General features: G+C 69.3%; 51 protein-coding genes, 2 tRNA genes and 4 pseudogenes (2 of these 57 only partly in view). 32 read left to right on the forward strand and 25 right to left on the reverse strand.

Translation table 11 applies throughout. The annotated features are described in order from the left end of the window. The 3 genes from AB0K80_RS03725 to AB0K80_RS03735 all read right to left on the reverse strand — a co-directional run. Window positions 1-148: the 5' end (the start) of a bifunctional glycosyltransferase 87/phosphatase PAP2 family protein gene (locus AB0K80_RS03725; RefSeq protein WP_365665443.1), read on the reverse strand. 1835 nt of this gene lie to the left of the window's left edge; the window shows 148 of its 1983 coding nt (coding positions 1-148); it begins with the start codon at window positions 146-148; its stop codon lies beyond the left edge, outside the window. An 81-nt stretch (window positions 149-229) separates the two neighbouring features. Then, window positions 230-910, reverse strand: a complete 681-nt coding sequence (locus AB0K80_RS03730) for a ribosome-inactivating family protein (protein WP_365665445.1) — start codon at window positions 908-910, stop codon at window positions 230-232. 100 nt (window positions 911-1010) lie between these two features. Next, window positions 1011-4739, reverse strand: coding sequence for a helix-turn-helix domain-containing protein (locus tag AB0K80_RS03735; protein WP_365665447.1), 3729 nt, complete (start codon window positions 4737-4739; stop codon window positions 1011-1013). 301 nt (window positions 4740-5040) lie between these two features. Here AB0K80_RS03735 and AB0K80_RS03740 point away from each other — a divergent pair, with 301 nt between their 5' ends. Further along, window positions 5041-6753 carry a hypothetical protein gene (locus AB0K80_RS03740; protein ID WP_365665848.1) on the forward strand — a complete coding sequence of 571 codons (1713 nt, stop codon included), beginning with the start codon at window positions 5041-5043 and terminating at the stop codon, window positions 6751-6753. Between the two features lie 86 nt (window positions 6754-6839). Here the strand turns inward: AB0K80_RS03740 and AB0K80_RS03745 are convergent, their stop codons facing one another. Then, a complete protein-coding gene (locus tag AB0K80_RS03745) occupies window positions 6840-9488 on the reverse strand; it encodes a D-alanyl-D-alanine carboxypeptidase (RefSeq protein ID WP_365665449.1) in 2649 nt (882 codons plus the stop codon). Window positions 9489-9711: 223 nt separating this feature from the next. Between AB0K80_RS03745 and AB0K80_RS03750 the strand changes: the two genes are divergently transcribed. The 3 genes from AB0K80_RS03750 (at window position 9712) to AB0K80_RS03760 (ending at window position 11966) form a co-directional block, all read left to right on the forward strand. Then, window positions 9712-10467, forward strand: coding sequence for a GPP34 family phosphoprotein (locus AB0K80_RS03750; protein WP_365665451.1), 756 nt, complete (start codon window positions 9712-9714; stop codon window positions 10465-10467). Between the two features lie 227 nt (window positions 10468-10694). Continuing rightward, entirely contained in the window at window positions 10695-11552 is an 858-nt protein-coding gene (locus AB0K80_RS03755; RefSeq protein ID WP_365665453.1) for a helix-turn-helix transcriptional regulator, read from the forward strand. Between the two features lie 222 nt (window positions 11553-11774). Then, window positions 11775-11966 (forward strand): DUF397 domain-containing protein, encoded by a 192-nt coding sequence (locus AB0K80_RS03760; RefSeq protein ID WP_365665455.1) that lies wholly within the window; start codon window positions 11775-11777, stop codon window positions 11964-11966. 115 nt (window positions 11967-12081) lie between these two features. Here the strand turns inward: AB0K80_RS03760 and AB0K80_RS03765 are convergent, their stop codons facing one another. Both AB0K80_RS03765 and AB0K80_RS03770 read right to left on the reverse strand, forming a co-directional pair. Beyond that, window positions 12082-12591 carry a glutathione peroxidase gene (locus AB0K80_RS03765; protein ID WP_365665457.1) on the reverse strand — a complete coding sequence of 170 codons (510 nt, stop codon included), beginning with the start codon at window positions 12589-12591 and terminating at the stop codon, window positions 12082-12084. Window positions 12592-12600: 9 nt separating this feature from the next. After that, complete coding sequence (locus AB0K80_RS03770) at window positions 12601-13584, reverse strand: helix-turn-helix domain-containing protein (RefSeq protein WP_365665459.1); 984 nt, start codon at window positions 13582-13584, stop codon at window positions 12601-12603. Between the two features lie 69 nt (window positions 13585-13653). On the opposite strand from AB0K80_RS03770, the gene AB0K80_RS03775 reads away from it, so the two are divergent. Next, window positions 13654-14862, forward strand: a complete 1209-nt coding sequence (locus AB0K80_RS03775) for an MFS transporter (protein WP_365665461.1) — start codon at window positions 13654-13656, stop codon at window positions 14860-14862. A 7-nt stretch (window positions 14863-14869) separates the two neighbouring features. Here AB0K80_RS03775 and AB0K80_RS03780 read toward each other — a convergent pair whose 3' ends face one another. Together AB0K80_RS03780 and AB0K80_RS03785 are read right to left on the reverse strand one after the other, a co-directional pair. Continuing rightward, entirely contained in the window at window positions 14870-15094 is a 225-nt protein-coding gene (locus tag AB0K80_RS03780) for a hypothetical protein (protein WP_365665463.1), read from the reverse strand. A 260-nt stretch (window positions 15095-15354) separates the two neighbouring features. Next, window positions 15355-16050 (reverse strand): hypothetical protein, encoded by a 696-nt coding sequence (locus tag AB0K80_RS03785; RefSeq protein ID WP_365665465.1) that lies wholly within the window; start codon window positions 16048-16050, stop codon window positions 15355-15357. A gap of 452 nt (window positions 16051-16502) precedes the next feature. Here AB0K80_RS03785 and AB0K80_RS03790 point away from each other — a divergent pair, with 452 nt between their 5' ends. The 5 genes and pseudogenes from AB0K80_RS03790 to AB0K80_RS03810 all read left to right on the forward strand — a co-directional run bounded on the left by AB0K80_RS03790 (window position 16503) and on the right by AB0K80_RS03810 (window position 18687). Next, a complete protein-coding gene (locus tag AB0K80_RS03790; RefSeq protein WP_365665467.1) occupies window positions 16503-16757 on the forward strand; it encodes a hypothetical protein in 255 nt (84 codons plus the stop codon). 184 nt (window positions 16758-16941) lie between these two features. Continuing rightward, a pseudogene (locus tag AB0K80_RS03795) lies at window positions 16942-17043 on the forward strand (excisionase family DNA-binding protein); the annotation flags it as partial. A gap of 11 nt (window positions 17044-17054) precedes the next feature. Continuing rightward, a pseudogene (locus tag AB0K80_RS03800) lies at window positions 17055-17301 on the forward strand (polymorphic toxin type 27 domain-containing protein). After that, complete coding sequence (locus tag AB0K80_RS03805; RefSeq protein ID WP_365665469.1) at window positions 17298-17705, forward strand: hypothetical protein; 408 nt, start codon at window positions 17298-17300, stop codon at window positions 17703-17705. The pseudogene AB0K80_RS03800 and the gene AB0K80_RS03805 overlap by 4 nt, the downstream one beginning before the upstream one ends. 499 nt (window positions 17706-18204) lie before the next feature. Further along, window positions 18205-18687 (forward strand): DUF5994 family protein, encoded by a 483-nt coding sequence (locus AB0K80_RS03810; RefSeq protein WP_365665849.1) that lies wholly within the window; start codon window positions 18205-18207, stop codon window positions 18685-18687. Window positions 18688-19104: 417 nt separating this feature from the next. Here AB0K80_RS03810 and AB0K80_RS03815 read toward each other — a convergent pair whose 3' ends face one another. Further along, a complete protein-coding gene (locus AB0K80_RS03815; RefSeq protein ID WP_365665471.1) occupies window positions 19105-20154 on the reverse strand; it encodes an acyl-CoA desaturase in 1050 nt (349 codons plus the stop codon). A 308-nt stretch (window positions 20155-20462) separates the two neighbouring features. Then, window positions 20463-20606 (reverse strand): hypothetical protein, encoded by a 144-nt coding sequence (locus AB0K80_RS03820; RefSeq protein ID WP_365665473.1) that lies wholly within the window; start codon window positions 20604-20606, stop codon window positions 20463-20465. Between the two features lie 694 nt (window positions 20607-21300). On the opposite strand from AB0K80_RS03820, the gene AB0K80_RS03825 reads away from it, so the two are divergent. Both AB0K80_RS03825 and AB0K80_RS03830 read left to right on the forward strand, forming a co-directional pair. Beyond that, window positions 21301-21732 carry an Asp23/Gls24 family envelope stress response protein gene (locus AB0K80_RS03825; protein ID WP_365665475.1) on the forward strand — a complete coding sequence of 144 codons (432 nt, stop codon included), beginning with the start codon at window positions 21301-21303 and terminating at the stop codon, window positions 21730-21732. A 39-nt stretch (window positions 21733-21771) separates the two neighbouring features. After that, window positions 21772-21999 carry a hypothetical protein gene (locus tag AB0K80_RS03830; protein WP_365665477.1) on the forward strand — a complete coding sequence of 76 codons (228 nt, stop codon included), beginning with the start codon at window positions 21772-21774 and terminating at the stop codon, window positions 21997-21999. Window positions 22000-22388: 389 nt separating this feature from the next. On the opposite strand, the gene AB0K80_RS03835 is transcribed toward AB0K80_RS03830, so the two are convergent. From AB0K80_RS03835 to AB0K80_RS03850, 4 genes are all read right to left on the reverse strand, one after another. Next, window positions 22389-22562, reverse strand: coding sequence for a hypothetical protein (locus AB0K80_RS03835; RefSeq protein ID WP_365665479.1), 174 nt, complete (start codon window positions 22560-22562; stop codon window positions 22389-22391). Between the two features lie 10 nt (window positions 22563-22572). After that, on the reverse strand, window positions 22573-23277 hold the full coding sequence (locus AB0K80_RS03840; RefSeq protein WP_365665481.1) for a DUF5994 family protein: 705 nt from the start codon (window positions 23275-23277) through the stop codon (window positions 22573-22575). 490 nt (window positions 23278-23767) lie between these two features. Then, window positions 23768-24766 (reverse strand): RNA polymerase subunit sigma-70, encoded by a 999-nt coding sequence (locus tag AB0K80_RS03845; RefSeq protein ID WP_365665482.1) that lies wholly within the window; start codon window positions 24764-24766, stop codon window positions 23768-23770. A gap of 1265 nt (window positions 24767-26031) precedes the next feature. Continuing rightward, window positions 26032-26106 (reverse strand) — tRNA-Arg (locus AB0K80_RS03850). Window positions 26107-26228: 122 nt separating this feature from the next. On the opposite strand from AB0K80_RS03850, the pseudogene AB0K80_RS03855 reads away from it, so the two are divergent. The 3 genes and pseudogenes from AB0K80_RS03855 to AB0K80_RS03865 all read left to right on the forward strand — a co-directional run. Continuing rightward, window positions 26229-26402 (forward strand): annotated as a pseudogene (locus AB0K80_RS03855) (site-specific integrase); the annotation flags it as partial. Window positions 26403-26540: 138 nt separating this feature from the next. Further along, the gene (locus tag AB0K80_RS03860) at window positions 26541-28598 is read left to right on the forward strand and encodes a GNAT family N-acetyltransferase (RefSeq protein WP_365665484.1); all 2058 of its coding nucleotides are present in this window, start codon (window positions 26541-26543) and stop codon (window positions 28596-28598) included. Next, a complete protein-coding gene (locus AB0K80_RS03865) occupies window positions 28595-29074 on the forward strand; it encodes an ASCH domain-containing protein (RefSeq protein WP_365665486.1) in 480 nt (159 codons plus the stop codon). The genes AB0K80_RS03860 and AB0K80_RS03865 overlap by 4 nt, the downstream gene beginning before the upstream one ends. A gap of 685 nt (window positions 29075-29759) precedes the next feature. Here the strand turns inward: AB0K80_RS03865 and AB0K80_RS03870 are convergent. The 3 genes from AB0K80_RS03870 to AB0K80_RS03880 form a co-directional block, all read right to left on the reverse strand. Continuing rightward, on the reverse strand, window positions 29760-30230 hold the full coding sequence (locus AB0K80_RS03870) for a hypothetical protein (RefSeq protein ID WP_365665488.1): 471 nt from the start codon (window positions 30228-30230) through the stop codon (window positions 29760-29762). Between the two features lie 249 nt (window positions 30231-30479). Next, a complete protein-coding gene (locus AB0K80_RS03875; protein WP_365665490.1) occupies window positions 30480-30848 on the reverse strand; it encodes an HNH endonuclease in 369 nt (122 codons plus the stop codon). Window positions 30849-30853: 5 nt separating this feature from the next. Next, window positions 30854-31351 (reverse strand): YDG/SRA domain-containing protein, encoded by a 498-nt coding sequence (locus AB0K80_RS03880; RefSeq protein WP_365665492.1) that lies wholly within the window; start codon window positions 31349-31351, stop codon window positions 30854-30856. Between the two features lie 132 nt (window positions 31352-31483). Between AB0K80_RS03880 and AB0K80_RS03885 the strand changes: the two genes are divergently transcribed. Continuing rightward, the gene (locus tag AB0K80_RS03885; RefSeq protein WP_365665494.1) at window positions 31484-32968 is read left to right on the forward strand and encodes a PIN domain-containing protein; all 1485 of its coding nucleotides are present in this window, start codon (window positions 31484-31486) and stop codon (window positions 32966-32968) included. Window positions 32969-33184: 216 nt separating this feature from the next. After that, window positions 33185-33994 (forward strand): annotated as a pseudogene (locus tag AB0K80_RS03890) (IS5 family transposase). A gap of 285 nt (window positions 33995-34279) precedes the next feature. On the opposite strand, the gene AB0K80_RS03895 reads toward AB0K80_RS03890, so the two are convergent. Beyond that, on the reverse strand, window positions 34280-35296 hold the full coding sequence (locus AB0K80_RS03895) for a DUF262 domain-containing protein (protein ID WP_365665496.1): 1017 nt from the start codon (window positions 35294-35296) through the stop codon (window positions 34280-34282). Further along, window positions 35293-35907, reverse strand: coding sequence for a hypothetical protein (locus tag AB0K80_RS03900; RefSeq protein ID WP_365665498.1), 615 nt, complete (start codon window positions 35905-35907; stop codon window positions 35293-35295). Before AB0K80_RS03900 ends, AB0K80_RS03895 begins: the two co-directional genes overlap by 4 nt. Window positions 35908-36539: 632 nt before the next feature. Between AB0K80_RS03900 and AB0K80_RS03905 the strand changes: the two genes are divergently transcribed. The 13 genes from AB0K80_RS03905 to AB0K80_RS03965 all read left to right on the forward strand — a co-directional run bounded on the left by AB0K80_RS03905 (window position 36540) and on the right by AB0K80_RS03965 (window position 45879). Continuing rightward, on the forward strand, window positions 36540-37391 hold the full coding sequence (locus AB0K80_RS03905) for a helix-turn-helix transcriptional regulator (protein ID WP_365665500.1): 852 nt from the start codon (window positions 36540-36542) through the stop codon (window positions 37389-37391). Window positions 37392-37483: 92 nt separating this feature from the next. Next, window positions 37484-37873: an ATP-binding protein gene (locus AB0K80_RS03910; RefSeq protein WP_365665502.1), complete on the forward strand. Its 390-nt coding sequence runs from the start codon at window positions 37484-37486 to the stop codon at window positions 37871-37873. A 172-nt stretch (window positions 37874-38045) separates the two neighbouring features. Continuing rightward, window positions 38046-38897, forward strand: coding sequence for a sigma-70 family RNA polymerase sigma factor (locus AB0K80_RS03915; RefSeq protein ID WP_365665504.1), 852 nt, complete (start codon window positions 38046-38048; stop codon window positions 38895-38897). Next, complete coding sequence (locus AB0K80_RS03920) at window positions 38894-39715, forward strand: integrase (RefSeq protein WP_365665506.1); 822 nt, start codon at window positions 38894-38896, stop codon at window positions 39713-39715. The genes AB0K80_RS03915 and AB0K80_RS03920 overlap by 4 nt, the downstream gene beginning before the upstream one ends. 179 nt (window positions 39716-39894) lie before the next feature. After that, complete coding sequence (locus tag AB0K80_RS03925) at window positions 39895-40242, forward strand: hypothetical protein (protein ID WP_365665508.1); 348 nt, start codon at window positions 39895-39897, stop codon at window positions 40240-40242. A gap of 5 nt (window positions 40243-40247) precedes the next feature. Beyond that, complete coding sequence (locus tag AB0K80_RS03930) at window positions 40248-41615, forward strand: FtsK/SpoIIIE domain-containing protein (RefSeq protein WP_365665510.1); 1368 nt, start codon at window positions 40248-40250, stop codon at window positions 41613-41615. 87 nt (window positions 41616-41702) lie between these two features. After that, the gene (locus AB0K80_RS03935; RefSeq protein ID WP_365665512.1) at window positions 41703-42407 is read left to right on the forward strand and encodes a DUF2637 domain-containing protein; all 705 of its coding nucleotides are present in this window, start codon (window positions 41703-41705) and stop codon (window positions 42405-42407) included. Between the two features lie 12 nt (window positions 42408-42419). Further along, window positions 42420-42599 (forward strand): mobile element transfer protein, encoded by a 180-nt coding sequence (locus AB0K80_RS03940; RefSeq protein ID WP_365665514.1) that lies wholly within the window; start codon window positions 42420-42422, stop codon window positions 42597-42599. Between the two features lie 15 nt (window positions 42600-42614). Continuing rightward, window positions 42615-42770 carry a hypothetical protein gene (locus AB0K80_RS03945; RefSeq protein ID WP_365665516.1) on the forward strand — a complete coding sequence of 52 codons (156 nt, stop codon included), beginning with the start codon at window positions 42615-42617 and terminating at the stop codon, window positions 42768-42770. Window positions 42771-42790: 20 nt separating this feature from the next. Then, on the forward strand, window positions 42791-43096 hold the full coding sequence (locus AB0K80_RS03950) for a SpdD-like protein (protein ID WP_365665518.1): 306 nt from the start codon (window positions 42791-42793) through the stop codon (window positions 43094-43096). 101 nt (window positions 43097-43197) lie between these two features. Further along, window positions 43198-44544 (forward strand): replication initiator, encoded by a 1347-nt coding sequence (locus AB0K80_RS03955; protein ID WP_365665520.1) that lies wholly within the window; start codon window positions 43198-43200, stop codon window positions 44542-44544. Continuing rightward, complete coding sequence (locus tag AB0K80_RS03960) at window positions 44537-44749, forward strand: helix-turn-helix domain-containing protein (protein ID WP_037640101.1); 213 nt, start codon at window positions 44537-44539, stop codon at window positions 44747-44749. Before AB0K80_RS03955 ends, AB0K80_RS03960 begins: the two co-directional genes overlap by 8 nt. Continuing rightward, window positions 44749-45879: a tyrosine-type recombinase/integrase gene (locus AB0K80_RS03965; protein ID WP_365665522.1), complete on the forward strand. Its 1131-nt coding sequence runs from the start codon at window positions 44749-44751 to the stop codon at window positions 45877-45879. Before AB0K80_RS03960 ends, AB0K80_RS03965 begins: the two co-directional genes overlap by 1 nt. 106 nt (window positions 45880-45985) lie before the next feature. Here AB0K80_RS03965 and AB0K80_RS03970 read toward each other — a convergent pair. The 5 genes from AB0K80_RS03970 to AB0K80_RS03990 all read right to left on the reverse strand — a co-directional run bounded on the left by AB0K80_RS03970 (window position 45986) and on the right by AB0K80_RS03990 (window position 52648). Continuing rightward, a tRNA-Arg gene (locus tag AB0K80_RS03970) sits at window positions 45986-46058 on the reverse strand. Window positions 46059-46307: 249 nt separating this feature from the next. Continuing rightward, a complete protein-coding gene (locus AB0K80_RS03975) occupies window positions 46308-47714 on the reverse strand; it encodes a glycoside hydrolase family 43 protein (protein WP_365665524.1) in 1407 nt (468 codons plus the stop codon). Between the two features lie 232 nt (window positions 47715-47946). Continuing rightward, a complete protein-coding gene (locus AB0K80_RS03980; RefSeq protein WP_365665526.1) occupies window positions 47947-49287 on the reverse strand; it encodes a jacalin-like lectin in 1341 nt (446 codons plus the stop codon). A 200-nt stretch (window positions 49288-49487) separates the two neighbouring features. After that, on the reverse strand, window positions 49488-51185 hold the full coding sequence (locus AB0K80_RS03985) for an IclR family transcriptional regulator C-terminal domain-containing protein (RefSeq protein WP_365665528.1): 1698 nt from the start codon (window positions 51183-51185) through the stop codon (window positions 49488-49490). Window positions 51186-51358: 173 nt separating this feature from the next. Continuing rightward, entirely contained in the window at window positions 51359-52648 is a 1290-nt protein-coding gene (locus tag AB0K80_RS03990; protein ID WP_365665530.1) for a M6 family metalloprotease domain-containing protein, read from the reverse strand. 288 nt (window positions 52649-52936) lie between these two features. On the opposite strand from AB0K80_RS03990, the gene AB0K80_RS03995 reads away from it, so the two are divergent. Then, window positions 52937-53581: a helix-turn-helix domain-containing protein gene (locus AB0K80_RS03995; protein ID WP_365665532.1), complete on the forward strand. Its 645-nt coding sequence runs from the start codon at window positions 52937-52939 to the stop codon at window positions 53579-53581. A 225-nt stretch (window positions 53582-53806) separates the two neighbouring features. Continuing rightward, window positions 53807-55360 (forward strand): MFS transporter, encoded by a 1554-nt coding sequence (locus AB0K80_RS04000; RefSeq protein WP_365665534.1) that lies wholly within the window; start codon window positions 53807-53809, stop codon window positions 55358-55360. A gap of 132 nt (window positions 55361-55492) precedes the next feature. On the opposite strand, the gene AB0K80_RS04005 is transcribed toward AB0K80_RS04000, so the two are convergent. After that, window positions 55493-55704 carry the end of a MarR family transcriptional regulator gene (locus AB0K80_RS04005; RefSeq protein ID WP_365665536.1) on the reverse strand. It continues 325 nt past the right edge of the window, so 212 of the gene's 537 nt are visible here — the last part of the coding sequence; its start codon lies beyond the right edge, outside the window; its stop codon occupies window positions 55493-55495.

Raw genomic sequence — 55704 nt, forward strand, 5'->3', positions numbered from 1 at the left:
GCCGGACCGCCAGCACCGCCGCGATCAGCCACAGCACGGCTCGAACCGTTGCCGGCCGGGCCACCGCCGCCCATGCCACACCGCCCGGACTGCTCTGCTCCACCTTCGCCACGCCCTGTCGTCCCTCCCACCCCGCTCGCCGGCCCATGAAAGGGCTGGCACCGTCCTTGTCGTGAGGCACGGGCAATCCCGCTTCACTCAGTGCTCACATGACCGACCGGACGACTCTTCAGGTGCGCATCAGGCCGACCTGCTGTGCGGTGACGAAGACGTCGGACCCGTTGTCCATGCCGCTCGCGATGCGGTCGGCGACGGGGCGGAACCGGGAGGCCCCGGTGATGGCGATGCTGTAGCGCAGAATGCCGCGCGCCTGAGCGGTGCGGTCGGTGCCGCGGATGCCGAGGTCCCAGAGGCTGTCCTCGAGGCCGGACCGGCTCAGATTGACGGCGGTCAGCGCCTGGTCCGCGACGCGGGCGAGGGCGTCGTAGCCCTCCTTGCCGAGGAACCAGTCGTCGTCGCCGGCGTCGTCCTGGTGGGGGACGTCCGAGGTGAGGTTCAGGGCGAAGTCGTGTGAGGTGCCGCTGGAGGAGAACCGCACGACGGTGAAGTCGCTGAGCCGTACGGTCGCATGCACCGTGGGGGCCTGGTTGTCGCTGCTGATCACAAGGTCGGCGAAACCCGGGCTCTCCGTGCTGTCGGAGGCTTCAGCGAGGTCCCGCAACTGGCCGAGCATGGTCAGGTAGGCGCCCGAACCGCGGTCGATGTGCCAGCGGAGCCGGGGCAGGTCGATCTGCTGCGCAGGGGCCGGCTCCGTCGAGTCCGGCCTGCGGCTGTCCACCCAGTGCAAGACGATCACCAGGAATCCGAGAAGGACGGACAAGGCGACCGCGGCCAGGACGCTGGTGGGCAAGGTGTGCTCCGGACTGTTCGACGTGCAGCGATGTCACGACCGACGCTCACAGCCGGAAAGTTGTTTGGCAGCCCCCTCTTGCCACCGCGGACAATCCCGGTCAGGGGCAGACCCGCCGGTACGGCCGTTCCGGTATGTAGGTGCGCCACTGCGCCCGGGTCAGCTCCCTGTTCCCGGCACGCGCGCAGACAAGGGAGACCGCTCGGTCAGGATCCACGACGTACCGCTGGAGCGGGACGTGCTCGCCGCCCGCGTACAGCAGGGTGCTGTCCGGGCTGAAGGCGAGGGTGTCGATGCTGCCACCGGGGGTGGGCAGAGGCTGACCGAGCGGTTGCCGGGTCGCGATGTCCCAGAGCTGTACGGTGCCCGCGTCGCCGCCCATGGCGAGCGTGCTGCCGTCCGGACTGAAGGCGAGAGCCGTGATCGTCTCGGCTGAGTCGAAGGACGGATCGACGGGGGACAGGAAGACGTTCCTGAGGATGCCCGCTTGGTGCCGGAGGTCGCCGTCCCAGAGCGCCACCCGCCCTGTCCCGTCGCCGGCCGCGAGTCTGGAGCCGTCGGGAGCGAAGGCGATTTGCTCGATGCGGTCGCGCTGGACGAGGTCATGGGCCTGGGACCGGCCCGCTCGGACCACGCGGTTGTCGGTCACGAGGAGCCGGCCGTCCGGGCTGACGGCCAGATGATCACCTCCCGGACCCGGCAGGAGCGCCGTCCTCCGCCGCCGCAGGGTGTCCCATGTCTCGTTGACGTAGCCGTAGCCGTCGCCGGTCCCACGTGCGACGAGGAGCGAACGGCCGCCGGGTCCCAGGGCGATCGCGTCCGCAGGCCTCGCGGACACCGTCGCCAGGTCCACCGTGGTCTTCACACGTCCGGCGGTCACGTCCCACACCGTCAGACGCTGCGTCTCCGTGTCCCAGAGGGAGACGGAGACTCCGTACGCGAACATGCCTCCGTCGGGGCTGAAGGACAGCAAAGGCTCGGTGAGCTCCGGGGGGACCGTCGAGGCGCCGGTGCGGGCGGTGGGAAGGGGCGGGGCCGGCAGGGTGCGCAGCAGTCGGCCGTCGCGCGTGTTCCGCAACTGGAAGACGTAGCGGCCACCGATGCGCTCGGCGGTGGCGAGCGTCCTGCCGTCGGGGCTGAGCCGGACCCCGGCGAGCGGAGTCGTACGCCAGGCGCGCGTGAGCGTCGTGGTGAGGTCCAGGGTGTGGACCGTGCCCCCTTCCAGGTACCGCAGCAGGCGCCGCGAGGAGTCCCAGGCGAGGCCGGAGAGCGACTCGTTGGCCAGGGAGTGCCGGAAGACGGGGGCGCCGCGGCCGCGCAGACGCCACACTCTGATCTCCTGACTGCCGCCGGTCGCCAGAAAGGAGCCGTCCGCACTCACGACGGCGAAATCGGCACCCGGGTGGGTGATGCGGGTGAGCTCTCGTCCCGACCGGGTGTCCCATATACGCGCCTGGCGGCCCCCGGTGAAGGCGAGGAGCCGGCCGCTGTTGAGTTGGAGGCGGGTGTCGTCACCACAGAGGCCGCGAGCCCTCGTCCAGGCACCGGGCCGGACGCCGCGCGTGGCGGTGTCCCAGACCTGCGGCGCCCGGCCACGCGGGCAGACGGCCAGCAGCCGGTCGTCGTCGGCCACCGCGTGGACAACACCGCTCCTGTCGGCCGACGGGGTCCGGAAGACCAGATGGCCGTCGGTGAGGGAGTAAAGCCCAGCCCGGTCGTTCGTCGTCACCAGGTACGTGCGGCCACTCGCCCCGAAGGTCACGGTGTCCCTGAACGGCAGGGCGTCCCCGATCCAGCGCCTCGCCCGGGTGTCCCACAGCCGCTGGGTCTCCCGGGCGGTTCGGATGACGAGCACCCGGCCGTCCGGATCTACGTCGAGCAGATCCCCGTGAGGTACCGGCCCCGAGGCGATACGGCGCTGGGTGCCCACATCCCACCTCCGCCAGGTGGTGCCGCTGACGCTGAGCAGAGTGCGCCCGGAGATGTCCAGGAACCGTCCCGGGGTGTCACCGGGCGCCGGATCGGTGAAGGTGCCCAGTTCGGACTGGGCCAGCGCGCCCAGCAGGGCCCGACGGGACTCCGGCAGCGGAGAGAGCCGCCACGCGGCGACGCCGAGCAGCATCGCGGTGCGCGGGTCGGTGGTACGCAGCGCGTCGGCGACCGCGGCCACCCGGCGGGCCGCCGTGTCCGTGGTCTTGTGCTCGCTTTCCTGACGCAACCGCACGGCGGCCAGGCCGACGACCAGAGCCACCGCCAGCACGGCGCAGAGCGACGCCGTGAGCGTCCGGCTGCGGCGCCGGGCCCGGACGGCGGCCCGCTCCTCCGCCGCCCGTTGCTCCACCGCGGCGACCAGGAAGGCCCTCTCCTCGGACGTCAGACCGCCGTCACCACCGTCGTCGCCCGCGAACAGTTCCTCGGCCCGCGCCAGACGGGTGCCCCGGTAGAGCGTGCCCGGGTCGCGGTCGTGCTCCAGCCACGTGCGGGCGGCGTCGGTCAGCTGCCGGTGGTGGCGCAGCCGCTCCCGGTCCACGTCGATCCACTCGCGCAGCCGGGGCCAGCAGGTGATGAGCGCCTCGTGGGCCAGCTGCACCCCGTCGTCGTCGGTGGTCAGCAGCCGGGCCCGGATCAGCCGCCCGGCGACGGCTCGCACCTCGGGGTCCTCCCACCCGGCCATTTCCTCCCAGCTGAGCGGGCGGCGGGTGTCGGCGTTGCCCTGGCCGGGCTCGACCATCCGCAGGAACAGGTGCCGGGCGGCGTGCGCCTGCGCCGGTGAGAGCTCCCCGTACGCCTCCTCGGCACTGGCCGCGATCGCGCCGCGCACCCCGCCGGCCGCTTCGTACGCGGCGAGAGTCAGCATCCGTCCCTTGCGCCGCCGCCAGGTCTCCAGCAGGGCGTGGGACAGCATCGGCAGCCCGCCCGGCTCGTCGAGCACGTCCTCGACGATCCGCGCCGTCAGCGCCCGCTCCACGATGAGCCCGGCCGCCTGCGCGGGCCGGACCACCGCCTCGCGCAGTTCCTCCGCGGTCATGGACCTGACCAGCAGCCCGCTCCCGTGCAGCGCCTCCGCCAGGCGTGGATGCTCGGCGCACCGCGCGTAGAAGTCGGACCGTACGGCGATGAGCACCCGCAGCCGGCTGCCCGGATCACGCGCGGCGAGCAGAAGGTCGAGGAAGCGGTCCCGCTCGGCGCGCTCGCGGCACAGCGTGAAGACCTCCTCGAACTGATCCACCACCACCCAGCTCTCCGGATCGTCGGCTTCCGGGGTCAGCAGATGCCCGTAGGTGGTGGCGGGCCGGGCCCCCGGAGTGAGGATCCGAAGCACCGCCGCATGTCCCTGCTGCGCGATCTCCTCCTGCAGCCGGGGAATCAGACCGGCCCGCAGCAGGGAGGACTTGCCGCTGCCGGATGCCCCGAACACCACGGCGAACGGGCACCTGGACACCAGCTCGTTCAGCTCGTCGACCAGGGCGTCCCGTCCGAAGAACAGCTCACGGTCGTCCGGCTCGAAGCGCGCGAGGCCACGGTAGGGCGGTGCGGCGCCGGCCTCCTCCTGCCTCTCCTCCCCGGCCAGTGCCTCGGCCTCGGCCCACCGTGCCTCCCACGGAACGGGGTCGGCGCCGCAGGCCTGGACGTACGCCCGCAACACGGCCAGCGACGGCAGTCGCTCGCCGCTCGCGGCTTTCGCCAGGGTCGTCACCGAGAAGCCGGCCTTCTTCGCCATGGTCCGGTACGACAGGCCACCCGCCGAACGGCGCAGCTCCCGAAGATCATGGGCGAGTCGCTGTACCGGACCGGCCGCCGGGTCGACCGGTAGTTCGGGACGCCCCATCGGCGAAGCCTCTTTCGCGTACAAGCAGAACAGCTGTTCAGCAGCACAAGATACTTTTCGGTCCTCGCGGGCGAGAACCTTTCCGGCTGTGATGTCCCCCCAGGGGCCCCGGCCGCCGGCGGCGCAGGGGTCCTGTAGGCCAACTCTCGGCGGACGATTAGCGTCTACCTGAGTAGATCCCGAGCAGATTCCGAGCAGACGACCGAACAGACGACCGACGACCGAGCAGACACCCGTCCGCCCCGAGCCGAACGGAACAGCCGCAGTGGCCTACGCCGAGCTGACCCCCCACCGCCCCGCCCTGGGCGGCGACGAGCCCAGGCAGGTCCCTGAGCGGCCGTGGCACGAACGCCACCGCGTCCCGCTCACGGCGCTGCTCGTGGCCCTGCCGCTGTACTTCGTGTGGTGGGCGGTGTTCGCCACCGGCGGCGGCGACCTGGCGGCCCAGGTCGCGTGGGCCGAGTTCGCCCGGCTCTACCCGGACTCCGCCTACAACCTGTTCTGGTACGGCGGCGTCCACGCGGCCAACTACAGCGTGATCTCGCCCTACCTCATGGCCGCCCTCGGCGTGGTGGCCGTCACCATGCTGTCGGGGCTCGCGGCGTCCTGGCTGGCGGGCGCGGTCGTGCAGCGCACGGGAGTGCGCGCACCGGTGTGGCCCGCGCTGGCGGTGACGTTCTCGCTCTGGTGCCAGGTGGTGTCGGGCCGCTCGACGTTCATGCTCGGCACGGCCTTCGCGATGGCCGCCCTGCTCGCGGTGGTCAGCGGACGCGGCAGACGGAACATCGCCGTCGCCGCCGTGACCGCGACGCTGTCCACGCTGGGGAGCCCCGTCGCCGGGCTGTTCCTCCTCGTGGTCGGCGCCGCGTATCTGCTGACGAAGGAGTGGGGCCGGGCCGCCGCGCTGCTCGTGCCGCCGGTCGCCGTCGTCGCCACCACCACGCTGCTCTTCCCGTTCGAGGGCGAGCAGCCCATGCCGTTCCTGCGCATCTGGCCGCCGGTCCTGCTCAGCGCGGTGGTCGTGCTGGCCGCACCGCGCGCCTGGCGGGTGCTGCGGCTCGGCGCCGCGGTCTACGCGGTCGGCGTGGTGCTCTGCTACCTGATCTCCACCCCGGTCGGCACCAACGTGGAGCGGCTCACGGAGCTCGCCGCACCCGCCGCCCTGCTCGCCATCGCCATGCACCGCAAGGACGGCCGCCGGGGCCACGGCGGCGACCCGCTGTCCGACCGGCTCCCGCTGGCCTGGTTCACGCCCCGGCGGCGCCGGGTGGTCTGCGTGGTGGCCATGGTGCTGTCCCTGACCTGGCTGTCCGGCAAGACCATCGCCGACATCGTCACCAACACCAAGGTGCCCGAGTGGGCGGTCAAGACCGACGGGGTCGTCCAGGAGCTCAAGCGGCTGGGCGCCTGGAAGACCCGGGTCGAGGTCGTGCCCGCCCGCGACCACCGGGAGGCCGCGATCCTCGCGCCGTACATCAACATGGCGCGCGGCTGGAACCGCCAGGTCGACGTCGAGCGCGGCCGCCTCTTCTACGAGGGACACGGCGGTACGAAGGTGCCCGAGGGCGCCTTCACCTCCCAGGCCTACCGTGCCTGGCTCTCCGAGTGGGCGGTGGGCTTCGTCGTCCTGGTCAACGGCACCCCGGACGGCCCGGCCGAACTCGAGCACGCCCTGGTCTCCAGCGAGCCGGACTACCTGCAGAAGGTCTGGCAGGACGCCAACTGGAAGATATACCGCGTGAAGAACGCCACCCCGCTGGTCGACCGGCCCGCCTCCGTGGTCAGCGCCGACGGCGCCAACCTCGTCGTCCGCATGCCCCGGGCCGGTGCCGTCACCGTGCGGATCGCCTACTCGCCGTGGCTGTGGGCGGACAACGGCTGCCTGACCGCCGACGGCGAGTTCACCCGGCTGACCGTCCAGGAGGCGGGCGAGGTCCGGATCAGTTCCACGTACGGCGGTCCGTCCCGTACGACGCCGCTGGAGTGCGAGAAGGAACAGGCCGGGACGAAGTAGACCTGCGCAAGCGGAGAGGCCGGCCCCTGGGGGGCCGGCCTCTTTTCTTCTGCCCGGGTCAGCTGGTCCGAGTCAGCTGGTCCGAGTCAGCTGATCCGGGTCAGCTTGGCCGCGAAGCCGGGCTCCGTCAGGTCCTTCTCCAGGGCCACCGGCACCTGCACGGCACTGCTGGTGCCGTCGCCCACGGTGAGCGTGCCCACCTTGGTGCCGGCCTTCGCCTGGTGCGGCAGCTTGTCCGCGGCGAACGTCAGCTTCACCGTCAGGCCCGCCCAGCCGACCGCCGTGACGTCCCGCGTGGCGACGACCGGCGTACGGCCGCCCAGACCGTCGTCGGCGTACCCGACGACCGTGCCCTTCTTCAGGATCGTCGCCGACTCCAGCGCGCCCTGCGCCGCCCGGATCAGCTTGTCGCCCGAGTCGAGAGCGGCGGCGAGGATGCCGTTGCCGTTGTCCGGCTGGCGCACCACGGCACCGATGATGGTCCGCGTCTCGCCGCCGACCTCCTTCTTCGCCGCGAACACGAGGTTGCCGAGCGCCGAGGTGGTGGTGCCGGTCTTGATGCCGACGACGTTGTTGTGGCCGACCAGCTGGTTCCAGTTGGGGTGGTTCTCGCCCTTGTAGTCGTCGTACGACATCATCGCGGCGACCTCGCGGAACACCGGCTGCTTCATCGCGGCCTTGGCGAGCTTGACCTGGTCCACGGCGGTGCTGACGGTCGTGTTGTTCAGGCCCGAGGGATCGGTGTACGTCGTGTTCTTCATGCCGAGGTCCTTGGCGGCGGCGTTCATCTTCTCGACGAACGCCTTCTCCGACCCCGCGTCCCAGCGGGCCAGCAGACGCGCGATGTTGTTCGCGGACGCGATGAGGATGCTCTCCAGGGCCTCCCGCTGCGTGATGGAGTCACCCGCGGTCACCTTGACGGTCGACTCCTGTCCGGCGTCGGACTGCTTCTCGGCGGTCTGGTCGATCTTGATCTTCGGCCCGTTGGCGCCGCTCTTGAGCGGGTGGTCGCGCAGCACGAGGTAGGCCGTCATGACCTTGGCGACACTCGCGATCGGCACGGGCTTCTGCGCACCGGACGAACCGAACGAGCCGATGCCCTGCACATCGAGCGCGGCCTGTCCGGCGGACGGCCAGGGGATGTCGGCCTTGCTGCCGTCGAAGGTGTAGCTGTCCTTGGCGGTCAGGTCGAGGGTGGGCTCCGGCAGCGGACGCAGACTCTGTACGACCGCGAAGACGATCACCAGCAGCAGGACCAGCGGCGTCCAGATCTTCACCCGCCGTACGGCCGTGCGCAGCGGGGTCTCCGGCGGCGGCGGGGTGTTGGTCAGCTCGGCCAGCAGGTCCAGCGGCGGCTTCGGCGGCAACGGCTGCTGCGTCGTCCGCTCCGGCCCGACCTGCGGCACGGCGGCGGTGGCCTCCGCGGGGGAGACCTTGGGCAGCGCGGTCGTCGCCTCGGCGGGCTCCGGCTTGCCCGGCTTGCGCGTGGCCGGGTCGTCCAGGTCCTTCAGCGCGACGAACTTGCTGGTCCGCTCGGCCTTGGCCTCGGACTTGTCCTTCCCGCCCAGCTTCAGCATGGTGGTCGGCTGATCGACAGCGGGCGCGGCGGGCCGTGGCGCCTTGAAGACGGCGGTGGGCTGATCGACGGGGGGTTCCCCGGCGTCACCGTCGGTGTCCGTCGCGCCCTTCGGCTCATCGGCGGGTGCGGTTGTGCCCTTGTCCGCGGCGGCGTCCGGGCTGTCGGTGTCGGTGGCGTCCTTCGGGCCGCCGGCGGGCGCGGTTGTGCCCTTGTCCTCGGCGGCGGTGGTGCCCGCGGCGGCGTCCGCGCTGTCGCTGTCGGTCGCGTCCTTCGGGCCGCCGGCGGACGCCTTCGCGGCGGTGCCGGCGGGCGCGGTCGTGCCCTTGTCCGCAGTGGCGGTCGCGTCGGCGGTGTCACCCTTCGCCGCGGTGGCAGCCGTATCCGCGCTGCTGTCGCTGCCGGATTCCTCCGCGTCGGCCCCCGGGGCGGTCTTGCGCACCGGCTGGGCGTCGGACCCCTCGCCGGAGGGGCCCCCTTCAGACCCGCTGTCGGCCCCCGCGACGGCCCCAGCGGTCTCCTCAGCCTCCTCCGAGCCCGAGCCGGACCCCTGAGCCTCCCCGACGCCCTTGCCGCCCTCAGCGTCCTTGGACCCCTGCGCGTCCTTGGACCCCTGCGCGTCCTTGGGCCGCTGTGCGTCCTTACGGCCGTCGGCATCCTCGGACCCCCGCGCGTCCTTGGCGCCCTCGGCACCCTCGGACCCCCGCGCGTCCTTGGCACCCTCGGCGTCCTCGGTCTGCGTGCCCTTGTCGCCCTCGGCGTCCTTGGACCCCTGCGCGTTGGCTTCCTCGCCCTCCTGCCGCGCAGGCGAAGACGCCTCCTCCTCCCGCGCCGCCGAGGGGACCTCGTCCTCCTGCGCCGCCGAGGGGACCTCGTCCTCCTGCGCCGCCGAAGTCGCCTCGTCCGCCCCGCTCTTCGCCGTCACCTCACGCACCGACAGCACCCGGGTCGCCGTATCCACCCCGCCCCGTGCCGCCGCGGCGGACGGCTCCGCGGCCTCGCGGGCCACCGTCAGCCGCGGGTCGCGCGGCGTACCCGTGCCGCCCGTCTCGCCCCTGGCCTCGGGAACCGGACCCGCGCTCCCCGACGTCGGTTGTGCCGACGACTCGCGCTGCTTCGACCTGTCGGGGGACTCGCCCGCCACCGATGCCTCCTCCATGCGCCGCACGCGACCGCGTGCGCCAACCGAACGTGAATCGCCGCCCGGGACACCGCTCCCCAGGCGCTGCCCGAACCATGTACCAGTGTCGTGGCTACGGGCTCGACTCAAGTGGAAGACGAGAACGACATACCTACCGGTTCCCTCACGAACCGGTCACGCACCCTCGACAGACCAATGTGAGAGGGGTCACCCTGTCTGTCATCCACGCGGGGAGGCATGGATGGGCAGGAGCCGCAGAACACTTCCGGAGGAGCTTCTGCTGCTGGCACTGGACCCGGCCACGGGTACCACTGCGCAGCCGCAGTCGCTCGACCTCGGTCTGGCCGGAGCGCAGCTAGTGGAGCTGGCGCTGGCCGGACGGATAGCCCCAGACGGGGATCGTATCGCCGTGGTGGTGCCACGGCCGACAGGAGATCCGACCCTGGACTGCGCACTGGAGCTGCTGCGAAGGCGCGGCGCTCCGGTACGTGCCGTCCACTGGATCGGCGGACCCCGCCTGGGGCTCCGCCAGACCTACCTCTCGCATCTGGAACGGTGCGGCATGGTGCATGCCGTCGAGGGCCAGATGTGCGGAGTGCTGCCGACGACGCGCTACCAGGCGACGGACAACGAGATCAGCCGGGAGATCAGGGCCCGGCTGGACTCGGCGATCCGTACCGGCGTGCCGCCGGACCCGCGGACCGCGGCGCTCGCCGCGCTCGCGCACGCGGTCGGCCTGGGCAAGCACCTGTACCCGGGCAACGAGGGACGTTCGTCCCGTTCCCGGCTCAGGGACCTGATCAGGCACGACCCGATGGGCGGCCTCGTGGCGCACGCCGTGATGGACGTCCAGAACGGCGTGGCGGCACAGCCGCGCCGCAGCCCGGCCCCGGCCGGCCGTCAGGCCGCCCCCGGAGGCAGGGCGGTGGCGGAACCCGCCCGTGGCGTTCCGGCGCAGCCGCGCCGTGGCCCCATGGCGCGTGCCGTGGCGCACTGAGCCGCGGCCGGGCCGCACGCACACGGCACCACCCCAGACCCGTTACCGGGAGCCGCTGTCCGAGCGGGGTGACGAACCGTTTCGGTGCGTCACCCCGCTCGGCGTGCCGCAACTGGCGTGTACCCGTCGCATATCCGCCGTTTCCCAGCGGTACAAAGCACCTTGGTGGCAGTCTGCTCAACAGCAGATACGCAAAGTAGAGGCACGCAGCCGGAGGTGCACGTCCCGTGGCGTCCAATGTCAACCCCACCGTCAGGCGGCGCCGGCTGGGCCAGGAGCTGCGCAGGCTCCGCGAGCTCAAGGGCATGACGGCCGAGGAAGTGGCGGAACGACTGCTGGTGTCGCAGTCGAAGATCAGCCGGCTGGAGAACGGCCGGCGCAGCATCAGTCAGCGGGACGTCCGCGACCTGTGCGGGGTCTACGAGGTCGAGGACCAGCGCATCGTCGACTCGTTGATGCAGATGGCGAAGGACTCCCGCCAGCAGGGCTGGTGGCACGCCTTCGGCGACATCCCCTACAGCGTCTACATCGGCCTGGAGACGGACGCCGAGTCGCTGCGGGTGTACGAACCCCAGATCATCACCGGCCTGTTGCAGACCCGCGCGTACGCCGAGGCCCTCATCCGGGGCGCGCTGCCCGAGACCGCGCCGGCGGAGATCGACAAGCGGGTCGAGGTGCGGATGCGGCGGCAGGACCGCGTCACCGCCGACACCAATCCGCTGCGGCTGTGGGTCGTGCTGGACGAGGCGGCCCTGCGCCGCGTCGTCGGCGACCGCCAGGTGATGCGCGAGCAGTTGGAGCACCTCGCCGAGATGTCGCAGCTCCCGCACATCACCGTGCAGGTGCTGCCGTACGACGTCGGGGCGCATCCGGGCGTCAACGGCCAGTACTCCATCCTGGAGTTCTCCGACGCGGCCGACTCCAGCGTGGTGTACATCGAGGGTGTCACCAGCGACCTGTACCTGGAGAAGCCGCACGACGTGCAGAAGTACACCGTGATGTACGAGCACTTGAGGGCGCAGGCGCTGAACGTGGACCAGTCGCGCCACTTCATCCAGGACGTCGCCAAGGAGTACGCCCGCTGATCTCGCCGAAGGCGGCCGGATGGTACACCGCCGCCGGGCCGGACTGGAAGACTCCCCTGGAATATGCCATCCGGTCGAGTGAATCACTGCTCCGAACGCACGGGGCAGCGAGTAGCGTCGATCACGCCAACGATCAACACAGTTGGCGCGAACCGTACCGTGAGTCCCGTCGGGACAGGCGGTGCGGGGACAGTGACTCAGCAACTCGCCACCGGAGCAGACATGGCAATTCTTCAGGGCGCCACGGACACATGGACCAAGTCCTCCTATTCCGGGGGGAACGGTGCGTGCGTCGAGGTCAAGTCGCCCACCGTCTCGGCACTGGCCGTCCGCGACTCCAAGGTTCCCGACGGCCCCACGCTGGCCTTCCCCTCGAAGGCCTGGACCGCCTTCGTGGCGTCCGTCAAGGCGTAACAGGGCGTTTGCCACGCCGTACGGAAAGACCCCGACGAGCGCACAGGCACCACCGGAAGAACCCTCTCGACAAGATCGCCGTCCTTGCCGAGGGGGTTCGGCCCATGACGCGGTCTCAGGCCGCGAGCGCGCCCTCCACCGCCGTCACGATCTCGGCGGACTCCGGTTCGGTCTGCGGCGAGAAGCGGGCGACGACCGTGCCGTCCCGCCCGATCAGGAACTTCTCGAAGTTCCAGCGGATGTCCCCGCTGTGGCCCTCGGCGTCGGCGAAGCCGACCAGCCGCTCGTACAGCGGATGCCGGTGCTCCCCGTTCACCTCCACCTTCTCGGTCATCGGGAAGGTCACCCCGTACGTCGCCGAGCAGAACTCGGCGATCTCCTCCGCGCTGCCCGGCTCCTGCCCGAGGAACTGGTTGCAGGGCACGCCCAGCACGGTGAAGCCCTGCTCCGCGTACCGCTCGTGCAGCCGCTCCAGGCCGGTGTACTGCGGGGTGAGCCCGCACTTGGACGCCACGTTCACCACCAGCACGACCTTCCCGGCGTACTGGGACAGGTCCGCGGAACCGCCCTGGAGGGCGCCCATCTCCACGTTGAGGGGCGACTCGCCCTGGATGTCAGTCGTCATGGGCGGATGCTAACCGCCCGAGGCGCCGCCCCCGCGCCCGGCCCTCACCAGCACCTCCCCGGCCGCCGTCCGCTCGTACAGCACCGCCCGCCCCGCCCGCCGCCGCTCCACCAGCCCCGCGTCCCGCAGCACCCGCAGATGCCGCCCGACCGACCCGAGCCCCTGCCCGGTCACGGCGACCAGCTGGCTGGTGCTCAGCGGCGAGCCGAGCAGCACCAGCACACGCGCGCGTGCCGGGCCCAGCAGCGCCCCGAGCCCGGCCGGCACGGGCCGGGCACAGGGATCGGCGAGGGCACCCGTGCACGGGTAGACCAGCGCGTACCGGTCCGTCCCCTCCCACGCCACCCAGCCGATCCGCTGCGGGGTGACCGGCACGAACACCAGCTCCGCCCCGGAGATCTCCCGGGGCGGGTACTCGTGCGCGTTGACCTGGAGCCGGTTCCCGCCCAGCCACCGCGTCCCCGGCCGCAGCGCGTCCAGCGCCGCCGCCCAGCCGCCCCGGGCGACCTGCGCGGTCCGCGCGGCCACATCGGCCTCCAGGACCCGCCGGCGCCGGGCCCAGTACGGTCGTACGGCCTCCTGCCAGACGTACGTCAGCAGGTCCGCGGCGCGCCGCGGGAGGTCGTCGCGGTCCAGGCGGGCCGGCAGCGGGCCGCGCAGGGACAGGGTGAGATGGGCGCGGGCCGCCTCGGGGGAGGCCGACCGCACCCGCGCCACCTCCCGCGCGAAGGTCTCGCCCGGGCGCGGGGCCGGGGTGAGGAAGTCGGCGATCCACTCGGGGCCGAGCCCGGAACGGACCAGCAGCGCGGTCACCGGGTCGTCCGCCAGGCGGCGGCGGTAGGCGGGCAGGTGGGTGTCGAGCCAGGTGCGTTCGCCGGGGTGCGCGGGGTCGGCCGTGTGCAGCAGCCGCAGGCTCGCGAAGGTCTCGGCGAGCGGCGACAGCACGAACCGGCTGCCCGCCAGGGTGTCCGCACTGACCTGCCACCAGCCCACCCGGGGACCACCTTTCGCCGGTACGCGAAACAGTAACGCCCGCCGCCGGGCCGCCGGAGCCTGAAGCGCATGCGCAGCTACCGCGACCTCTTCCGCACGCCGGAGTTCACCCCGTTCTTCCTGGCGGCGTCGGTGCAGACCGTGGCCCAGACGACGGGCGGCCTGGCCCTGGGCACGCTGGTGTACCGGGCGACCTGGTCGCCGCTGCTGGCGGCGCTCAGCATGTTCGCCCCGTCCCTGGCCCAGATACCGGGCGCCACGCTCCTGCTGTCGGCCGCCGACCGCCTGCCCCCGCGCGCGGCCCTGACCGGCACCGCCCTGTTCTTCGCGGCCGCGACGGCCGTCCTGGCGCTGCCCGGTCTGCCGGTCTGGGCCGTCCTCGCCGTGCTCCTGGCCGAGGGACTGGTCACGTCCGTGAGCGGGGGAGTGCGCTGGGGCCTGCTGAACGAACTGCTCACCGAGGACGGCTACCTGCTGGGCCGTTCGGTGTTCAACATGATGAGCGGCCTCATGCAGATCGCCGGTTACGCCACCGGCGGCGTCCTGCTCGCGCTGCTGTCGCCCCGCCCGGCCCTCCTGCTCGCCGCCGCCCTCTACGCCGCGGCGGCCCTCGTCCTGCGTCTCTCCCTGACGCCCCGCCCGCCCCGCGCCCCGGGCCGCCCCTCCGTCGCCACCACCTGGCGCACCAACGCGGCCCTGTGGTCGTCCCCGCCCCGCCGCCACGTCTACCTCGCCCTGTGGATCCCCAACGGCCTGATCGTCGGCTGCGAGTCGCTGTACGTCTCCTACGCGCCGCAGTCCGCCGGCACCCTCTTCGCCTGCGCGGCCCTCGGCATGCTCGCCGGCGACATCACGGTGGGCCGCCTGACCCCACCCCACCTGCGCCCCCGCCTGGGCACACCCCTGCTGCTGCTCCTGGCCACCCCGTACCTGGCCTTCGCCCTCCACCCCCCACTCCCGCTGGCAGCGGCCCTGGCGACCCTGGCCTCCGTCGGCTTCGGCGCGAGCCTCGCCCAGCAGCAAGTCCTGATGTCCCTCACCCCCGCCGAACTCTCCGGCCACGCCCTGGGGCTGCACTCGGCCGGCATGCTCACGATGCAGGGCGTCAGCGCCACCTTGGCGGGCGCAACGGCCCAACTGACCTCGCCGGCAACGGCGATGACGGCCCTGGCGGGCCTGTCGGCTGCGGTGACGGTGGCACTGCGGTCAGCGGACAGTCGCCACGCCCGCACAGCGAAGCCGGGGCGACGCCCCACCGCACCACATCACCAGAGCTGACCCCGCGCTACCCGCCCCCCTTCACCAGCCAGACCCGACAGACCCACCGGCCGACCGCGCCTACGGCCAGGGAGACGACGATGGCACCCCAGTCGATGACGTGCGGCAGCTCGGGAAAGAAGGCGAAGAACGCGAGCGCTGCCACCAGCCCCACGACGAACCCGCCAACCTCGGCCCGCCGCCGACGCGCCGCAGATGCCTGGTCGGCGCGCTCCCCTTGCTGTTCGGTCATGACGGCGCCCTCATGCACTCGCTGTGTGTCCTGCCCCGGGAGTCTCGGTACGTGTCCGCACGGGAGGCGAGCCGATCGCGCCGGAGGCGTTCTGCGAACAACGGTCCAACCGCCGGCGAGGGGGCTCGGTTGCACGGCAACGGGATGGTTCACCACAGTGAGTGATCACGATCACGCGGAGGTGACCAGAAGGTACGTACGCAGCGGGTCGTACACCTGACGGGAGTCCGTCCACAGCCTGTGGGCCGGGACGCGGCTGCTCACGCGTCCTCCGGCGTCTCCCCCTCGACCAGCCGTTCCGCGATGTCGTCCGCCCACTCCTGCGCCCAGCGGCGCACCTCGGCGATGTCCCCTTCGTCCAGTCCGAACACGGCGAACTCCCGGTCGTCGAGCCAGTCCGTGCCGGTCAGGCGGGACTGCAGGTCGGAGAGGTCGAAGGTGTCGGGGGCGTGGCGGCGGCCGAGTTCCTCCAGCTCGGGGCGGCTCCAGTGCGCGGAGGCGGCGTGCACGTCGATGAGGTCGCCGGGCAGGCCGCGGCCGGCCAGGGCCCGCACCCGCGTACCGACGAGATCCTCCAGGCCCAGCGCGGGGCCGAGCTCCGTCTGCACGACAGGCCGCCACAGCACCTCCTTGTGGATCCCCGCCTCGTGGTCCGCGCTGCCGTCCGGGTCGGTGAGCACCAGCCGCGCGGAGACCGGGAACGTCTCCACGCCCCGCACCGTCCAGCCACGTGCCTCCAGCCCGGCCCGCACAGTGGTCACGATGTCCGCCATCCCGGCGGCATGCTCGGTGGCCACGTCCACACTCCGGCTGAGCCGGTTCACCAGCCCGTGCGCCAGCACGGCGTACCCCCCGGCCAGGACAAGGCCGTACGGCTCACCCGCTGCCAGAAGATCGCCCAGCAGCCGCCGGTGCGGGGGGCTCGGCCTCACGGGGGCGGGGAGCGGTGCGGGCATGTCCCGATTATCACCGGGCCGGGGTGGGGTGGGGCGAAGACGGCTGGGGCGGATGAGTGAGGGCCTGCTGGGCGGTGAGGTTCCCGAAGCGGCGGTGACACAACGAGAGGGGCTCCTCCGTGCGCCCGGGGCCCTCTTTACGGCGACGAGCACGCGACCGCCCGACCGCGTCGTGCTCCTGCTCAGGCTCCCACGCGTAGCTGTTGCCCAACGGCCAGGTGGCAACGGCATGACCACCACGGTCAAGATCGCCGCGGGCAGCATCAGCTCCCATGGATGCCCTGGTAGCGAACGAGATGATCACGGATCACCGACGGGGGCGGGTACTTGCCCATGAGCACCGGTGTTGACCCTGGTTGACCCTTGCATCGGGCACGGTTGTGGCACGAACCAACTCAGTTGACCGGAGGAGCCGCGGTTGCTCTACTGCGATGCCGAACCGGGGAGGACTTGTGGCAGAACTGCCCGAGAGTGTAGACCGCGACATTCTGGAGGGGCGCACCATCCTCGCAGTGAAGACGATTCGTGAGGCACAGGGATGCTCGCTCCGCGAAGCGGTTGATCTTTACCATCAGCGCTACGAAGAGCTTCAGGCTGAGTCGGAACCAGCCCAGGAAGCTGCCCGGCCCCGCGTGCTGCGGTTCGAGCGGGACGGCTCTCTGGTTGTGTGCGAGGGATGGCAAGACGGCCAGAAGCCGACGGAGTGACAAGCCGGGTCTCTGACCTCCGGCCGTGTAATCCGCCAGGCGGTTGCTTCTTACCCGGCGTCCTTGGCCCATGACTGGCGGTAATGCCACCCAAGATTTCCTGGCGCACAACCAAGTGATGATGCATACGTACTGCTATCAGTTGGCCGCGACGTGGTTTCAGCTGCATCCGGAGTCAGAAGGCATGACCATGTGAGAACTCCTTGGCACCACGGAACGCTTTCCGCGTCGCCTGATTGCCGAGCGGCGCATCGTGTTCGTCAAGGCCGGCCGGCACGTCCGTATCGGGCCCGCCCGGTGTCCGACCCCAACGTCCGGCTGACGGTCTCCCTGGACGGCGTCCGCAGCACCGCCAAGGCCGACGATGCGCTCGGGCTGTTCCTGAAGCGGGGTGAGACCATCAAGAACGATCAAGGCCAGCGGCTACGGCACCGCCTGGGAGATGACAAAGCTGCGCATCGCGGTCAGGCTCGGCGACCGCAGGAGCGCTTCAAGCCGGCCAACGGGGAGCCAGTGCCGTGATCGGGAGAGGGGTGGGGCATGACCGATTTCGTCCGTACCGGGAGGCTGTTCCGAGTAGTCGGGTTCGACCCGTCCCACCGGGGGCTCTTCCTGCAGAGCGAGTCGACGCTGATCGACGGCACCTCGACCCACATCGACGTGTATGTCGGCCACGTGAGGCTGATGCTCCTGCAGCCCTACTACCGCAACGGCCTCCACATCCGGCGTGCCGGTCCGGAGGTGTTCGCGGTGCTGGCGGAGCGGCACGGGCTGGAGCCGGACGATGCGATCTACACCTGGATGCTGGACCCAGACGGCGACAGCTTCGTCGTCGGCAGCCCTCCGGACTGGCGCGAGGCGGAGTACGCGGTGATGGGCGGCCGGGAGTCGCTGTACGACGGGCCCTGGCCGCCGGACTTCCCGGTGGATTCGGGGAATCTCTTCTGACGTCTCGGCGCGTCGGACACACGAGGTGAGGGCGGCACCCGTATCGCGGGTGTCGCCCTCAGCTCGTCACCCAGGGCAGCATCGAACGCGGGAAGTGGACCCCCGCCCAACTCGGCATGCCAGGCCCCCCTGCGGAAAAGCCGAGGCCACGAGAAAGGCCCCGGACCCTCCCTGACCTGGGAGTCCCAGGCCTTCGCCGTGTTCGACGCTGTGCCCCCGGCAGGATTCGAACCTGCGACACCCGCTTCAGGAGTTTTCACCGAGCGGGCCTGCGACCCGCGGAAATGTTCGCTCCAGGTCACCTGGCCTGGGAAAACACTGCTCCGTGGTTCTCGTGTGTTCACGGAGTTTCCCGCCCTCATGTGTGCTGGATCCGTTCCGGCTGGGGCCGGTCGAGAGTGGGAAATTTCGGAGACGTCGGCGCGCGTGGCACCAGGAGTAGCGTGGCAGGTGCGAGGCGGTTTCGTTGTCGCACCTGCCCTACAGACGGGTGGTCCTCATGACCAGCTCGGATACACCTCCTGTTCCCCGGCGTCTGCCCAGCGGAGTCCACGAGGCCGTGCGGCCGGGTTGTGCGCTTCTCCGGCTGGAGACGACCGCGTCACGTGAAGGTGTCCTCGATGGTGCGTGGTGGCCGCGCTCGCGCGACATGGGCGCCGAGCTGCCCGCGCTGCTGAGTGCCCTCATCGCCCACCTCGGCCCCGTGACCCGCGTGGGGCTGGACACCGCAGCTTGGGATGGTCTCCCGACGCGCATCCTTGTGGACGACCGCGTAGTGCACATCGATTCCTTCCCGGTCGGTGACGACACGGTCCTGATCACCCGGGGCGACCGGGACATCTTTTCGCTCCTGGTGGTCCCGCCGGACGCGGCACCGGACGCCGCCCGCACCGCGATGGCCCAGGCGGTCCGGGCGGACAACATCAGGCAGGCGGAACAGATCCTCATCGACACCGGAAGCGGGCGCGGTTCGTCGGGCTGACGGGTCACCGCCGGGCGCGACCGGCGCAACGGTGTCGGACGGCGGGAGCGAGGTCAGCCGCGCCACTCGATCAGGAGCAGGGTCGCGTCATCGGTGGTGTGTCCGACCCGCGCCTGCTTGAGCGGCTCCCTCACGGGGGTCGTGCACACCCGGTCTCGGCATGCTGCTGGAGGACCTCGGCACTCCTGCCCTCGAAGCGGGCGACCTCGTTTGGGCAGCTCTTGCGCGGGCGTTGCACCGTTGCGCAGGGCGGGCCGTTGCGCAGCGGTGCAAGGTGGGTTCCCGGCCTCATATGCGCCGCATCCGTGCTCCTCGGCTTGGGCCGGCGCAGCCGTCGTGCTCTTTGCGGTGTTCCGCGCGGACCGGGGCGTGTCGACGGTGACCACATCACGGCCTCCGACGGCTCCGGGAGGTCTCTCAGATGGGGACACGTGCGTGCCGGAGCGGTGCTCCGGCACGGTGGAGACTGGCGAGGGCCAACCGGTAGGAGGAGATCAACCCGGTTTCCACGTAGTCCACACCCAGTTCCTGGCAGTGGCGCCGCACGATTGTCCGGGCCCTGCGCAGGTTGGGGCTGGGCATGCTGGGGAACAGGTGGTGCTCGATCTGGTGGTTCAGACCGCCCAGTGCGATGTCGGTGAGCCTGCCGCCGTGCACGTTGCGTGAGGTGAGCACCTGGCGACGGAGGAAGTCCGGGCGGTCCTCGCCTGTCAGGGTCGGCATGCCCTTGTGGTTGGGCGCGAAGAGGGAGCCCAGGTAGACGCCGAACAGGCACTGGTGGACGGCGAGGAAGGCGATCGCCATGCCGGGCGGCAGCAGCCACAGCAGCACGGTCAGGTAGAGCACGAAGTGCGCGAACAGCAGGACGCCGTCGAGCGTGCGGTGCTTGAGCGAGCGATTGGCCAGTGCCTTCACGCTCGACACGTGCAGGTTGAAGCCCTCCAGGGTGAGGAGCGGGAAGAACAGGAACGCCTGCCAGCGGCCGATCAGGCGGGGGAGCCCCTTGGCGGCCCGCGCCTGGTCCTGGGACCAGACCAGCAGGTCGGGGTCGAGGTCGGGGTCGAGTTCCTCGTGGTTGGGGTTGGCGTGGTGGCGGGTGTGCTTGTCCTGCCACCAGCCGTAGCCCATCCCGATACCGGCACCGGCGATCCGTCCGGACACCTCGCTGGCCCGGCGCCGGCGGAACACCTGGCGGTGCGCCGCGTCATGGGCGAGCAGGGCGACCTGGCCGAAGACGACGGCAAGGAAGGCGGCGACCGCCAGAGTCCACCAGCTGTCGCCGATGAGCGCGACGGCGGCCCACCCACTGACGTAGAGCCCGGCCACCACCGTGGTCCGCAGCGCGTAGTAGCCGGGACGGCGCCCCAGCAGCCCGGCGGCGGCGATCTTTCTCGACAGGCGGGCGAAGTCACTGCCGGACGCCTCCGAGGGCGGGGGCGGGGGCCGGACCGTGGTGTTACTGCTCATGATGGTGGAACTCTCTTTGAAGAAGGCCGGTTGGCTCGGCGCCGCCCCGGGAGCCGCTGGGACCGGGCCGCAGGCAGAGCCTTTCGTCCTCCGTGGTTGCGGACACATCACGCGACCATGGGAGGCGTCTGCTTCGTTCGTCAGCGGCGGCTGCGCAGGCCCTCTGTTTATCGCGGGTACCCCGCCGCGGGCGTCTCACACCGTGTCAGACGCGGCCTGTGGAGCGGCCGCGTGCATGTCGGCAGAGCCGACTCCGGCCGGTGAAGCGGATTCCGCTGATCGCTGATGAGCGTTCGGACGCCGGCCGGTCACACCGCGGTCTCGGTGATGAGGACGGCAACGGTGACCGGGCTCTGGGCGTCGGTGGCCGCCGCGTCGGCCACGGCAGTCCGGACGGCGCGCGACTTCCAGGGGATGGTGTCCGGGGGCGACCGCGAGGTGGACTTGGACACGCCGACCGGGTGGGTCCGCCTGGTCCTCCATCCTGACCGGGCGGCTCCCCAGCACGGTGGTGAGGCCGGCGACGCCCGGAACACCCGTTGCGACGTCCGCCAGATCCCCGACGGGCCCTCGCGGGGAGCCCGCTCCGGTCATGGGGAGCGAGCTGCGTGCGGCTGCGGTCGTTGCTGCGGCTGCGCTTTGCGGCGTGAGCCTCATGGGTCTCGCAGCGGTCCGCGCTTTCGTACCTGTCTGCGGGACCTCATGGACATCCGTGACGCGCAGGTCGGCTGGCACGGTGGCCAGACCGAGCCGTCGAGCGGCCGCGTCCAGCAGTCTGCTCCTGCATTGGTCGGCGGTTTCGGACAGTGGCTCCCCGAGCGATGCCGAAAAGGCGGCTTCGATCCTGAGCGGGCCCGGCGAGAGCGCGCTGGTGGGAGGACGTACCGCCGGCTCGGACACGGATTCGGGCGGCGCCGGCCCGAGCGCAGAGACTCCAGCCGTACCCCAAGGATCTCGTTCGCGGCCCGCCCGAGGGCTTGGATGGCCGGTTGCTCAGTGCTCCATGTCCCGCCGTCGGGCCCGCCCAGCGGGAGCAGCCGACCCTGGCCGAACTGGTGCCGTACCGTCGGCGTCCCCACTTCGGTGCAAAGCGAATATAATCTGACAAATAAGGCTCAGGTGAGCCTCTGAGGGAGGAATATCCCGATGACCGAGATCACCGGCGCAAGGCGCAGTGACCCTTCCGCTTCTCGTGGCCGGACGACGGTCGCCGATGTGGTGGTGGAGAAGATCGCCGGAATGGCAGCACGGGACGTGCGCGGCGTCTATGCCCTGGGCAGCGGATTCGCGCGCTCGATGGGATCCATGCGGGAGCGGATGCCGGGTGCCGGCAGTGGCAAGTCCGCCACGCGAGGAGTCAGTGTCGAGGTCGGAGAGAAGCAGGCGGCCATCGATCTGGAGATCGTCGTCGACTACGGCGTCTCCATCACGGACGTGGCCGGTGAGGTGCGGGAGAACGTGATTTCCGCGGTGGAGCGGATGGCGGATCGCGAAGTCGTGGAAGTCAACATCACGGTCAGCGATGTGAAGCTCCCCGACGAGGAGGACGAAGGGGAGGAGCGGGAGCGGATCCAGTAGCCGGGGGCGGAGCAACCCACTTGAGTGAAGGAGCGCGGGATGAGCAGGGCCGTGGTGGGCTTGATGGCCGGAATGGCGCTGGGTTTCGCCGCGCACTTCGGTGGCGTCTGGGCCTTCCTGCTGGTGCTGGGGTTGGGCGTCGTCGGTCTCGTGGCCGGCCGGTTCATGGAAGGCGACCTCGAACCGGGCGACTTTGTCCGCCGCCGGGACCGGCAGGAGCGGATCCGCGATGACCGGCGACGGGTTCGGCGAGACTGGCGGCAGTGACTGGTGGAGCCGATCGGCGTCCGGGCATTGCCAGCGGGGAGCGCGGAGCGATCACCGTCGCCGGCCGGGTCATTGCGAAGATCGCTTCCCACGTGGCGCGCGAGGCGCTGAGCCGGTTCCCCGAGTGGGTCGGCCACGTACCGCCGGCCCGCCGGAAACCACGCGTGACCACCTCCGTGCGGCGGGCACCGGAGCGGCATCCGCAGGACGAGACGGCGAGTCCGCCGCCGGACGGCAGGCGGCGATCGGCGAGGCACGGCTGCGCATCACCGTCGAGCTCGGCTATCCGTCCGACATCGGAAGACCCGGTCTGGCTGGGGCACGCGTCGCCGTGGACTGAGCCGACGTTTCAGAGGCGCGGCCGGGTGGCCGGTAGGGCGCCCGGATGATCACCGTGGTGCGTGGTGCTGCTGCGGCCCGGCCCGGCCGCGGCGGCCGGGCCGGGGAGCGCTGTACCGGTACACGGCGATCCTGTCGGCGTGCTGGAGGTTGAGCCGGTGGATCACGTACGCCGCCGCTGCGATGAGGACCACGAAGGCGGCGGCCGTCAGGAAGGCGTTCATGGCGGCCACCTCACATACCGATGATCAGTCGGCTGGCCCGGCGGGGCGGACCGGTCTGTTGGGGAACGGTTGCGGACACCGCGGAGGCGCCGCCCTCGTACTCCCATGTCTCGTCCGGGTCCAGTGGCTGGTCGGCCGCCAAGACGCCGTGCCGGTCCTCTTCCGCGGCGATGAGCGCGCTGGCGGTCAGTGGCGGGCCGTCGTAGTCGGACGCGGCAGCCATCAGCCGGGCCGCCGACTCCGCTTCGGTCCCGGGCGGGATGACGAGGAGATCGAAGCGCCCGGTGCCGTAGGAGAGCAGCAGCAGCTTGTGTGGGTCGATCTCCGGGGTGAACCAGCCGACCTTGACGGTGTGGCCGTCCACGGGAACCGTGCGGGGGATGACCGGCCAGTGTTCCGGGTTGACGGCGATGCGGGTGATGCGGCCCCACAAGGGGTCCAACACGTCGGTGAGTGCCGGCAGTTCGCTCAGCAGATCACGGGAGCGGGGCCACCAGGCTCCGTCCAGGAGTCCGCGGGAGGTGCCGTCGGTCTTCAGTGCGAGACGCGCGGCCGGGGCTGCGACGGGCTCGGGGTGCGGCAGAGTGGGGTACAAGGTCGCCGACATGATGCGGACCCGTCTCCGGGCCGCCTCTGCGGCGGCCCGGGGTTCATCTTTCGCCGAGAACGACCCGGCGTGGAAGCCGGTGTGCGAGATGCCCTCGGTACCGTCCACACTACTCCGCGTTTCGCTGCGGCGCGGAGCAACGGCCACATGGAGTGGAGTACCGGCCGGGTGATCTCCCGGCAGGTGCCGCAGCGCATGCAGGGAGTCCCCGACCCCGCCGACTGTTGCGGCGGGGGTCGCCGCCTGCAGGCCGGATCTCCCCACCCGGGTCCGCAGGTGACGACGAGCCAGTGCCTGGCGCGTGGGAGGGAGCCGCGTCGTCCTCGTCCTGTCCGGCGAAGCGTAGAGTCCACGCCCGGTGATCAAGCCCCCCGAACGGGTGATGCAGAAACATGATCGTCTGGGGATGTGGAACGCCATCCGACCAGCGTGCCCACGGCAAGAGTGAGGAACCGGCGCGGCGGCCTCCTCACCAGGGGACCGGAACAGTCCAGCGGCACCACAGACCCAGTGCGGCAGCCGCCGCGGTACTCGCACCACCGCGCCGCAACCACCGCGACACGCGCGCCACCGCGCAGCGTGAGCGTCCGCACCGGGACTACTCCTTGCCGTCCATCGGCAGGCGCTCCGGCAGCCCGAGGCGCGGGAACCGGTCGTCGTGGAACGTGACGATCTCGGTGATCACCCCGTCGGTGACGCGCAGGACGTCGATCGTCAGGGGCAGGTACGCGCCCTCCCGCTGCTGCCAGAGGTAGAAGGCGACGGCGGGCTGCCGGTTCACGGAGGTGGGGACGCCGCGTAGGCCCTTCATGCCCACGAAGCCGCTCTCGACCCAGTCGTTCACCACCGCGTCGCGGCCGACGTACAGGCCCGGCGTGGGCGGCATCGAGCAGCGGATGTCGTCCCGCAGCATCGAGGCGAGCGCCGGGATGTCGGTGGCCACGCTGGCGTCGGTATAACGGCGCACCAGCTCGCGCGTCTCCGCGTCCTGCTCGCCGCCGGTCCAGTCCTGCCGCTCGGCGGGCAGGTGCTCCCGCATGCCGGCGCGGGCCCGCTGAAGCGCACTGTTCACGGAATTGACGGAGTCCCCAAGGATCTCCGCGACGTCCTTCGCCGGTCGGCCGAGCACGTCTCGCAGGATCAGTACGGCCCGCGGGCGCGGCGCGAGGTGCTGGACTGCGACCACGTACGCCAGCTCGATCGTCTCCCGCGCGACGGCGACGCTCTCCGGCTCGTCCGCGTCGCCCGCGGGCAGCTCGTCGAGCAGCCGGTCCGGGTAGGGCTGCAGCCACAGCACCTCGCCGCCGGTCGCAGGCTCCGGGCGGCGCTTGGCGAGCAGGTCCAGGCAGGCGTTGGTGGCGATCCCGTACAGCCAGGCCCGGAACGTCGACCGCCCCTCGAAGGTCTCCCGCCGCCGCCAGGCACGGAGAAACGTCTCCTGCACGGTGTCCTCGGCGTCCTCGAACGACCCGAGCATCCGGTAGCAGTGCACGTGCAGCTCCCGCCGGTGCCGCTCCGCCAGCCTCGAGAACGCCGACTCGTCGACCTCACCCAGACCGCTCACGCCCAGCTCCTCCAGCCGTGTGTCCGCGCTCATGACGTCATCCTTCCGCCTGGTCGTGTCCCGTCGTAGGTGTGACGGGTGCGGGCGCGAAAACTCATCACCAACCAGGGTCGGTCGGGATGGCTGAGCGTTTCTCATCCTTGGCAGGTCGGGTTTTGGAGAACGAGGATGGCCAGCACCATTGCGGTCGTCCGGGAGGGGCTGCAGCGCAGGCTGGTCATCCTGGCGGCTTGGGTCGCTCAGCTCGTGGATGCCAAAGGCCGCCGACGTCCGTTCAGGACACGGAGGTGCATTCTCAGCGTCTGTCTCTCGTTCGCACCTCGTACTTGTCCTGCCCAACCTCTTCTAGACGGGGTCTGGCGTGCTACTCGCCGAGGGCGTCTCAAGCATCGAGTCATGCATGGCGAGGCTGCTGTAGAGCACCAACTTGGAAGATCGCGTATGTGGGTTCGGCTTGAGCTGGCATAACGGTGACCTGCTCGTTCGATGAGGGCTGACCGGCGTTCCCCGTGGCGTGCTTCTCGAACGGGCACGCTGTCTTGGGTGTTCGGGGGGGTGCCCGCATGCAGGTATCACCGGGGTAGAGTCTCGCGGACTGGGGAGGTGAACCATGGCCGCGCTTTTCTATTCCGCTGTCGTGGTTGGCGTTGCGTTGGTAGCTGTCGCGGTGTTGCGGGAGCACGGAACGCTGTGTGCGAAAGTGGCCTCCTGATTTTGCCTGGCAGTCGCCGCGCTCCCCGGACTGGGGATCATCGGCGTCGTTCTCCAAGTGGTCTTCGGGTCGTGAGACTGGTGCGGAGCTACGACGCTGCCAAGTCGCTTGCCGGGTGATGGGCTGGGGGAACTTCCCGGGCTCGGGTCCGGCTAGTCGAACCCCTTCTCCGCCCCCCACTCACCCCGCTCCCATCCCGTCTGCCGTCGACCCACACACCGTGGAGCGGGCGTGGTCCCTGGCGTCTAGCGGGTGATGCTGGTCAACCCGATCACCGGGTGACCTGTGGTGCGTAAGCGGTTTCGCGCCCTAAGCGTGCCGGGCGTTACACGGAAGGAGACCCCTCCCGCAACGGCCCGGCACAGGCAGCCCCCGCCTCTCGATGGGAGTGCGGGGGTTGCTCACGTCTGGGCCCACCTGCGGAATGCCATGATCGTTTAGGTGATATTTAGGCGACGGAGTCCCGTAGTGAGGGCGTATCGAGGGTGTAGGCAGACCGTAGTGAGAGTGCTAGCCGACGTCGCGAGAAAGGCCCCGGACCCTCCCTGACCTGGGAGTTCCGGGGCCTTCGCCCTGTTCAACGCTGTGCCCCCGGCAGGATTCGAACCTGCGACACCCGCTTTAGGAGAGAGGCTGGGTGATCTGCGTGCTGAGCTGCGGCTTCGCCGACCGAAGAAGCGGGCGGCTACTCGACCGCGGGGTACCGGTGTTGACCGTGACTGACTCCTGCATCTGGCACGGTTGTGGCACGAACCTCAGCCGACGACAGCCACGATGGTGTGTGCCAAGTTGGAGAGCCTCACGGTCCGCGCGGGCCAGTCCTCGGAGCGGGCCCAGCTGATCCACCAGCATTCGACGGCGAAGCACCAACGCAGGCTGGGCCAGGGGATCGATGCCGAGGTGCGGCAGCAGCTGAGTGAGCCAGCTGCCAAGCAGACGGGAGCCAAGCAGGCGTAAGGGCATTTCTGACGGTCTCCGGAGTACCGTGCGCCCCTTGTGCCCCCTTGAGGGGACGGCGGTGAATGAGATCAGCTTCTCCTGTATGTAATGAAAGGGGAGTTGTGGCCGCGTGACCGGCCAAACGGAGGGGGAGTGATGGCGATCAAGTTGGTGTCTGTTTCGCCCGCGCAGGACGAGCTGATCGACAAGGCCATAGCCCTGGGTGATCGCTACACGAAGACGCTGGGGCTTCTCACACCTCCTGCTTACCGGAAGGCAGCGGAAGACGGTGGCCTTCTGGCTGCGGTCGAAGTGGATGAGGTGCTCGGCTACGCGCTGTTCGGACTGCCGAAGAGGAGCGCGCGTATTCGGCTCGCACACCTGTGTGTGGCGGAGGAACAGCGCGGCCGGGGAATCGCCCGTCAGCTGGTGGAGGGCATTAAGGAGCGGTACCCACAGCGACTCGGGATCAAGGCCAAGTGCCGACGGGACTACAACCTGAGCGGGATGTGGAGGAGTCTCGGCTTCATCCCGGATGGCGAGGTGCGAGGGCGGGGCCGTGACGGCGAGATCTTGGACGGATGGTGGTTGGATTTCGGCCATCCGGACCTGTTCACGGAGATGGAGAGCCACGCGCTCTTGGTGGTCACGGTCGACCACCGAGTGTTCACCGATTTGCGCGGCCTCGCTGACACGGCCGACGCGGAGGAGTCCCGCGCGCTGGAAGCCGGCTGGATGGCGGATCTCGTCGAGCTCGCCTACACACCCCAGCTGGTCCATGAGATCCGGGACCTCCCGGACACGGCAGAACGTCAACACCAGCGGGCGGCGCTGACCGGCCTGCGCAAGCTCTCCCCGGACTCGGCGGCCGTGGACGAGCGAAGCCGTGAACTGCTCCAAGCCGCTGCGCAGGCCATGCCCGACCTGACCGTCGACGCTGGGCTTCGCGTCCGCCTGCGGTACGTGGCCGAGACGTCGTGCGCCGGTCTGCAAGTCCTGGCGACCCGTGATCCACTGCTGTCCCGTCTGGCCGACGTGGCCTGGGAGGTCGCCCGCGTCCGAGTCGTCTCACCTTCTACCGTGACGCTGCACGTGGACGAGTTGCGGCAGGCCCAGGTGTACCGTCCGGCCGATCTGATGGGCACGGAGTTCCGGTCCGGAGAGGTGGCACCAGGTGCGGAGGATGAACTGGTCGCTTTCTTCCATCAATCGGGTGGCGACGACGGATCGGCCTTCGCCGAGCGGCTGCGGTCGCTGAGCGAGGGCGCGGTCGCCTGGCGCCGCGAGCTGCTCCGCGATGGTCAGGGCCGCCCGGTCGCCCTCTACGCATGGGCACTGGACGGACGAACCCTGGTTGTCCCCGTCCTCCGCACGGCCGGCCACCCACTGGAACAGACTCTGGCCCGGCAACTCCTCTTCCTGATCAAGCGGCTCGGCCGGGACTGCGGTGCAGAGATCATCCGCGTCAGCGATCCGCATCCCTCCGAGGCCGCCAGGTCCGCGGCCGGCGACGACGGGTTCTTCGAGCATGACGGCAGGCTCGTCGCTCTCCTCGTGAATGTGTGCGGGACGGCAGCCGAAGTGGAGGCTGTGGCTGGAGGGCTCGCCCGCGAACTGACTGTCGACACGACCGAGCTCCGCCCTGGCATGCCCGCCGAGGTGGCTGCCGTGGTGGAGCGTGCGTGGTGGCCGGCGAAGGTCATCGACTCGAAGCTGCCGTCCTTCCTGGTGCCCATCAAGCCGCGCTGGTCGAGCGAGCTGTTCAACGTGCCCGCCATGCTCATTCCGCGCAGTGACGTCCTGGGCATCAGCAGAGAGCATGTCTACTACCGCTCCTCGGGCCGCCGCGGAGAGAGCGTTCCGGCTCGCCTGCTCTGGTACGTCAGCGAGGGCAACTCCCCGGGCGAAGGCCAGATGGTGGTGGGCAGTTCGCGACTCGACGAGGTGCTCATCGACACACCCGACACCCTCTTCTCGAAATTCGAACACCTGGGCGTATATGGTCGGGCTGAGGTTCAAGAAGCTGCCGACGCCTCCGGTCGTGCCATGGCGCTGAGGTTCTCGGACACTGAGATCTTCCCGAAGCCGGTGGCGCTGCGGCGATTGACCTCCCTGGCGAAGGAGCTGGGACTACCGTTGTCGCTGATCTCCCTGTCGAAGATCAGTAACGAGCTGTTCCAGGCGGTCTACCAAGAGGGGCACCGAACGACGTGAACGATCCGGAACGCGCGATGCTGCTGTCCGTCCACCCGCGCTTCGCCACCGCGATCCTGGCCGGCAGCAAGACGGTGGAAGTCCGCCGCCAGCGCGTCGCCGCGCCGCCCGGAACCCCGGTTCTGCTGTACGCGACCGCGCCCACCATGGCTCTGGTGGGCATGGCGCGCATCGCCTCGGTCCACGTGGGCTCCCCCAAGGACGTCTGGTCGGTGCATCACGCCCAGACAGGGATCACTCAACGCGAGTACGACGCCTACATGGACGGTGCTACCCAGGCGAGCGGTCTGACCTTGGAGGATCCCGTGCCCTTCGACGAGCCGGTGCCCCTCAGTGCACTGCGCGCTGCAGGGACCTTCCACCCGCCGCAGAGCTATCGCTACCTGAGAAGTACTGATCTGCGTCAGGTATCAGAGGCCGGGCCCGCAGTGGGCAGTGCGCTTCGGAAGGTGCTGCCGGACGCGGTTCACGCGTAGCGGGCCGAGGATCCGAGCGATTGATGTCGGGTCCGTGCGGCGTTGGTTAGCCGCTGAACACAGCTTGACCTGGTGCGCTTGTAGTGCGGGGATGCCGCGCCGCATACCGGATATCCGTCCCTGCATGCTGCCATCATGTACCGGCCCTACGACGTAGCGACGACCGTGTGGCGTTCCTGCTGTCGCTTCTGGTTGGGCTGGCACGTCCGACGCTGTAGGTAGGTGTGACCACCGCATTAGGAGTTCGATCCGAGTTCGCTCCGCCTGCTGCTATCGACTGATCCGCCGGCCGGACGGAGATGCTGGTGTACGCCGCCGTCCGGCGTCGTTGATGTCAGCTGTGGATGTCAGAAGCGTTGAGGCGACTTCGTCAGGCGTTCCAGCGCCATCCGTTGTAGTCCTCGCAGGTGACCATGCGCCCGTTGCTGGCCCTGAGAGTGCGGCGTGGTCGGCCCTCGCGCAGTACTCATCTTCCACGACAACCTTGCCTGTGGAGGCACAAGCGTAGCCGGACTGGCTGCCGTCGCTGGAGCAGGTGTGCGCACCACTGGAGTCCGGCTTCTTGGTGGTGGGTGCGGGCACCCGGTAGGTCTTCCGGGGCGGCTTGGGCGTGGACTTAACCACGCCCTGCCTCGTGAAAGGGCGAGGTACACACTCCTTACTCCGCTGCGCGGCAGTGCCTGGCTCACCAGCACTCCATCGATCTTCCGGCGTACTGACAGGTCGGGTCGTTGAGGTGGCCTCGCTCGTTGCCGCTGGCGCGCGACCACACGATCAGAACCAGTAGCGCGAGGAACCCGGTCACAACGGCCTTGGCCCACTTCATGGACTCCTCATCGCGGACGCGCTGGATGAGTTCCTCCTGCTCCTGCTGCAGCCGTTCCGCAGGGGTGAAGCCGCAGTCCTCGACAAGTTCGTCGTTGGCGCATTCCGCGTCACTCGACAAGGAATCGGAACTGATCGCCTTGAGTTCTTCACGGCGGGCTTCCCGCGCCTCCCGCCGTGCGCGGTCAGCGTCCGACTCCGGGAAAGGGAACCGGCGGGACCAGTCACTCTTGTGACAACTCCCGCAGCTCGAAACACCTTCTTCTCTAACGCGCATCAGTCGGCCTACGCCGTGACCACAGTGTGGGCATGTGTGCTCGACCTCGGCCATGCTCCCCCCTCAGTGACCGGTTCAGATTAGAGCTCGGGCCGTGCCTGTGGGAGCAGTACGGAGGTTCGTGCGGGCACACGGCTCCGCAGAGCCTGTGTGTCTAGCGCGTCTCCGCTGGTCAGCACCTCCTGGCGTGCCCATAGTGAGGTCTCTGTCCACATATAGGCCGCGGCTGCGAACCGAACCTGGCATCCAACGCGAGGGCCGGACTAGCGTTTGTTGCAGGCCGTGCCCCGGCCCACCCTATGGTCACCGACGCCATCTCGCTCGGTGGCTTCGCACGCACTCCAGTCGGATTTGGTGCCTCGAGTCGAGACGGAGGGGGCCCACTTCCGTCTCACCTGCCATCACTACGAGGTCATCCCGTAGGTAGATGGCCCCAGCGTCAAAGAGAACATGGCAGTTTGGGCAAAGGCACAGGATGTTTCCAACGATGTCGGCTCCGTTGTGCGGTGCGCCCAAGGCCTGAATATGCGCTGCCTCACTGTACGTCCCCCCTGGGACGACGAGTCGGGTTCCGCAGACTTGGCATTGGTCGCGATGCCACGTTTTGACTTGTCGGGCTACGCCGGTATTTCGTACGATCCGTTGGGTGGCTACGAGCTTGCGGGGGCTCAAGCCCTCTACTGAAATCGGTGAGTTGTCTTCTGAATCGGGGTCGCCCCCTGCTCAGGCTGGTTCTTAGCCTCAAGACGGAACTGCCATACCAAAAAGCCATCGACTCCCATTGTGCTTCCGAAACTGCTAACACTAAAAAGGCCGTCATATCGGTAGCCTTCAGCAGGGGCGTATGGAGAACGTGATTGCGCTCCGCGTACTACTCGAACCGGAAACCCTTCCAGGTAGCTTGTAACCAGAGCTGCGTTACCCGGGTCTGTAAGGCTTTGGTTCGCGATCTGCTTTTGTGTTTCGGGGTCGCGACCACCATGCCCCGTATAGATGATCACGGCTCCGTAGTCCTCGTCGTCCTTGTAGCCGCCGGACACGACGATGGACTCCGCTCCCGTCTGCTTGGTGCCGCAGATGCCCGCCTGCAGCGGCCGATGCACGCCCGCATCGTGCAACGCGCGCCGGCTCGGAAAGGTCTGACCCACAACGATGTCAGGAAGCTCGCCAATCATCCCCTAATGATGCCAGTGGTCATTAGAATGGTCTACAGAGTTGATCAGAGCCCGAAATTGTCCCATTTGTGCAGTATGACAGCAATCGCCAATATTTCACTTCACTGCAGTATTGCTGGAGTCTAAAGCCTCATGACCTCCTCGTTTCTTGCCGCTTTTGACGGCTTGTGGCGTCGTCCCGCTAGTGACTACGAAGTGGGCGTAAGAAGCTACACGGTGGTGGTGGACACAAACGTATTGCTGGAGCTGTATAGATTTACGCCTGACGCCCGGGAGGAGCTCCTTCAAGCGCTCCGACGAGTTGGCGATCGACTCTGGATCCCCCACCAGGTAGCGGCGGAATATTACAACCGCAGGGTGGATGCGGTTAAGGATCACCTTGCGCTCTACGCTTCGGTTCCTAAGTCGTTGGACGATCATAAGGCGAAGGTCCTCCAAGAGCTTTATGCTTTCGCTAAAAGGTGCTCGATGGCGGCGGAGGATAAGCGCGCCCTTGTCGAACCCATTCAAGAGGTGTTTACCCGCGTAAAGGCGGAGGTGGCAAAACATGCGGAATCGTTCGACCTTACTCTAGAGGGAGTAATCTCTGGGGACCCAGTCCTGTCTGAACTTGCCGAGATTTTGGACGGCAAGACCGGGCAGGGTTTTAATGAGGAAGAAACGCGTGCACTGATAGAGGAGTATGAAAGGCGAGCACAAGATGAACGCCCGCCCGGTTATAAGGATTCCAATAAGAAGGAGAATGCACACGGTGACTACTTCGTGTGGGAGCAAGTTCTTCGTCGCGCTGAGGAACTGAGTTCCCCGATCCTGCTCGTGACGAACGACGCAAAGGAGGACTGGGTCAGGAAGGAGGCCGGCCTGATCGTTGGCGCCCGCCCTGAGCTCGTTGCTGAAATGAAGGAAAGGTGCGGCGTCGACTTCCTAATCCTGCAGCTGGGCGGCTTTCTGCAAGTGGCGAGAAAGGAGCTTGGCGCATCAGTTAGCGCATCGACGGTTGCCCAAGCTGAGAATCTCGCCGCAAGTGTCGATCGCCCGTTGGTGCTACCAGAGGCCGAAGTTGAAGATCTCATGTTCGCTCTAGTTGCGCATCGAGATCACGCCATGGCGCAGCTTGATCGAGCTCGTGATTCTCTCGAGGTTCATCCTGATGATGAAACATTCCAAGCGGACCGCGAATTTGCCCAGGCTGACGTGGTGCGGGTTAGGAAGCTGATTCACAGGCTGAAGCAGAATTCTCAACGAAAAGTGATGAATGGACAGCCCGTATATTGGGTTGATGGCCACCTCGTTAGGCGTGCCAGGCAAGTCGCTTCGGAAGGCGGAGCGGGGGCAGCGAAAGCGCGCCGACTCGTGCGGGCGGCAGAGGCTGGTGAGATCGCCAGAGGTGGACAAGTGCTAAAGAATGGCTTGGCGACTCTGCGATCACTGTATGAGGAAGCCCGCACAGAAGAGGCGACTTGGGCGCAGCTACTCGAGCAGGCAGAGAGTCGTCAAAAAACCGACTTCAGCGAAGCCAAAATCCGTCAGAATCTGCAGAGAGCGCGGGACGAAGGACAGGCACTCGAGTTGAGACTGAAAAGGCTTCGAAATGCGGGGCACTATGAGAACGATTGAGGCTGGGCAGGCGTGACCTGCGGGTGTCTCCCTCTGGCCGTAAACGCCGTCCGAACTCACTCCTGTGCGCTCCGATCACTCGTGGGGCCCCCGTCGGCTCTGACATAGCAATGACACGACCCAGACCGTGCCCTAGCCCTCTCTATGCGAAACAACAGGCACCAGGGTTGCTTAGACGTCATTTCAGTTGGCGTGACCTTGCGGCAGTCTGGGGTGATGGCTGCTGTGCTTGTCGAGCGGATGGTGCCGGAAGACCTGTGGGAGTTGTTTCAGCGGGTGGTGCCGCCGGCCCCGGTCCGCCCGCAGGGTGGAGGGCATCGCCGGCGAGGGGATCGCGAGGTGCTGGCCGCGATCGTCTTTGTGGCTACCTCGGGCTGCACCAGAACCAGCTGCCACCGGGTTTCGGTCTGTCGGGAGTGACCGCCTTCCGCCGGTTCACCGAGTGGACCGAGGCCAGGGTGTGGGCCAAGCTCCACCGCCTGGTCCTGGACGAACTAGGTTCCCGGGGCGGGCTGGACTGGTCGCGGTGCGCGATCGACTCCGTCAGCGTCCGAGCCCTCACAGGGGGCATCTGACGGGACCGAATCCGACCGACCGCGGCAAGAAGGGATCGAAAATCCACCTCATCATCGACCGCCGCGGACTGCCGCTGTCGATCGGCATCTCCGCCGCGAACCTCCACGAAAGCCAGGCCCTCATCCTAGCTCGTCCGCGGTATCCCACCCATTCGCTCACGCCGCGGTCCCCGACGCCGACGGCCCGGCAAGCTGCACGGGGACAAGGGTTACGACTACCAGCACCTGCGGCGCTGGCTGTCTTCCCGTGGCATCCGGCACCGCCTCGCCCGCAAGGGCGTCGAGTCGTCTCAACGACTGGGCCGGCACCGCTGGGCGTGGAACGGACCGTGTCCTGGCTCTCCGGCTGCCGACGCCTCCACCGCCGATACGAGCGGAAGCCGAACACTTCCTTGCCTTCACCGCCATCGCCGCGACCCTCATATGCCACCGCAGGCTGCAACTGAAATGACCTCTTAGGTCTGCTGGGCTGAGTCGGGAATCCTGCGAGGGCACCGACAGTCGATGCTGGTCGGTGCGGTCGCTGTACTCCGCTGCACGCGGCTGGGGGATGCGCGCTGCGACCGCCTGGACGACGATCAGAACGATCAGCGCGACCACTAGCCACGTAGCCTGGCGCACAGCATCAGTCATCGTGTCGCCGTGGCCGCCCTCGGACAGCCCGCAGGCGGCTCAGCCCAAGCTGAGGTGCGTCGCCCATTGGTGAGGACGGCGCACCGTGCCCGACGCTAACTTTTCAGGCTGCGGCGAAATAGGAGGAGATTAGGCGTTTGATTACGTCTCCCCTCCTGGCCCGCCGAGCCCTCTCATTAGTACCCGAAATGACGTCCGTGTGATATTGCACGGCATCGACAGCGTATTCGGCTGGCGGAGTTTTATTTTCAGACACTAGATCAACAGCCGCGTAAAACTCGTCCATCTTTGCGGCCACTCCGTCACGGTCAATACAGTTTTCGGGATTTAGGCGATACACTTCAACGACAGATGTAAATAGGTCGTTCTTCTGCCATGCTCGACTATTTGTAGCTAGACCCAACCCATCCAGGAAAGCAAGAGTTGTTTCCAGTCGGGCAAGGACCTCACTTTCCATGGGGAATTCATCGTTGTATTTTTCCAGGTATACTTCATGCTCAACGTCTCGACTGAAGTAGCCGGAAATTACTGTGATGATGACTGTTAGGCACCACCTAACGTCTCCCATTCGCCGATCGTCCACCGCCGTGAACACCTTTCGGCGTTCGAAGATCTCCCATTTGCTGACCCTGTCTGCAGCTTGCTTGAGAGCGCCGTCAAACCGCGCATTATTCACTTCCATCGCATTCAAGCCGTACTGCGTCGAGTTCATTCGGTGAAACACATCGCGGATCTCCGAATCGGTAAGGGACCCCAAGTCTCGTACGACCACGTCATAGTTCAGAAATTTCTGCTTTACCTCCTGATCAAGGTCCGCGTAGGGCGTCAAGCTCCCGAGCCTCAGATCCTGCGATCCTTTGAAGTACTGATAGAGGGTTGTAATTCGCTGCTGGCCGTCTACGACTTGTTGACTTCCCTTACCCGTGTCAACATCCACTTCACCATCACAGAGGAAAATCTCAGGAAATGGAAGCCCCTCAAGAACCGTCTTAATGAAGAGTTGCTTATGGCGGGGGGTCCAAACCAATCGCCGCTGGAATTCTGGTTGAAGCACCAGCGCACCGTCGGTAATCGCAGTAAGTAGCTCACGGATTTTCTTGTTCGTGGCCGTTGTTTTCACAGCTTCTCACTCTCCATGCACAATGCTACCGATGAAGCCTGATATGACTCTAGGGCATCCATGTCATTCCAAACCACGAAAGTGATGGCATATGGGCCTGCAGCCTGATCATTCTGAAGAACACGCGCCAACTCCCATAAATCCGCCGCCGTGGGAATAAGGGGAGAAGTTGGCAATGACTTGGGATGGATAGAGCCCTTGAAATGGTTATTCTTGTACCATCTCAAGTCGCTATCCTTCCATATGCCCTCGCTCGCGCTGAAGTTCCGCACTTCTTTCCAAAGCTGCGCATAAAGCTCAGGGGAAACTACGGCGACGTCCACATCCGACTCGTCGTTGAACCGGCGATATCTAGCGTGTGCCTTGATGCTGAACCCCAGCTTGGCCGAGCCCACGGTATATACATCGCGATTCGGGTGCACGTTCAGTTTCTCAGCGACCGCCTCGCGTAGCAGCGCGTGAGGTTCGCCCGGAATTGCCACACACGAGCCGTGGGTTATGAACTCGCGTACGACTTTCAATGGATCGTCGTGACGTCTTAACCCGGATTTGAACTGAACTAGGGAGGCGTCGATCCTGTGATCAAGATCAGCGAGAAGATCAAAGTCCACAAGGTGAACCTACCGTAGATCCAATGAGCGCGGGAGGGTTAGGAGTTGGGCGGCTGAGTATGGCACGCCGCCACCAGTGCTCAGACAGACTTGCCCCTTCGGCTTGAGGTCAAGTTGTCACCACTATCAACCACCCCCGCTGCTCCCGTCCCGTACGCCGTCGACCCACACACCGTGGAGCGGACGTGGTTCCTGGCGTCCAGGTGGAGCGCGCCACTGTACGAACGACCTGGACGCCAGGGGCCGCGTCTGCTCGGCTCTGCCTGGGTCGATGGTCTGCGGGATGGGAGCCCCCAGCATCCGCCACGGCGGACCCGCGGTCGGCGACGGCGCCCCCTTCATCCCGGTGCCGGCCGATCCCCCGCCGGAGGCACTGTTCTGACCGTCGCGTACGCGGTGGTCGATTCATGGCCACCGGCCCTATCCACCTGTGGGCGCGCGTCGGCGCAGCGCGGGCGGAGCGGGCCGAAGGCAGGAGCGTCGCCCGCAGCGGAGCCGGTAAGCGCGCCCGGCGGAGCGGAGCGCAGCCGGGGCTTGAACCTGTAGGGAGAGTTTGAATCACGCCCGTGGTGTTGGTCGTTGATGCTGCTCATGTGCCTGGTGGCTGGTGCTCGTGGTGTAGAACCCTGGGTATGGGGAGTGAACGGCGCGAGCGGATGAGAGTGCTTGGGGCACGTCTTCGAGCTCTGCGTGCGGATGCCGGTCTGACGGGCGCTGCTCTGGCTCAGCGGGCCGAGGTGGGTCAACCGACGGTCTCCAAGGTGGAGAACGGGCGTATGGTCCCGAGTCTTGACGTGTTGGACCGGTTGTCTCGGGCGCTTGGGCTCGATGAGTCGGTTGCGGGTGAGGTCCGCGAGTTGCTGGCCGCTGTTGAGGCTGCGGCGGAGACCGGTTCGGGCTCGGGCAAGGACGTCTCTGCGAGCCTCGTTGTGGATGAGGCGGTCCGCGGTGCTCGGTTGGTGCGTTCCTTCCAGTGCGTGGTCCTGCCGGCCATGCTCCAGAGTGCCGAGTACGCCCGGCACGTCTTCCTGACTTCACCGGACCTGGACGCTGAGGCGGTCGGTCGGGCCGTTGCTGCTCGCGTGGAGCGACAGGGCTTGTTGTACGAGCCGGGGCGCGAGTCGGTGTTTGTGTTGACGGAAGCGGTGTTGCGGACTTGGCCGGGGGCGCCGTCGTTGATGCTTGCCCAGCTTGATCGACTGTTGGCCGTCGAGAGTCTGGACACGGTGCAGCTCGGGGTCATCCCGTGGAGTCGACCGGTGCCGGTGCTGCCTCGTCATGGCTTCACGCTTTGCGATCGGCGGTCCGTCGTGGTGGAGGCGTTCCCGGGTGAGCGGGTCTCCACTGAGACAGACGACCTTGCTCGGTACGAGGAGATGTTCAGCCGGTTCGAGGCCGCGGCCGTCTTCGGTGGTGAGGTACGGGATCTGCTGATGCGGTTGATGACTGAGTTCCGGGCGGTGGAGACCACCATCACTCGGTAGAGGAATAATTCCTCCGAATGCTTGGATTGGTGCAGCAGGCAGGAATACTCTGCTCCTCGTGGTGTCTAGCCCTCTAGACAAGGAGTGTTGTTGTGCTCACCAAGTGGGGTCGCGCCTTCCCTGGTCGGCCGGAGCAAGTCGCCGAAGCTCGTCACTTCGTAGCCGCGTTACTTGAAGAGCGAGGCTGCGCTGACGAGGGCGCCCTGGTCGTTGGCGAGCTGGCGGCGAACGCCGTACGCCATTCGCTGAGCGGGGAGGCCGGCGGTTGGTTCCTCGTGGTCGTCGGCTTCGGAGCGGACTTCGTGCGTATCGAGGTGATTGATCAGGGTGGCGACGGCGTACCCGCGATGCGGGACGTGGTCCCCCTGGAGGAGGGCGGCCGCGGGCTCATGCTGGTGGCGGCCTGTGCGAAGGACTGGGGTGTCAAGACTCTGCCGCACGGATCTTCGGTGTGGGCGGATCTGGTGGGGGAGGGAGCGTGACCGCATCCGCTCCGCTCCTCCTCGGCCGACACGCGGGCGGCAGGGGGTGACTCCTCGCGGGGTGCCTCGACGCCGGTCCGGTTTCTACGCGGTAGGCGTTCGATCAGGGCGGCGACTCCCGCCCGTTTCGTCTAGGGGCCTAGACTCTTGGGCGAGACAGGGAGGTGAGCACATGTCGGACGAGTTGCAGCGGATCATGGCGATCGAGGATCCGTACCTGCTCCTGCGTGAGGTCACGAACCGGTTGGCCGAAGCGCAGCAGGAGGTCACCGAACTCGCTCGGCTGCGTCGTCGCGTGGTGCAGGACCTCCACGCTCAAGGGCTGTCGTACGCGCAGATCGCCGTGAAGGCCGGGCTCAGTCGCGGACGTATTCACCAGATCCGCCATACGGGCCCGGCGCCCGAGGGTGCGTTCCTCGGGTCGGGCGCCGTCACAGTCGCGACTCCGCTACGACGGGACGACGAACGCGGACGCACGGTCGTTGCCGTGGACGATGTCAGTTCGGGCAAGCGTCTGGAGGACCTGGCGCGGTCGTACGGGCTCGCCGTCACCTCCGAGCATGTACCGGTGAGCGGAGACATCGACCTGAACCGTGACGGCCTGGTTGTCGTCTGCGGGCCGCGCATGTCACAGACCATGTGGAACACCTACGCCCAAGACCCCGTGCTGCGCTGGGAGAAGGCGGAGGACGGCCCCTGGACGCTTGTGGACCGGCTCACGGGCACGGTGCACCGGTCCGGACAGGACAGCAATCCGGCCCGGCCGTACGACATCGGCTATCTCGGCCGACTGCCGCGCCCGGACGGCAAGGGCTCGCTCCTGGCGATCGCCGGTATCCACACCCAAGGTTCGCTCGGCGTCGTCCAGTTGCTCGCCTCCGAACTCAACTCCCTGTGGGGACAGGTAGGAGAGCGCCGGTTCTCCACCCTGGTGGGGGTCGAGTACGACCCGGAGACCAGCGAGCCGCGGTCCGTCGAACTGGTCTGCCCGCTCTACCGTCACGACGAGGAGACGGCGGAGTGAGGTTCACCCTTGGTACCTCGCCGTCCACGCCGGACAGTGAGAACGAGGACTTCGCCGCTGCCGCCCCTGATGCCGCCGTTCTCCTCGACGGCGCCGGCGTGGGGAGCGCGGAAACGGGGTGCGTGCACGGCGTCGCCTGGTTCTCCGGAACGTTGGGGACGCTGCTGCTGCGCACCCTCGTCGCGCGTCCGGCCTGGTCGCTCGCCGAGTGCCTGGCCGACTCCATCCACATCACCCGCTCGCTTCACGAGGATATCTGCGACCTGGAGTACCGGGCCAGTCCCACCAGCACGGTCGTTGCCGTCCGTGCCCGTGACGGCGTGCTCGAACACCTCGTACTCGGTGACTCCTCACTGCTCTTCGCGATGCGGGACGGGAGCTCTTCCGTCATCACTGACCGGCGCCTGGACGAGGTCGGCGCGCGGCTTCGCGGGCCAGTTGACGAGCTGCCCACCGGTTCACCGGAACACGCCGTCGCCCTCGCCGAGTACCGGGAGGCCATGACGTCTCTCCGTAACCGGCCGGGTGGCTTCTGGATCGCCGGTCCTGATCCGCTCGCGGCCGAGCATGCGCTGACCGGCACGGTGTCACTGGACTCCCTGGCCTCGGTGTCGCTGCTGAGTGACGGCGCGACACGGCTGGTTGACCGTTTCGGGCTTGCCTCGTGGGAGGAGGCCTTGGCTCTCCTCGACTCCGCCGGCCCGGACGAACTGATCCGCCAGACCCGTAAGGCGGAGGACGGCGATCCTGACGGCCGGCGCTGGCCTCGCGGCAAGGCGCACGATGACGCCACCGCCCTGCACTGGACGCTTTCGTAGAGAGCCGGTCAACCGCCGACACGGCTTCTCGTATACCCCCCTAGACAGTTGACGGGGCGTCGGTTACGGTAGCTGTCAACCCCCCTAGACGGTTGGGCGGGTTCCTCCCTGTGCTGTCTAGGGGGGTATTCAACGGCTCGGCGTCCGTGACGGACGCCCGATCAAGTGAGGTTCGCAGAATGCGCGTCATCCCCGTGGACACCTCGTCCGCCACTCTGCTGGTCACGAAGCTGCCCGAGGTGAAGGTGAGGGACCGGCAGACCGGTGAGGTGGCCGTGGACCCGGTCACCAACGACCGTCTCATGGTCCTGGAGCTGGTGTTCATCGCCGAAGGCGGTTCAGACATGATCAAGGTCACCGTCCCCGAGAAGGGCATCGGCGAGGGCCTGGTCATGGGTGCGCCGGTCTTCCTGTCCGGGCTGGTGGCCCGGCCCTGGGAGAGCGAGTTCGGCGGCCGTACCCGGCACGGCATCGCCTACCGGGCGGACGCCGTCATGGTCGCCACTGCGGCTGCGGCGCAGGGCTGAGCGTCATGACCGATGCCCGGTGGTTTTTCGCGCTGGCACTGTCGGTGGTGGCCGCGCTGGTCGCGGTGCGCCGTCGGCTGCCGGTCCTGTTCTGGTGGCTGGTCGGGTATCCGGCCGTGACGCTGCGGGTGCTCGCCACGTACCGGGCCACCATGGACGCCTGCGGCCTTACGGTGCCCGCCTCGGCCATGCGCCGGGCCACTGCCCGGATGGTGGGGCGGCAGGCTGCTCCCGTACCGCCTCGCCGGTCGCTGCCGTTGCCGACCGGGTCCGGGCTCGTGATGCGGCTGCGCATGGCGGCCGGACAGGCGCCCGAGGACTTCACCGCCTCGGCCGACCGGCTGCGGCACGCCTGGGGCGCGCATGCCGTGCACATCCGTCCCACAAAGCCGGGACGGCTGGAGCTGCGGCTGGTCGGCTGGGACGTCCTCGCCGACGTCCGGCCCCCTCGGCGGTGGCTGCGCACCGAACCGCTGTCCCTGCCGCTGGCGCTGCGCGAAGACGGGCACTGGCACGTCCGGGACTTCCGCACCGTGCCGCACGAACTGATCCTCGGCGCCACTCAGTCCGGCAAGTCCGTGTACCTGCGCAACCTACTGTGCGGACTGGCCCGGCAACCCGTCGCGCTCGTCGGCATCGACTGCAAATGGGGCGTCGAACTGGCGCCGTTCGCACCCCGGTTGTCGGCGCTTGCCGACACGCCGGACCGTGCGAACGAACTCCTCGACGTCCTGGTGGAGGAGATGGAGGCACGGTTCCGCCTGATCGGTATGACGGGCGGGACCGGTCCGGACGCCGTGCTCACCTCCGACGTCTGGGGCCTGCCGGAGAAGGTGCGGCCGGTGCCGGTGGTGATCGTCGTCGACGAGGTCGCTGAACTCTTCCTTGCCGCAAGCAAGGACGACGAAAAGCGGCGGGACGCCATGGTCACCAAGCTCATCCGCCTCGCCCAGCTCGGCCGCGCGGCCGGCATCTACCTGGAGGTGTGCGGGCAGCGCTTCGGCGCCGAACTCGGCAAGGGAGCCACGATGCTCCGGGCACAGCTCACCGGGCGGGTCTGCCACCGCGTCAACGACGAGACGTCCGCGAACATGGCGCTCGGCGACATCGCGCCGGAAGCGGCGCTGGCAGCAACCTCCATCCCGGCCGAACGGCCCGGCGTCGCGGTCGTCGGCGACTCCTCCGGCGGCTGGTCCCGCGTCCGCTCGCCCCACCTCACCCTCGACGACGCGGCGGCCGTCTGCCGTGACACCTCCGGCCTGGTCCCGGAACTGCCCCGCCTCGCCGCCTTCCGGCCCGCCGTGGCCCCAGAGCCCGCCGAGCTTCCCTCGGTCGCTCCTGTCGCACCCACGGCCCGACCGGTGACCGAGTAACCGCATTCCCTCTCCCACGGCTGGCGTGACCGCCTCACGCCATGTCCCTACCCCTCCCATGCCCGAAACCGGAAGGAGACCGAGCCGATGCGTGCCCACCTGGCCCGTGTGGACGCCGTGATCGTTCAGGCCGTCATCGCCGGTGCTCTGTCCTTCTCCCACCTGCACGACCTCGCCGCGGCGGCCGGACAGGACGGCTGGAAGGCGTGGGCCTACCCCGTGAGCATCGACCTGCTCTTGGTCGCCGCCTGGCGCCGGATGCGCCAGCAGCGGGCTGGACGGGCGGCCGGTGGCCCGCGGCTGTGGTTTCTGGTGGCCCTGGCCGCGTCCCTCGGCGCCAACGTCGCCGCGGCCGGGCTCCTCGACTTGGACGACGTACCGGCCTGGCTCCGCGTGACGGTCGCGGGCTGGCCCGCTGTCGCCTTCTTCGGCGGCACGCTGCTGGCCCATGCTCCGCACACTCCGGAAACACCTACGGCCCTGGATCTCTCGGCGGCAGACATCCCTGAGCCGCGCCCCGCTCAGCCTGCCGTCGACCGGTCCGACCGAGAGGCGCTGCCGGCGCCCTCCGCCGACCCCGGGCCAACGCCGGAGCCCGCTGCCGAACCGGTCGCGACTCCTGCCCCCGTGTCTGCTGCCGCCGTCGCACTGCCGCCCGCGCTCGTCGACCGCGTCCGGGCCCTGGCCGACGAGCACCGCGCGACCACTGGCCATCCTGCCGACCCGGACGCCGTGCGCGCTCGGCTCGGCCTGCCCCCGTCCATGACCGCATCCATCGCCGCACATCTCTGAGAGGAGCACGCCATGAACCCGCGTTTCCGCAACGTCCGCCGCATCGGCCCCGTCAACGTCGCCTCGTTCGTCGACCGCGGCCGGAACCGTCACCTGGCGGCCTGCACCGCGCCCCGCTGCGACTTCTCCGCCGAGTACGACAGCCGCGCCGCTGCCGAACTCGCTGCCCGTACCCACCGCTGCTCGGCCTGACAGGAGACCAACGAAGTGGACGTTCCGCTCTGGCTCGCCCTGCTCGTCGTCGGCGTCCTCGGAGTCAAGCTCATCCGCCCGCCCTGGTGGCTCATCGCCGTGCTGCTCGTCGGCGGCTACCTCCTCGCCGACAGCCTGCTCGCCCCCGTCATCGACTCCGTCCTCAAGTGACTCCTGAACGGAGAGTGTTCATGTTCCGACCGAAGGTCCCGACCATGCCGCAGCCCACCGGCCTGGTCTCTCCGCCTGCCGTCGTCGAACCGACCACCATCACACCGGGCGCCCCGACTCCGCCGCCGGCCCCCATCGCGCCCGTCCCGACCGGCCCGGCCGTCCGGCTCACGCCCGGCACCGCTCTCGCCCTGGTCGGCGGCGGCACCGCCGTAGTCCTGGTCGTCGGCGCCGTCCTGGTCTCCATGCTCCTCGCCGTCGCCCTCACCGCCACGTCCGTGGCCGTGTGCGCCGTCGTCATGCGCTCCGTTCTCACCCGCCGCTGACCTCATCGCTCCGTCCGCCCGGCCTGCCCATGCTGTCTAGCCCCCTCGACAGGCCGGGCGTTCACACCACACGTCCGCTCTCTACAAGGAGGAACCCCTACATGCACCCTGCGGCTCCGACCGCAGCCATCCGCCAGCTGGCAGCACTCGCCAGGCACGGCGACCTCAGCGCCTACGCACGCCAGATCCAGCGCCTCGGCGGCTGCGAGCGGCCCGTACGGATGGAGGGCCACCGGCTCGACGTACACGCCGCCACCGGGGAGATCGTCCGGGAGATCGTCGACCGCAACCTCCCGGCCGGACAGCTCCTCATCCGCTGCAACAACCGCCGCGCTACCCGGTGCGCTTCCTGCGCCGAGATCTACCGCAAAGACACCTTCCACCTCGTCACGGCTGGCCTGAACGGCGGTAAGGGCATCGGTCCGGCCGTTGCCCAACACCCGCGCGTCTTCGCCACCTTCACCGCGCCGTCCTTCGGCCCCGTGCACAACCGGCCCGGCGGCGGCCGGTGCCGCTGCGGCCGCCTCCACCCGGAGGACGACCCCGTCCTCGGTACGCCCCTGGACCCGGACCGCTACGACTACCGCGCGGCTGTCCTGTGGAACGCGCACGCCGGGGCACTGTGGGGCCGTTTCACCACCTACCTGCGCCAGCACCTCGCCTCCCGTGCGGGCATCAGCCGCTCGGCGCTGCGCCACTGCCTCAAGGTCTCCTACGCCAAGGTCGCCGAGTACCAGCGGCGCGGCGCCGTCCACTTCCACGCCGTCATCCGCCTCGACGGCCCGGAGGGCGCCGAGGACGCCCCGCCGGCCTGGGCCACGACCGAACTGCTCACCGACGCGATCCGCTCGGCGGCCCGGCTCGCGGAGGCACCCGGCCCCGTCCTCGACGGCCGCCCGTACGCCTTCCGCTTCGGCGAACAGCTCGACATCCGCCCCATCCGCTCGGCCGACTTCACGGGCACCTCGGAACTGTCCAGCCGCGCCGTGGCCGCCTACATCGCCAAGTACGCCACCAAGGGCGCCGAGACCGCCGGCACCCTCGACCGGCCCATCCGCAACCCGATCACGGACCTGATCGGCTCCGGCGTCACCGACCATGCCCGGCGCATGATCCTCACCTGCTGGCACCTCGGCGCCCTGCCCGAACTCGAAGACCTGCGCCTGCGCAAGTGGGCCCACATGCTCGGCTTCCGCGGCCACTTCTCCACCAAGTCCCGCGCCTACTCCGTCACCCTCGGCGCCCTCCGCCAGGAACGCGCCGACCACAACGAAGCACTGGCCCGCGAACGCGCAATCGAGCCCGGCCACCCGCTGCCCGACCCGGACACCGTCCTCGTCCTCTCGCACTGGCGCTTCGCAGGGGTCGGCCTGACCGCCGCTGAGACCTGGCTGGCGAGCTCTCGTCACTCCGCTGCTTCATCGGAAGGAGACCCCACCCATGGCTGATCGCTACCTGACCGTGGCGCAGGTGGCCGAACTCCTCGGCACTACGGAACGCTTCCCGCGCCGCCTGATAGCTGAGCGACGCATCGTGTTCGTCAAGGTCGGTCGGCACGTCCGTATCCCGGAGAGCGCACTGAACGCCTTCATCGACGCCAACACGGTGCAGCCGATCGGCGACCGCCGCAGCTCCCTCCGGAGGGCTGCCTGATGGCCAATAAGAGAGGGAAGCGGCGAAACTTCGGTTCCGTCCGACAGCTTCCGTCCGGCCGTTGGCAGGTCCGTTACCGGGACCCGGAGACGGGGCAACTGCGTCCGGCCGAGAAGACGTACGCGACCAAGACCGATGCCCAGGTCGCCCTGACGCACATCGAGTCGGACATCGCGCGCGGACAGTGGTCGGACCCGGACGCCGGAGCGGTCAACTTCGAGGAGTACGCCACCGCATGGCTGCGGGACCGGAAGCTTGCCGACCGCACCCGCGAGCGAAACGAGTCGGTGATGCGGCTGCACATCCTGCCGACCTTCGGGGCCGGGAGCGTGGCCGACGTGACGACGGCCCGGGTGCGTAGTTGGCGCGGCAAGCTCCTTGCGGCCGGCGTCGGTGAGCCGACGGTGGTTAAGGCGTACCAGCTGCTGCGCGCCCTCATGAACACGGCCGTGGACGACGAGCTGATCCGGCGCAACCCGTGCCGCATCAAGGGTGCGGACCGATACGACGTGCCCGAGCGGCCGGTCCTCACCGTTCCGGAGGTCTTCGCCGTCGCCGACTCCATTGCGCCGCGCTACCGGCTGCTCGTGCTCCTGGCGGCCTTCACCACCCTGCGGTTCGGGGAGCTGGCGGCCTTGCGGCGCCGGGATATCGACCTGGAAGGGCTGACCGTCACCGTGCGCCGTGCTCAGGCCGAGCTGCAGGACGGCCGGCTCTTCGACAAGGCGCCGAAGTCCGCGGCCGGGGTGCGCTCCGTCTCCTTCCCGGCCGAACTGCTCGACGCGGTCACGCACCACCTGGAGCACTTCGCCGCTCCCGGACGCGACGGGCACGTCTTCGTCGGGTCGCAGGGTGGGCAACTACGGCGGAGCAACTTCCGCGACGACTGGGTCAAGGCACGGAAGGCCGCGGGCGTCACGGACGAGCTGCACTTTCACGATCTGCGGCACACGGGCAACACGCTGGCCTCGACGGCCGGGGCCAGCACGCGGGAGCTGATGACGAGGATGGGGCACAGCAGCTCGCGGGCCGCGCTGATCTACCAGCACATGACCAGCGACCGGGACCGGGCCATCGCCGACCGGCTCGGGGCCATGATCCGCGACGGCGGCAGAGGGGCGTCCGGCTAGGGGATGTGGACTGCGCGTGGACTCTAGTGGCACGCGTGTGGCACGGCCTCGAACACGACGAAGGGCCAGCCTGGGAGGAAACCCTCCTGAGCTGGCCCTTTTCCTGTGCCCCCGGCAGGATTCGAACCTGCGACACCCGCTTTAGGAGAGCGGTGCTCTATCCCCTGAGCTACGAAGGCGGTGCCCTGCGTGGGCGTGGATGAATGCTCACGGTGAGCGTTCAGTCGCGCTGCGGCAAGGGCAGGGCCGCCACCGAGGTGGCGGTCCATGACAGGGTAGCGGATCGGCGTGGAGTGGTGGGGTGTGGCCGGCGGCTGAGCAGGGAGTGCTTGGACTCCGGCGCTGGTGCGGGTGGCCGCCATGGGGCCGAGTGGTCGGCGTCGTGTGCGTCAGCCCCGGTGCTCAGGTGCCCGGCCGGGACGGTCCGGTCAGTAGCCCACGCGGAACGTCGCGTCCTGGCGGTCCGTGGTCGTGGAGATCGGGTCGATGCGGAGCACGTAGTTCGCGTGGCGGATGTAACGGGTGGGGTAGTTGTACGACCGGAACGATGCCCAGCTCGCGTCGGCCAGGCCCGCCGTGCGGTAGAAGGTGGCGTCGGCCGCGAACGTGGACGTGCCGTCGTTGGTGTCCAGGCGCAGGGCGTAGTCGTAGTGGCGCAGGTAGCGGGTCGGGTAGTTGACCGACTGGAACGAGACCCCGGCGGGGTCGGCGAGGCCGGGGACCAGCTTCCACTGGGAGTCGCGGGGCGGGTCGATGGGGTACGGGTCGATGCGGCCGGTGAAGTCGGAGTGCCGGACGTAACGGGCCGGGTTGTTGTAGGACTTGAGCCGGTTCCAGGCGGGGGTTCCCCACCGGGCGACGAGGTTGTCGTACTCGGTGGTGCTGATAGTGGTGATGCCGCAGTGCTTGGAGTTGAGCGGCTGCGTGTAGGTCTTCTGGTCGAGCGCGGTCCAGGTGCCGGCCGACAGGGCGGTGGACTGCCAGGCGTAGAAGACGCCGTTGGGGGTGTAGGTGTCGCCCCACAGATACCAGGTCCCGGAGGTCAGGGACTTGACCAGGGTCGGGGCCTCGGTGCCGCCGTGGGCGACGCCGGTGGTGAACGGGGTGAAGCTGCCCGGGTCCAGGGAGGTGGACCTCGCCCCGCGCAACGTCTGGTCGCCCTTGAAGTAGAGGTAGTTGACGCCGTTGACGCCGATGGCCATGTCGCCGTCGATGACGTCGTAGCCGGGGTCGAAGAAGACCTGCGGTGCGGAGGCGGTGACGAAGTCGCTGGTGTAGTTGACCATGATCACGTTGTGGCCGCTGGAGTTCACCGCGGAGTAGATGACCGCGTACTTGCGTCTGCCCGCGTCCCAGAACGCCTCGGGTGCCCAGCTGTGGGTGTTCATGTCGTGCAGCTTCAGACGGCGGTAGCCGGTGAAGGTGCGCAGGTCGGCGGAGTCCCAGACGTGGATGTACTGGCTGACGTAGGTCCAGTCGGTGCCCTTGAGGTCGGTGGCCAGTACGACGAAGGTGCCGTCCTGCTTGCGCAGGATGAACGGGTCGCGCAGGCCGAGCGCGCCCGCGGTCGGGGTGACGACGGGGTTGTTCTGGTTGAGCGGCATCCAGTTCAGCCCGTCGGTGCTGACGGCGAGGTGGAGGCCGTAGTCGGTGCCCTCGCCCAGGCTGGTGGACTCGGTGAAGTAGCACATCACGTACGCCGAGTCGGCGGCGTGGGCGGTGCCGGCGCCGAGGCTGAGCACTCCGGTCATGGCCAGGGGTGCGGCGGTGGCCGCGCCGAGGAAGGAGCGCCGGGACAGGTGGGTGTGGTGGGGGCCGTGGGGGTGGCGGGTCATGTGTGCTCCAGGGGCGGCGGCGCAAAGGCGTGCACGGGGGTGAGTGACCTTGTGCCTGGTGGCTGGCCAGGTGGTCGGCATGTCGAACATGGTTCGAGTGGGCGGTCAGAACCTAGAGCCGGGGCATGTGCGCGTCAATCGTCCTGCACGACCTTTGTGAGGGCTGTGTGCTTCCGGGGCGCCGGGCCGGCCCCACGCGGAGGGGGCCGGCCCGGCGCCCGGGCCCGGGTGGTCAGCGCTGGGTGTAGAGGAAGCCGATCTTGTCGACCTCGTCGCCGGTACGTCCGTGGAAGCCCGTGATCTGCCAGCCGGCCGGGGCGGTGCGGGTGACGCAGTCGGAGGTCGTGGTGCCGCCCGCCAGGGTGCGCCCCAGGTTGGTGGTGAACCTGGCGTAGAAGATGCGGGTGCGGCCGTCCTTCTGACCCCGGCACAGCTGGGCTGCCGTCAGGTACTCGCCGCTGCCCAGGGTGAGCGAGGACGCGGTGCCGCTGCTTCCGCCGTGGGTGAGGGTGGTGCCGTTCGCGAGGGTGAGTCCGATCTGGTCGACGCGGGAGCCGGTGCGCAGGGTGACGCCGGTGGCGCGGGCGCCGGCCGGTACCGCGTCGATGTCGTTGAAGTAGTCGCCGTGCGGCCCGCCGAACTGGTCGCTGAGCTGGTAGGCGGGGTTGCGCGACCACGCGAAGCCGACGGCGATCGGGTCGTGGTCGGAGAGCATGAGACCGTCGCTGGTGAGGAACTTGGCGTGCTCGTTGTTGTACGAGGTGGCGTGGAGCGAGACGAGCTTGCTGCCCCGGTAGAGGACCTTGTCGACGATCTCGCAGGTGTTGGGCACGGTCGGCTTGGTCTGGTCGCAGACGAGGGCGTCGCTGCCCTTGGCGGGCGGGGTGCCGCCCCGGACCAGCTGCACCCAGGCGTCGGTCAGGCCGTTGGCCGCGGCGAACTCGGCGATGGTGTCGCCGCTGCGGGTGTAGCGGGTGTTGGTGTCGCCCATGACGACGACCGCGTTGCCCGCCGAGTGGGTCCGGATGAACTCGGTGAGCTGGCGGAGGTTGTCGGCGCGTGCGGCCAGGTCGTCTGCGTTGGTCCCGGCGTTGGTGTGCACGTTGTAGAAGTCGACGTAGACGCCCTCGGCGAGGCGCTCGCGCAGGAAGGTGAAGCCCTTGGGCGTCAGGCAGTCGCCGGAACCGTAGGTGCAGGTCCGCCAGCGCACCCGCTCGAAGTCGTCCGCGTCGTAGGGGAGTGTGGACAGCGTGTTGAGCCCGCTGCCGATGCCGGCGCCGCCGCTCGTGGGTGTGCGGTGGGCGTGCGCGGTGTCGGCGGCGTAGAGGGTGGCGTGGTAGTTGAAGTCCTCCTGGACGTGGACGATGTCGTACGGCGCGATCCGCCGGCCGATCTCCGCGGTGGCCGGCTCGCGGGGGGTCGGGGCGCTGGAGATGGCCTCCGGCAGGCCGGCCACGTTGTAGCTGAGGACGCTGAGGGTGCCCGAGTCGGCGGCCGCGGCGGAGGGTGCGGCCGCGGTGAGCCCGCCCAGGGTGGCGGCTGCCGCCGCCAGGCAGGCGAGGAGTCTGCGCATCAGGAGTCTCCTGGGGAAGTGGGGGAAGCGGTTGCGTGGCAAGCAACGGGGCAGAAGTTACCGCTGGTTACCCCAGGCGTGTCGAGAGTTCCGGCGTTTCCGCGCAGGAGTTGTCCGCCGTACACGGACGGTTCGGGGCCGCGCCGCGGGCGGTTCACGACAGCCCGGTGGCACGACAGCACGGTGCACGACAGCCGGCGTCAGGTCAGCGGTACGTCGGTGAAGCGGCTCGCGGTGTGCAGGTCCGTCTCGATGCCGGCGGCCGTCTCCGCAAGGGCGGGGAGGAGGTCCCTCACGCACTCCTCGGCGGTGCGGCGGGCCGCGTGCAGCGCCACGTTGACGGCGGCGACCACCCGGCCCGTGCGGTCGCGGACCGGGACCGCGATGGCCCGCAGTCCTTCCTCCAACTCCCCGTCGACCAGGGCGTACCCCTGGGTACGGACCTCCGCCAGGACGCGGTCCAGCGCCGTGGGCTCGCCCGGGCGGCGTTCCGGTGCCGGGAGGTCCGCCAGCAGGACCCGGCCCAGGGAGGTGGCGTGGGCGGGCAGGCGGGTGCCGGTCGTGATGTTCACGCTCATCACACGGTGCGTCGTCGCCCGGGCCGTGTACTGGATCTCCTCGCCCGACGGTGCCAGCACGGCCAGGGCGGTCGACTCGCCCACGCGGTCCGCCAGCGCGGCCAGATGCGGCTCGGCGATCCGCGGCAGCGAGGTCCGGGACAGCAGGGGGAAGCCCAGGGACAGCACCCTCGGGGTCAGGCGGAACGTACGGCCCCCGGCCGCCGTGACCAGGCCCAGATGCTCGTACGTGATCAGCGCCCGGCGGGCCGTCGCCCGGGCCAGGCCGGTCGCCCTGGCGACCTCGCTGAGCGTCAGTTCGGCCCGGCCCTCGCCGAAGGCCGTGAGAAGGGTCAGCCCTCGCGCCAGGGACTCGATGAACTCCCGTCCGAGCTCCTGCTTGGACGCGCCCGTCCAGAGCGCCAGTCCCGCGGGCGGCGGGCCGGGCTGCGGGGGCGGGGCCAGGCGCAGTTCCCGTTCCATGTCCGCGACCGCCGCCCGCAGCGGCGGCAGCAGGCTGGTGCGCAGGTCGCCGGCCGTGTGCCGGCTGGTGTGGCTCACCACGCTCGCCACGCACGCCACCCGTCCCGTGCGGGGATCCCGTACGGGGACCGAGACGGCGACCAGGCCGGGCTCGATCAGCTGGTCGTCCAGCGCCCAGCCGTCCTCCGCCGCCCGCGCGGTACGGCGTACGAAGTCCTCGTCGCCGGAGTCGCCGGAGTCGCCGGAGTCGGCGGAGCCGTCGAAGCCGCCGGAGTCGCCGGAAACGTGCGCGCGGGGCGGTACGGCCGGGAAGGCACGGTCCTGCGGGTCCGCCGCCCGGCGGGCGCGCCAGCGGGCCCAGTCGGCGTCCGTCCACTCGGTGGCGAACAGCGGGCCCGGCGCGGTGCGTTCGGCCGGGAGCAGGTCGCCGATGCGGAAGCTCAGGGACATCGCGCGGCGGCGCGTGGCCTGGTGGATGAACCGGATGCCGTCCCGGTCGGCGACCGCCAGGGAGACGGACTCGTCCAGCTCGTCGGCCAGGGCGTCGGCCCGGCCGGACAGCAGGGCCGGCAGGCGCAGAGCGGCCAGGTAGGCGTTGCCGAGTTCCATCAGGCGGGGGGTGAGGGTGACGTCCCGGCCGTCCAGGCGGACGTAGCCCATGCGGGCCAGGGTGGCCGTGACGCGGTCGACCGTGGCGCGGGCCAGGCCGGTCTCCCGTTCCAGCGCGCTCGGGGGCAGGGTGCCGCCGGCCTCGGTGAGCCGCTGGAGCACGGCGATCCCGCGGATGAGGGGGGTGACCGCCTCGGTCGGTGCGGCAGGCAACTGGCGCGGGGGCTCGGGCGTGGGCGTCGCGGGCATCGGGTCTCCGGTACGGGGCTCGGGCAGGCCTACCGTAATCCGGGTGCCCGGTCACTCGTGCCGGGCGCCGGCGCCGAGGGCCGGGCCCCGCCGCCTGCCTTCCTGTCGCGCCCTGCCCGTGTACCGGTCCGGCCTGCCGGCATACGTCGTCCCTCGCACCACCCCGCCCGCGCCTACCCCCGCGAAACCCGCACCCGATAGCCCCCCTCACCCCCACCCCCCACCACCTCCACGCGAACCCCCCTCCCCGGATCCTCGAAGGTCTCCCCGGGCTCGAAGGTCGCGTCCGACAGTTCGGCGTGGACGTTGGGGCTGCGGGTGCAGCCGGCGCTGTCGGGGTGGGAGTCGTACACCTTCACCGGTCCCATGCCGGTGTCGACGTTCGCGTCGACGCGGTAGATGAGGACGCCCGGCCGGCACACGGCCTCGTCGTTGCCCGCCCGGGTGCGCACTTCGACGACGTAGGCGGTGGTGCGGTCCAGCGGGACGACGACCAGCTTGGGCCCGCCCGCCCGGGCCAGTGGGGTCAGGCTGTACTCGGACGTGCCCAGGGCGGCCGCGCAGTGCACCTGTCCCGCGTCCAGCCAGCCCAGTTTCCACTTGTGCCAGCCGAGCAGGTCGTTGTTGGCCCCCCAGTCCTCGCTCATGATGTCCCAGTGCCCGACCGCGCCCCCGCCTTCCTGCGTGTACAGGTCGGGCAGGCCGAAGACATGGCCGTTCTCGTGGGGGAGGACGCGGTAGCCGGTGCGGTGGTAGGAGCCGGAGCCGTCGTCCTGGCGGGAGTAGACGAAGGAGGCGTTGGCCACGGGGACGCCGTCGGCGGCCGGGGCCTCCGGGTTGCCGGCGAAGGTGACGGACAGGACGGTGTCGAGGGCGGAGGGGCCCGCGTTGGGGGTCACCAGTACGTTCATCAGGTCGTACGCCTTGAAGTCCACCACCGGGTCGGCCGCCGCCACGAGGTCCTGGACGAGTTCGCGGTAGCCGGGCTCGAAGGGCGCGCCGCGCTCTATGCCGTACGCGTGGAAGGACCGGGGCATCCGCAGCCAGGCTGGTATCGGGGTCTCGGCGCGGTAGTCGAGGCGGCCGTAGGAGGCGGTGCGGAACCAGCGCCGGGTCTGCGGAAGGAACTCCCGGAACCGGTCCAGGGCGCTGCCCTCGCCGGGGGCGTCCGAGAAGTCGACCATCAGGGTGAGGGCGCGGACGGTTCCGGTGGAGCGGGCGTAGCCGGCGGAGGTCGGTATGCCCTCGGACATCTGGACGTCACGGTGGCCGCGGATCAGACAGGGGCGGTGGGTGCTGGAGCGGGCCAGGGCGGCGACGGGCCCGGCGCCGGCCGCCGTCCTGCCCGGGAAGAGGTCTCCGGAGCCGGCCGAGGTGCTGACGGCGAAGGTCAGCGCGGCCACCGAGACCAGGGCCGCCACCCGGCCCGGGCGTATCCGGTGGCTGCTCGGCGGCTGCTGCATGCGGGCACCCTCCGCTCCTGGCAGCCGCCCGTCACCGGCTGCACCCCTGCGCTCACCCTGCGTCGAGGGGGAGCGGGGGCGCGCGTTGGAGGAGACCGATCGTGGGTTTCCCGCCGGTAGGGGGTGTGACTCAGGTCACGCAGGAATGTCGCCCGGGTGGGAAATAACCGGGGATCGAGTCCCCGTTTAACCCAGCGTCCGAGCGAAACGGGGACTCGCTCCCCGGATTGCTCAGGCACCGGATTCTCACCGGTCCCTCAGCCCTACCGCCTCACCCAGGAGTACGCCGTGCAGACCGCCACCCCCGCAGCGCGCAAGGCGCCCCGGCCGCGCGCCGACGCCCTGCGCAACCGGGAGCGGATCGTCACCGCCGCCCGGGAGATGTTCGTCGAACACGGCCCCGACGTGCCGCTCGACGAGATCGCCCGCCGGGCCGGCGTGGGCAACGCCACGGTGTACCGCAACTTCCCGGACCGCGACGCACTGGTCCGCGAGGTCGTCTGCTCGGTCATGGACCGTACGGCGCACGCGGCCGAGCGCGCGCTCGCGGAGAGCGAGGACCCGTTCGAGGCGCTGGAGCGCTTCGTGCACGCGGCGGCCGACGAACGGATCAGCGCGCTGTGCCCGATGATCTCCAGCACCTTCGACCAGCACCACCCGGACCTGGAGGCCGCGCGCGAGCGGGTCGAGGGGCTCGTCGCCGGGATCATGGAGCGGGCCAGGGCGGCCGGACAGCTGCGCCCGGACGTCGGTGTCGGTGACCTCATGGTCGCCGTGGCCCAGCTCAGCCGGCCCCCGGCCGGAACGCAGTGCCTGCGTGCCGACCGCTTCGTCCACCGCCATCTGCAGCTGTTCCTGGACGGGATGCGGGCACCGGCCCCGTCCGTCCTGCCGGGCACGGCCGTGACCCTCGAGGAGCTGCGGCAGTCCTGACCGATGAGTTCGGCGCGCCATCCCAGTCAGCATTCCCGTCCGTACTCCAGTCACCAGCGGGTCGCCGGTCGTCCCGGTGACTGACTCACCTCTTCGTTTCCTTCCTCTTCACCGACCTGCACTTCCGTAACTCCGTTACTTCCTTTCCTCCCGTTACTTCCGTTTCTTCCCTTCTTCACGCACAGACCTGTTCGTCCGTCACGAAGTCCCGAAGTGGGTACCGCCATGTCTGAAACGACCTCGAAGGCCTCCGGCCTCCCGGACACCACGCCCGATCCGGGCCGCTGGAAAGCGCTCGTCTTCATCGCCCTCGCCCAGCTGATGGTCGTCCTGGACGCCACCATCGTGAACATCGCCCTGCCCTCCGCCCAGCAGGACCTCGGCATCTCCGACGGCAACCGGCAGTGGGTCGTCACGGCCTACGCGCTCGCCTTCGGCGGTCTGCTGCTGTTCGGCGGGCGGATAGCCGACCTGTGGGGCCGCAAGCGCGCCTTCGTCGTCGGTCTCGCCGGCTTCGCCGCGGCCTCGGCGCTGGGCGGCGCGGCCACCAACGAGGCGATGATGTTCGGCTCCCGTGCCCTCCAGGGCGCCTTCGGAGCCCTGCTCGCCCCGGCCGCGCTCTCGCTGCTGGCCGTGATGTTCACCGACGCCAAGGAGCGCGCCAAGGCGTTCGGCATCTACGGCGCGATCGCCGGTGGCGGCGGTGCCGTCGGCCTGATCCTCGGCGGCTTCCTCACCGAGTACCTGGACTGGCGCTGGACGTTCTTCGTGAACATCCCGTTCGCGGTGGTCGCCGCGGCCGGTGCCTGGTTCGTCATCCGTGAGCCGCGCGGCGGCCGCAACCGTTCGCCGCTCGACGTCCCCGGTGTCGTGCTCTCCACCCTCGGCCTGGTCGCCCTCGTCTACGGCTTCACCCGCGCCGAGTCCGACGGCTGGAGCGACTCCGTGACGGTCGGCATGTTCGTCGCCTCCGCCGTCCTGCTCGCGGCCTTCGTCGCCGTCGAGGCCAGGGTCAAGGCCCCGCTGCTGCCGCTGCGCGTGGTCACCGAGCGCAACCGGGGCGGGATCTACCTTTCCCTGGGGCTGGCGATCATCGCGATGTTCGGCCTGTTCCTCTTCCTGACGTACTACCTGCAGGTCGTGAAGGGCTACACGCCGGTGAAGACCGGCTTCGCCTTCCTGCCGATGATCGCGGGCATGATCACGGGCTCCACCCAGATCGGCACCCGCCTGATGACCCGCGTCGCGCCGCGCCTGCTGATGGGCCCGGGCTTCCTGGTCGCCGCGCTCGGCATGCTGCTGCTGACCCGGCTGGAGATCGACTCCTCGTACGCCGCCCTGCTGCTGCCCGCGATGCTGCTGCTCGGCCTCGGCATGGGTACGGCGTTCATGCCGGCCATGTCCCTGGCCACCCAGGGCGTCGAGCCGCGGGACGCCGGGGTCGCCTCCGCGATGGTCAACACCTCGCAGCAGGTGGGCGGCGCGATCGGCACCGCCCTGCTGAACACCATCGCGGCCTCGGCCACCGCGTCCTACATCACGGACCACCTCACCGGCGCGGCCGACGCCTCGCAGCGGCAGCTGGTCCAGCTGGAGGGCATGGTGCAGGGCTACACCACCGCGATCTGGTTCGCCGTCGGCATCCTCGTCGTGGCCGCGGCCATCGCCCTGACCTTCGTCAACGCCGGCCGCCCGGGCGGTACGACGGTGACCGGCTCCGAGGCCGGCGCCGGTGAGACCGCGCAGGACGAGGTGGCCGTCCCGGTGATCGCCCACTGAGCCGGCCGGCCGCACGGTCCTGCTTCGGGGACCCGCCACAGGGGCAGCACGGACGGTGCGGACCAGGGCGGGAACGCCCGGTCCGCCTCCGTACGCCCCGCAGGACCCGCCCGGGCGCCCGCTGAGAAGCGCTCAGCGCAGCCAGGGCAGGTCCGCGCCCGCCTCCTCGGGCTGCAGTCCCTCGGCGATGATCTGCATGATCTCGCCGAGGGACTTCTGCTGCTGCGGGGTGAGACGGTCGAAGACCGCCCGGCGCACCAGGGCGACATGGCCCGGCGCGGAGCGCCGCAGCACCTCGTGGCCCGCGTCCGTGAGCACCGCGAACTGGCCGCGCTTGTCCGAGG

Source organism: Streptomyces sp. NPDC052682, from assembly GCF_040678435.1.
Taxonomy (GTDB): domain Bacteria; phylum Actinomycetota; class Actinomycetes; order Streptomycetales; family Streptomycetaceae; genus Streptomyces.

What these genes read in the sequence shown, in the direction of transcription:
- AB0K80_RS03935 (WP_365665512.1), top strand. Translation starts at nt 41,703, where the DNA reads ATGCGTGCCCACCTGGCCCGTGTGGACGCCGTGATCGTTCAGGCCGTC.
- AB0K80_RS03965 (WP_365665522.1), top strand. Translation starts at nt 44,749, where the DNA reads ATGGCCAATAAGAGAGGGAAGCGGCGAAACTTCGGTTCCGTCCGACAG.
- AB0K80_RS03780 (WP_365665463.1), bottom strand. Translation starts at nt 15,094, where the DNA reads ATGACCGAACAGCAAGGGGAGCGCGCCGACCAGGCATCTGCGGCGCGT.
- AB0K80_RS03760 (WP_365665455.1), top strand. Translation starts at nt 11,775, where the DNA reads ATGGCAATTCTTCAGGGCGCCACGGACACATGGACCAAGTCCTCCTAT.
- AB0K80_RS03835 (WP_365665479.1), bottom strand. Translation starts at nt 22,562, where the DNA reads ATGAACGCCTTCCTGACGGCCGCCGCCTTCGTGGTCCTCATCGCAGCG.
- AB0K80_RS03825 (WP_365665475.1), top strand. Translation starts at nt 21,301, where the DNA reads ATGACCGAGATCACCGGCGCAAGGCGCAGTGACCCTTCCGCTTCTCGT.
- AB0K80_RS03750 (WP_365665451.1), top strand. Translation starts at nt 9,712, where the DNA reads ATGGGCAGGAGCCGCAGAACACTTCCGGAGGAGCTTCTGCTGCTGGCA.
- AB0K80_RS03960 (WP_037640101.1), top strand. Translation starts at nt 44,537, where the DNA reads ATGGCTGATCGCTACCTGACCGTGGCGCAGGTGGCCGAACTCCTCGGC.
- AB0K80_RS03990 (WP_365665530.1), bottom strand. Translation starts at nt 52,648, where the DNA reads ATGCAGCAGCCGCCGAGCAGCCACCGGATACGCCCGGGCCGGGTGGCG.
- AB0K80_RS03880 (WP_365665492.1), bottom strand. Translation starts at nt 31,351, where the DNA reads ATGATTGGCGAGCTTCCTGACATCGTTGTGGGTCAGACCTTTCCGAGC.
- AB0K80_RS03905 (WP_365665500.1), top strand. Translation starts at nt 36,540, where the DNA reads ATGGGGAGTGAACGGCGCGAGCGGATGAGAGTGCTTGGGGCACGTCTT.
- AB0K80_RS03745 (WP_365665449.1), bottom strand. Translation starts at nt 9,488, where the DNA reads ATGGAGGAGGCATCGGTGGCGGGCGAGTCCCCCGACAGGTCGAAGCAG.
- AB0K80_RS03915 (WP_365665504.1), top strand. Translation starts at nt 38,046, where the DNA reads ATGTCGGACGAGTTGCAGCGGATCATGGCGATCGAGGATCCGTACCTG.
- AB0K80_RS03885 (WP_365665494.1), top strand. Translation starts at nt 31,484, where the DNA reads ATGACCTCCTCGTTTCTTGCCGCTTTTGACGGCTTGTGGCGTCGTCCC.
- AB0K80_RS03975 (WP_365665524.1), bottom strand. Translation starts at nt 47,714, where the DNA reads ATGACCCGCCACCCCCACGGCCCCCACCACACCCACCTGTCCCGGCGC.
- AB0K80_RS03980 (WP_365665526.1), bottom strand. Translation starts at nt 49,287, where the DNA reads ATGCGCAGACTCCTCGCCTGCCTGGCGGCGGCAGCCGCCACCCTGGGC.
- AB0K80_RS03955 (WP_365665520.1), top strand. Translation starts at nt 43,198, where the DNA reads ATGCACCCTGCGGCTCCGACCGCAGCCATCCGCCAGCTGGCAGCACTC.
- AB0K80_RS03775 (WP_365665461.1), top strand. Translation starts at nt 13,654, where the DNA reads ATGCGCAGCTACCGCGACCTCTTCCGCACGCCGGAGTTCACCCCGTTC.
- AB0K80_RS03940 (WP_365665514.1), top strand. Translation starts at nt 42,420, where the DNA reads ATGAACCCGCGTTTCCGCAACGTCCGCCGCATCGGCCCCGTCAACGTC.
- AB0K80_RS03860 (WP_365665484.1), top strand. Translation starts at nt 26,541, where the DNA reads ATGGCGATCAAGTTGGTGTCTGTTTCGCCCGCGCAGGACGAGCTGATC.
- AB0K80_RS04000 (WP_365665534.1), top strand. Translation starts at nt 53,807, where the DNA reads ATGTCTGAAACGACCTCGAAGGCCTCCGGCCTCCCGGACACCACGCCC.
- AB0K80_RS03930 (WP_365665510.1), top strand. Translation starts at nt 40,248, where the DNA reads ATGACCGATGCCCGGTGGTTTTTCGCGCTGGCACTGTCGGTGGTGGCC.
- AB0K80_RS03870 (WP_365665488.1), bottom strand. Translation starts at nt 30,230, where the DNA reads ATGGCCGAGGTCGAGCACACATGCCCACACTGTGGTCACGGCGTAGGC.
- AB0K80_RS03805 (WP_365665469.1), top strand. Translation starts at nt 17,298, where the DNA reads ATGACCGATTTCGTCCGTACCGGGAGGCTGTTCCGAGTAGTCGGGTTC.
- AB0K80_RS03735 (WP_365665447.1), bottom strand. Translation starts at nt 4,739, where the DNA reads ATGGGGCGTCCCGAACTACCGGTCGACCCGGCGGCCGGTCCGGTACAG.
- AB0K80_RS03810 (WP_365665849.1), top strand. Translation starts at nt 18,205, where the DNA reads ATGACCAGCTCGGATACACCTCCTGTTCCCCGGCGTCTGCCCAGCGGA.
- AB0K80_RS03785 (WP_365665465.1), bottom strand. Translation starts at nt 16,050, where the DNA reads ATGCCCGCACCGCTCCCCGCCCCCGTGAGGCCGAGCCCCCCGCACCGG.
- AB0K80_RS03950 (WP_365665518.1), top strand. Translation starts at nt 42,791, where the DNA reads ATGTTCCGACCGAAGGTCCCGACCATGCCGCAGCCCACCGGCCTGGTC.
- AB0K80_RS03815 (WP_365665471.1), bottom strand. Translation starts at nt 20,154, where the DNA reads ATGAGCAGTAACACCACGGTCCGGCCCCCGCCCCCGCCCTCGGAGGCG.
- AB0K80_RS03830 (WP_365665477.1), top strand. Translation starts at nt 21,772, where the DNA reads ATGAGCAGGGCCGTGGTGGGCTTGATGGCCGGAATGGCGCTGGGTTTC.
- AB0K80_RS03985 (WP_365665528.1), bottom strand. Translation starts at nt 51,185, where the DNA reads ATGCCCGCGACGCCCACGCCCGAGCCCCCGCGCCAGTTGCCTGCCGCA.
- AB0K80_RS03845 (WP_365665482.1), bottom strand. Translation starts at nt 24,766, where the DNA reads ATGAGCGCGGACACACGGCTGGAGGAGCTGGGCGTGAGCGGTCTGGGT.
- AB0K80_RS03765 (WP_365665457.1), bottom strand. Translation starts at nt 12,591, where the DNA reads ATGACGACTGACATCCAGGGCGAGTCGCCCCTCAACGTGGAGATGGGC.
- AB0K80_RS03925 (WP_365665508.1), top strand. Translation starts at nt 39,895, where the DNA reads ATGCGCGTCATCCCCGTGGACACCTCGTCCGCCACTCTGCTGGTCACG.